Source organism: Agathobaculum sp. TL06, from assembly GCF_054658635.1.
On sequence record NZ_BAAGGY010000001.1, the window covers coordinates 1 to 56,010 of the forward strand.

Here is a 56,010-nt window from a genome sequence, read left to right on the forward strand (position 1 = left end):
GCCTATAAGAAAACGGTTTACCCAAGAAACGATTGATTTTCTGCTTAAAATAAAGTGGTGGAATTGGTCAGAAGAACGTATCAGACAGCATATAACCGATATACAGTCAGGAAATATTGAACATTTACGTTAAAGTGCCGCACGACGGCAAAAGAAAAAAAGCCGTCGTACAGCATAATTCCTCATGCACAAAAATCTTTCATGGACGGCTTTGAAATATGGAGCCGCCCATTTCTATTATATCAGCAAAAATGTCCATGGCGGTATTAAGGAGGTATCGCCATGATTCTATCGGTTAATAGGCAATTATTAAAAAAATCCCGTTTTATACAACAGAGTATTCCGCCCAAGAGTATGAACTGTCTGCTCATTTAGTATGTCATAATAACTCATGTTCTTCAAACGCTCATGCGGTCTTATTCTGCGTGGGCGTTTGTTGTAATAGCCCCCTACTGGGAAGAAAGGGGGTGATGAGAAAATGAGATATTCTGAACAATTCATGGAGCATATCGAATACGCTTTTGCCGCCTTTTGCAGAATCGTTCTCCGTAATGCCGCGCTCAACGCATACCGTGATTTTAGGCAAAAGAAGAAACGGGAAGTATCGCTCGACTATCTGATGTCCAAAACGTCTTTTGAACCATTTACAACGGATAATTATTTTGAGCAGTACAAGCCGACAACCTTTGTTGTGAAAGGTCAAAAAGTTACTGTTGTTAGCGAGCGATTAGCCGACGCATTATCCAAATTGTCGGAACAGCGTCGTACTGTCCTGTTGATGTATTTCTTTCTGGGCTATACTGATACAGAAGTCGGGAAAGAGTACGGACGGAGCAGAAGCACAGCTAACTACTGGAAATTATCGGCTTTAAAGAATTTAAGAAAGGAACTGGAGAAAACGAACTATGAGGAATAAGAAGCATATCCCCTTTGAAGTCATTGAAAAAGCGGTTGCTGGGGAGCCGAAAGCGATAGACGCAGTATTACGGCATTACACCGGATACATCAAATATCTGTCTACTTATCAAGGACATATCAACGACGATATTCAAGACCGTCTGAAAGCACAGCTTATCAAAGCTATCCTGCAATTTCGTTTTGACAGGTAGGGAGTAGCAGAGCCAGAAAAAGCCGTCAAGGATAAAATGCACGCTTGCACGTCCTTGACGGCTTTCCCTGTCTTTGCTGTTGGGCGGCTAAGAGAGCGCAATCGGATAAACCGCTTACGCGCTCTACGAATTATGGATTTTCTGAATGGATAATTATTTCTGCATTGTCGCTTCTTTTCGCTTCCGTTCCGGTAGCTTATGATGAAAGTAAGAATTGGGAGAACGGAATGGAATGGGTAATTGATTTAATCCGTAATTATTTAATCTTTACTTTATATATCTTTATTTAATTGCGTTGGATTTTCCGACGTCGGATAATCCGATGTCGGAAAATCCAATATCGGGTAATCCAATGCCGGAAGTCGTAAGTATGCATAGATTTTGCTTCGTGTAAATAGCTACATGAATTGCCATAGTAATGTTACGCAATAGAGGGCAAAATAGCCTTGATTTAAGAGGCTTACAGACATGAAAATGCCCAGAGTAATAGATTTATACCTTTTTCCTCAAAAATGAGGTTCTACTGCGTAACATTAATATATTATTTTCAAAAAATTTCTGATATAATGAAAATATGTAAAGGAGGGAGAAGATGCTTTTTTCTGAATACTATAAAATTAATTGTATTGGAGATGAAGAATGGTTCGATCCAATTCTACACCAAGATACACGGTTATTTATTGATCCATTTGCAGTATTTAAATCAAACGACGATTTGTTCAAAGATAGTTACTCTGAAATGATGTACTTCTTTCAACAGGCATTTGAACTGATAGCCAATTCTGGAGGTATGAAAAATCATTTAAGCTATAAAAAAGCGGAAAGCATGCTGATGTTTCCAGAAGTGAACGCTATTTGTTTGGGATATTCTAAACAACGACAAGGAGCAGGCACCGGACCAGAGTGGGCTAAAACTTTAACTGCAAATATTAGTGCTATTATTTCAAAAGGTATAACTCATATATCTCATTTTGAAGAGTTGGGAATATTTTGCGAAGGTATTGGACCAGACCGCTTAAGTGATATGACTGCAAATTTATTGAAACAGCGGTTAGTTACATATACACAGAGAATATGTAACTTGCATGGAATACCAATGAAAAAGAAAAGGTTGCAAAATGCAACATTTGACTATGAGTATAAAAGATGGTGTAGTGCTGAATGTTTATTACCAACTAACCCGTACAAAAATGACTCCCCCGTTTTATTAGTTCCGAAATCATTTTTAAATGTTCTTCCTGAAATTAATACTGATGACTTTGCAGACACGATTGATTTAGCAGAACGTTTAAGAAATGATTTGAATTATGAAGTAGATAAAAATCTTGATAAAGAAAAGATAGCACAAATTGCAATCGAAAATTATGATTTAGTAAAGGAATATATTGATATAGTTGAAAAACGAAATCCAAATTCGTTTGGAGAACTGATGAAAACCACACTGCGATATGTTTGGTATGAATTATCAAAAGATATTGCGACAAACAATAGATTTTCTTTTGGAGAAGTGACAAACGACGATAGCTTCTTTCAAAAAATCAAAGAATTTGTCGGTTATTTCAAGGATTTTGTTGAACTACGTTCTGGATATAAATTATTGTGGAATGACACAAGAACGACTCCTCGAAGCGAAGAAGATGTTCAGTTACTTTTTAAAGGGATTCTTGATGAGCATTGTCGTGCCAATAATATTGACTTTACGCGCGAAGTTAATCAAGGTATGGGGCCAGTAGATTTTCGTTTTAGTTGTGGATATAGCAATAGAGTCTTATTAGAAGCTAAATTAGCAAAAAATACTCGTTTTTGGAATGGGCTAAAAAAACAACTTCCACAATATATGAAAATTGATTCATGCCGCAAGGGCATATTTCTTGTAATTGTATATTCGGACAAAGATTTAAAAAGAATAAATGAAATACAAACTATAAAAAATGAAACAGCACTTTTCCACAAAGTTGATTTAGAAGTAGTTATTGTTGATGCGCGAGTCGAGGATAAAGAATCCGCATCCAAAAGCTAATAACAAAATGAAAACCTCATGTACAAAATATCATCGTACATGAGGTTTTCATTTCGCTCCCTGTTTGTCAGCCGTTAAGTTAGTTTGTTTTCAAAACTTCCTTATCGGCGTTCATCTAAAGCTGTACCCCGTTTTCCGTTTATTTTGCCTGCTTCATGGAAAGGGCGATGCGGTGGCTTTTGGGATCAGCCGACAGGACGACCACATCCACAATATCACCGACGGTGACCGCTTCGGAGGGGTGCTTGATATAGCGGCTGCAGATCTGCGAGATATGCACCAAACCGTCCTGATGGACGCCGATATCCACGAACGCGCCGAAATCCGCTACATTGCGCACCGTTCCTTTGAGCTTCATACCAGGCTTCAGGTCCTTGAAATCGAGGACGTCCGAGCGGAGCAGCGGCGGCGGCAGTTCATCGCGCGGATCGCGCCCGGGCTTCTGAAGCTCGGAAATAATATCCATCAGGGTCGGCACGCCGACCCCGCAGCGCTGCGCGGCATCGGTCCGGCCCAGTTTTTCCACGCGGGAGGTAAGCTCTCCCAGCCTGCCGGAAGCAGCGTCCTGAACGGAGTATCCGCACAGGGTAAGCAGCGTTTCAGCCGCGGCGTAGGATTCAGGATGGACCGCGGTCCGGTCGAGCAGGTTGTCGCTTTCGGGTACGCGCAGAAAGCCCGCACATTGCTCATAAGCCTTGGGGCCAAGCCCTTTTACCTTCAATAGCTGCTTACGGCTGTCAAAACGGCCGTGTTCCTCACGATAGGCGGTAATATTTTTCGCCACGGTACCGGAAACGCCGGCAACGCGCGACAGCAAAGCGGAAGAAGCGGTGTTGAGATCCACGCCGACAGCGTTGACGCAGTCCTCAACCACGCCATCCAGCGCCTCGGACAAGCGAGCCTGCGGCATATCGTGCTGGTATTGCCCGACACCGATCGCTTTGGGGTCGATTTTGACCAGCTCGGCCAGCGGGTCCTGCAGACGGCGGGCAATCGATACGGCGGAACGCAGGTTGACGTCATAATCCGGAAACTCCTCGGCCGCAAGCCTGCTCGCGGAATAAACCGAGGCGCCGGCTTCGGAGACGACCATGTACTCGATGCCGCCGCCGTATTCCCGAATAAAGTCAGCGATCAATAGCTCGCTTTCCTTGGAGGCTGTGCCGTTGCCGATCGCAATGCAGGTAACATGGTGCGCGCCGCACAAACGGCGCAGCGTGTTTTTCGCTTCGGCCACTTTTTGATAGGGCGGCGTGGGGTATATGACAGCGGTATCCAGCACCTTGCCGGTGCCATCCACCACGGCGAGCTTGCAGCCGTTCCGGTAGCCGGGGTCGAAACCGAGCGTCACACGATTTTTCACAGGCGGCTGCATAAGCAGGGGGCGCAGGTTGAGCGCGAAAGTATGGATCGCTTGTTCGTTTGCCGCATCGGTCAGTTCGCTGCGCAGCTCGCGCTCCAGAGAGGGGAACAGCAGCCGTTTCCAGCTATCCTCACAAGTGGCGCGCAGCATGGCGCAGAACGGGTTTTTGGGATGCAGGACGGCGCGGTTCAGTTCGACCAGCGCCTGGCTGTCGTCCACGGTCAGGGCCACCTTGAGCTTGCCCTCCTTTTCTCCGCGGTTGATTGCAAGGACACGGTGGCTTTGCAGCCGGTTGACCGGCTCGGAAAATTCGTGATACATCGTATAGACGGTGTCCTCCGCGTCGGTTCCGGCGGTTTGCATCACACCGGTCCGGCGGATCAGGCGGCGCAGGCGGCCGCGAATATCCGCGTCGTCCGAGATATCCTCCGCAATGATGTCCGAGGCGCCGGACAAGGCTTCCGCGGCGTTTTCGATGCCTTTGGCCGGATCGACGAAAGGCGCGGCAAGCGCGTCCGGCTCAGGGGACGGCGTGCGCGCGGCAAGAAGCTGTGCAGCCAAAGGCTCCAGACCCTTTTCGCGGGCGACAGAGGCGCGGGTGCGGCGCTTGGGGCGGTAGGGGCGGTAGAGGTCGTCGAGCGCGGCCAGGGTCTGCGCCTCTGCGATTGCGTGGTCGAGCGTCTCGGTCAGCTTGCCCTGCGATTCGATCGATGCGCGGATTTCCGCACGCTTTTCATCCAGGCTGCGCAGATAGCCGAGCCGATCGGCAAGCGTGCGGATCGTCTGGTCGTCCATCGCGCCGTGCAGCTCTTTCCGGTAGCGGGCGATAAAGGGGACGGTATTCCCCTCGTCAAGCAGTTTGACGACATTGGAAACGTATGATTCCGGCTGCCGCAGCTCATGCGCCAGCATATTGATAATAGTCTGCATAAAATAACTCCTTTTTCAGCTTGCTTTATTGTACCACAAAATTCTTGGTCGGGAAATAAAAAACCGCATTGGAAAACCAATGCGGTCAGGGATAGGCAGGACGTCAGACAAATACACCCTGTACCAAAAACATGTACAGAACAGTGCCGACGCCGATCGATAACAGGTTGTTCCGCTTCCAGACATGCAGCAACGCAACGACAGCGATACAAAGCAGCTCCGGCGCGCCGTGCGGCGCGGCAAGCCAGTCCACGCTTTTGACGCAATAGATGACCAGCAGAGCGATCACAGCGGGCGGGAGCGTCTCGCCGAGGTAGCGCACAATCCGGGGGATGGGCTTTTTTCCATTAAAAAGCAGGAACGGCGCGACGCGTGTTGCAAAGGTGCAGAGCGCGGCGACGGCAATCATGGCAAACGCTTTTTGCGGGGTCATTCCGACACCTCCCCAGCAAGCTTCCCGCGCAGCGCGACCAGCATGACGCAGATGGCCAGCATGGCGGGCAGGATAAAGTTATCCGGACCGAGCAAGGCAAGCGATACGGCAGCCGCGCCGAGTCCGAGAAAGGCGGGGATATGGCATTTGCTGCTTTTCCACTGCTCGACAAAAATCACAGTAAAGAGCGCGGTCATCGCGAAATCAATGCCTGTGGTATCGAACGGCAGCACGCCGCCGACAATTGCGCCGATGACTGAGCCGATGATCCAGTAGCTTTGGTCAAGCACGGAGATTAAAAAGCGCATCGCGGCAGGGTCGACACCGTCCGGCGTTTTCAGCGAACAGAGCAGGGAATAGGTTTCGTCGGTCAGAGAAAAGATCATGTACCACTTGGCGCGCCCCATCTGGTGGAAGGTTTCGAGAAAAGAAAGACCGTAAAAGATATGGCGGCAGTTGAGCAGAAGCGTCATCACCGCGACGGTGACAAGGGACGCGTTGGCCGCAAGGAGCGAAACCAGAAGATATTGTCCGGAACCGGCGTAGATCGTCAGGCTGGACAGAAACGCCCAGGGAGCGATAAAACCGGCATCGCGCAGCATCACGCCGAATGCGAAACCGATAAAAAGATAGCCGCACAGCACGGGGATTGTGACCGTAAACGCGGGGCGGAACGCCTTTTTCATGGGAATCACCTACTGTTAAGGGATACTGGGGAAAGGGATATGCAATAGAAAAGCGCCCTGCAAGCAGAGCGCCTCAACATGCTTTCAACGTATCGCGCGGAAATCAGATCGCGCGGGTTACCTTGCCGGAGCGGAGGCACCGAGTACATACGTTGATATGGCGGGGAGTACCATCGACCAGAGCCTTCACACGACGAACATTCGGCTTCCAAGTTCTGTTGGAACGACGATGAGAGTGAGAGACCTGAATACCAAAGGTCACGCCCTTGCCGCAAATATCGCACTTTGCCATTTTCCTGCACCTCCTTCTCTTGTGCATTGCGTAACGGATATTATAATACCATAATGCCTGTAAAAATGCAAGCGGTTTTTTCATAAAAAGTCCTATTTTTCAAGTTTTGCCGCGGAAGAGCGGGAAAGCGTTGAAAAAGGTGGAAAATCAGGGTATAATACAAGCATCAACATACCTGCCGCTGCGGAGGGGAGTATTTTTATGCAATTAAAAGAATTTGGCGTCAGCTTGGGCGATCTGATACAGGAATTTGATTTTGAGGTCGTCTACGGACCGGAGGGCTTCGAGAAAATTGAGATCACAAAGGATGATGTCAACCGCCCGGGACTGCAGCTGGCCGGTTTTTTTGATTATTTCGATCCCAATCGGATTCAGATTGTGGGCAAGGTGGAATCAAGCTATGTGGAGCAGATGACGCCGGAAGCGCGGCTGGCATGCTTTGAACGGCTGTTTTCCACCGGCATTCCGGTATTGATTGTCTCGCGGAATATCGATGTGTTCCCCGAGTGCCGGGCGGCGGCGGAAAAATATAAGGTGCCGATCCTGCGCACCAACGAATTTACCTCGACGATTATGAGCGCGGTGATCGCTTCCCTTAAGGTCAACCTCGCGCCGCGGGTGACGCTGCACGGCGTTCTGATCGAAATTTACGGCGAGGGCGTGCTGCTGCTGGGCGATTCCGGCGTCGGTAAATCCGAGACTGCAATCGAGCTGGTCAAGCGCGGCCACCGGCTGATCGCGGACGACGCGGTTGAAATCAAGCGCGTGTCAGACAAGACGCTGGTCGGTACGGCGCCCGAGGTCATCCGGCATTTTATCGAGCTGCGCGGCATCGGCATTGTCGATGTGCGCCGAATCTTTGGCATCGGCGCGATCAAGATGACCGAAAAGGTGGAGCTGGTCATCAACCTGGAGCCGTGGGAGGATGGAAAGCAGTACGACCGCCTGGGCCTGGATGGACAGACGACCAGCATTCTGGATATTGCGGTTCCGTCGCTGACGATTCCGGTCAAGCCTGGCCGCAACCTTGCGGTCATCATCGAGGTCGCCGCCATGAACGACCGCCAAAAGAAGATGGGCTTTAACGCGGCGCGCGAGCTGCAGGAGCGCATGCTCAAGCAGTACGGAAACTGATGCGCAGAGGTACGGCCGGCCGCCTCGCAGCGCCATGACTCGCCCGCGCGCCGGACGTTTTTGAAAACAGGCGTCAAACGCCTGTTTTCTGTTTGGATAGACCCTTTACGCGAAATGGATTTCACCACAAAAAAGGAGCATTTGTTTTCCATGCACATCGTAGCAGACCTGCATACCCACACGATCGCCAGTACGCACGCGTATTCCACGGTATATGAGATGGTTCGCGGCGCAAAAGCAAAGGGGCTGATCGCGATCGGCATTACCGACCACGGTCCGGATATGAAAGACGGGCCGCATGAGTGGCATTTTTCCAACCTGAATATTATTCCGCGAGAGATAGACGGCGTGGCCGTGATTCGGGGAATAGAATTCAATATCTGTCCCGGCGGGGCGCTGGACCGGATGAATGAAAAAAGCCTGAAGCCTGTGGAGTTTGCGCTGGCCTCTTTCCATGACTGCTGCTTTGCCCCCTCCACGCGGGCGGCGCACACAGAGGCGCTTGAAGCGGTGCTGCATGATAAACGGGTGCAGGCGTTTGGGCATCCGGGGAACCCCAAATTTGATTTTGATATGGAGCATATCATTTCACAGTGCAACCAGTACGGCAAGCTGGTGGAGATCAACAGCAATTCCTTTGCCATCCGGAAAGGAAGCAGGGAGAACTGTACGGAGATTGCGCGCCTGTGCAAAAAATATCAGGTGCCGATCGTTGTGGACAGTGATTCGCATATTGAATATACAGTCGGCTGTGTGGACAATGCGTTGGAGATGCTGGAAGAGATCGGGTTTCCGGAAGAACTGGTGGTCAACAGCAGCAGGGAGCGTCTGGACGAATATTTTCGTGGACGCGGCCTGACGTTGTTCGGATGAAAAGGAGGAAACAGGATGCGGATCGGTATTGATTTAGGTGGAACAACGGTAAAAGCGGCGCTTTGTCGGGAGGATGGCGCGCTGCTGCATAAAATGAGCGCGCCCACCCGTGTGGGGGATGCGGACGGTCTGCGCGCGGATATGAAAGCGCTCGCGCTCGCGCTGTGCGAAAAAGAGGCAATAACGCCGGAGCAGGTACAGAGCATAGGTATCGGCGTACCCGGCTCGTTCGACAAGGAAACCTGCACGCTGCGGTTCGGAACCAATTTGGATATGAACGACGTGTGCTTCGCGCAAGCGTTCCAGCCGGAATTCCAGTGCGCGGTTCAACTGGACAACGACGCAAACTGCGCGGCGCTGGGAGAAGCGATTGCGGGCGCGGCAAAAGATACCGGCAACATGCTGATGATTACCCTGGGAACCGGCGTCGGCGGCGGGATTGTGGTAGACGGAAAGCTTTATACCGGCTGCAACGGCATCGCGGGAGAATTGGGACACATCGTGATACGGCAGGGCGGCGAGCCGTGCAACTGTGGACGAAAGGGCTGCCTGGAGGCCTATACCTCCGCTTCGGCGTTTGTCCGTTTTGCGGAGCGTGCCTTGGAGGCGGGAAGAAAGAGCGTTCTGGAAGTAAATCGGGGAGCGCTGAACGCCAAGATGATATGTGACGCCGTAGACGCGGGCGACACCCTGGCGCGGGAGCTGTTTGAGGAATACTGCGTCAACCTCTCCTGCGGGCTGGCGAACCTGGTCAATATTTTTCAGCCGGAGTGCATTGTTATCGGGGGCGGACTTGCGGGCTATGGGGAGAAGCTGATCGAACCGCTGCGCCGCTTAACAGAAGCGGAAACCTTCCAGGGCGCGTCATGCAATACAAAGATCATTGCGGCCGCGTTGGGAAATGACGCGGGGCTGATTGGCGCGGCGATGCTTTAACGCAAAGCTGTAACATAAAACGGCGCATTTGTAATATTACAAATGCGCCGTTTTACCCTTCAAAGCATTGAAATTCGGGCTTTTTCGTGATAAAATACGTTCCGTATTATGAGAAAACCAGCTTGTTCAGCCCGGAGGTCTATCATGCGTTTGAAACGAATGATTGCCCTGCTGTGCGCATCGCTGTATCTTTTAACTGGCACAGCCGCAGCGGGTGAAATAACAAAAGAAGAAACCGAACAGCAAATCGTTCTGCAAGCCGGCGGACCGGCGGCAGAGGAGGACCGCGCTGTTTCGCAAAATGCGGCCCTGCAAATGCCATCCGCACGCGCGGCGCTCAAGACGGTACCATCGGCGCACAAGGTCACGGTCAATGGGCAGGCCGTCAGCCCGCAGGCCTATAACATTGACGGATATAACTATTTTAAGCTGCGGGATATTGCGTTCCTGCTCAGCGGCACCACGGCGTCGTTTGATGTGCAGTGGAATGGGGAGAAAAATGCGATCGATTTGATATCCGGCGCGGCCTACACCGCGGTGGGCGGGGAGATGAGCGTTGCATCCTCCTCTACGCTCCGTGTGCAGGAATCGACCGCCAAGCTGCTGCTGGATGGCAGCGGCGTATCCATCAAGGGCTATAATATCAACGGGAACAACTATTATAAGATAGCGGACGTATCGACTGCAATGGGGTTTACTGCGGCATTTGAAAGCGCGACGCAGACGGTGCAGATCAAAACGCCGGCCGCACCCGATCCGGAGCCGCAGCCGGAGCCTGATCCGGAAGGGCCGCAGGAGCCGGAGCCGGAGCCAGAACCTGCGGAACCGGAAGAGCCTTTTGTAACAGGGGTCTATCAGGTCAAGGTCAGCGACTACCTTTCGGTACGGACGGGTCCAGGGCTTACTTATGCCGCGGTCGGCAAGCTGATGAACGGTACAGAAATCGTCGTGGATTCGATAACGGATAATTGGGCGCATATCATGGTTGGAGACGACGGGAGCGACCGCTATTGCAGTGCGGACTATCTTGTACGGGTGAAGGACTACGATACGTCCGAGGGAGAGCCGGAGCCGGATATCAAGCCGGTGCGGCCGGAGCGCACCTCGAATATTGATGGAAAAATGACCGTGATCGTTGACCCCGGCCATGGCGGCAGCGATGTTGGCGCACATAACGAGGACGGATCTCTGGATGAAAAGCATATCAACCTGTATGTTTCACAATATCTGGAAGAATACCTGGAGGAAGCGGGCGTTCGGGTGATCATGGTGCGCGATACGCTGGAGGAGGGGAGCTCGCTCTCCCTGCGCGGTCAGATCATGGAGGAATATGTGGACACGGTGGACCTGTTTTTCAGTGTCCATCATAATGCGGCCAATACGACGGCGCGCGGTGCGGAAGCGCTGGCGCAGATCGTGGATAAGGATGGAGGGCCGACCAAGATTCTGGCGGAGGCGCTGCTGGAGGAATATGAGAAGCTGGGCATCCCGATCCGGCAGGTCGTATTCCGAGAAGGAAGCAACGGGGATTATTATTATACGAATCGCGTGGCGTCCGCGCTGGGTATTCCTGCCCTGACCAGTGAGTTTTGCTTTATCGATAACGAGGAGGACCAGAAGTTTATCGATAGCGAGGAGGATTGGCAGGCGGAAGCGCTGGCGCAGTTCCATGCGATCATGCGCTATTTCGAACAGGTTGAATATTAACGGACAGGAGAGATTGAACGTGACAGAAAGAGAAGAGCGGGCGCAGCGCCTGCATGACAGCGGCTATAACTGCGCGCAGGCGGTTGTGTGCGCTTATTGCGACCGGTTTGGGCTGGATGAAAACACGGCGTTCAAAATGGCCGAGGGCTTCGGCCTGGGCATGGGGCTTATGGAGGTCTGCGGCGCGCTGACCGGCGCGTTCATGCTGGCGGGCTGCAAGCAGAGCAAGGGCTGCAGTCACCCGGGTGAAACAAAGGCGCAGACCTATAAGCTGACAAAAGCGTTGGCGGCTGCGTTTGAGGAGAAGAACGGCACCTACCTTTGCAGAGAGCTAAAAGGCGTGACGGATGGAACGGTAAGGCGGTCCTGCCCAGGGTGCATTAGTGATGCTTGCCAACTTATCGAAGAATATTTGTTGAAATAGCCGATTGCCGCAGATGTCAACCCATCTGCGGCAACTTTTTTTGCTATCGTTCGCCCGCTTTCGACAGACGGCACCTGTACAGGGGCGTAAAATGAGGGGTATGAATTGCGAACAAAGGGGGCGATAGCTGTGGTTCGCTATATTGTTACTGAACAAGCCCGTGCTGAACGGACGCAGTATGGTATAGCCGCCATGACGGAGCGGAAGCGCGTGGATCAAATTGACGATGTTGCGCTGACGCTCGAAGAAACCATGCGGCTGGTTTCGTTGTTGCAGGATAATGGCGTGGCACCGGAACATTTTCGAGATGTTGTGGAAGATTATCTTTCGGGTTTGATGATGGTCGAATAAAAAACGGCGGAAACGATAGGGTTTCCGCCATTTTTTATTAAAACTGAAAGAGGATGCCCCCGATGGCCCCTGCAAAAATGAATAAAATGGGATGGAGCCTGGGGAGTTTCCATATACACAGCGATAGCGCCAGGAAAAAGGCGATTGCAGGAAAATTGAATACCGCAAGCAGGTTGCCGACGCCCTTCCAAAGCTCGGTATGAAAAAGCGAGGCCGCAAATACCTCCAGCATAGCGCCGAAAATCAATCCGGCGGAGGCGGGACGCAGGCCGTAAAAGCCATCCCTGACGAGCGCGGAATCGCGAAACCTGGTCAGGGCGCGCGAGATCAGGATGATAATGACCACGGAAGGGAAAACGAGCGAGCAGGTCGCAACGACAGAGCCAAGCACCCCCGCGGCATGGAAACCGGCGTAGGTCGCGGTATTGATGCCGATCGGCCCGGGCGTTGATTCGGAAACCGCGATCATGTCCAACAGGTCGTTTGGCGTAAACCAGGGATATTTGAGCGAAATGGCCTTGAGAAAGGGCAGCGTTGCCAGACCGCCGCCGACCGAGAAAAGGCCGGTTTTGAAAAATTCCCAGATCAGCTGTAAATAGATCATGCGCGCCGCCTCCGGATGAAACCGATCGCAACGCCTGCCGCACCGGCCAGAAGCACCATCACTACGGGGGAAACCCCGAAAAATGCAACGGCGGCAAATGTGATAAGCAGGATCAAGGTGGTAGGCAGGTCAACAACGCCTTTCCTCGCCATTTTTAAAACCGACTGCAGCACAAGCGCGCAGACCGCGATGCGGATGCCGGAAAAAGCGTGCTGCACCACGGCAAGATGCGCAAATTGCTGGATGCAGGCGGCAATGATAACAATGATTACCAGAGACGGCGCGACCATGCCGGCCGTAGCGCAGATCGCGCCAGGCACGCCGTGGGTCTTATAGCCGACAAAGGTGGAGGTATTGACCGCGATTACACCGGGCGTACATTGGCCGATGGCATAATAATCCATCAGCTCGTCCTCGGTCGCCCAGCCGCGGTTTTCAACGATCTCCCGCTGGAGCAGGGGCAGCATGGCATAGCCGCCGCCAAACGTGCATACACCGATGCGGGCAAAGGTGAGAAACAGGTCAAGATAAGGGTTCAAAAACAGCCAGCTCCTTTCCGTATGCGATATCAGTATATCATATTTTGATGGGCATGGATGGAAAATATCCGTAAAATTGCGAATGGGGACAAAAAAGGCTGCCAGAATCTGTGCTGGCAGCCTGCGGATCGGTAAATCAACGGGAGGGGATGACCTCGAGCCAGTATCCATCCGGATCGGAGATAAAATATATGCCCATCGCAGGGTTTTCAAAGCAGATGCAGCCCATCTGCTCATGCTTGTGATGAGCGGCTGCAAAGTCGTCCACATGGAACGCAAGATGAAATTCGTTATCGCCAAGGTTATAGGCATGGTCCCAATCCCGCAGCCAGGTCAGCTCCAGCTGGTGAGCGCTTTTGCCATCGCTCAGATAGACGATGATAAAGCTCCCGTCGTCAGGGCTGATGCGGCGGACCTCGGACAGGCCGAGCGCCTCCTGATAGAATGCGAGCGACCGGTCCAGATCACGCACATTGAAATTATTGTGTGCAAACGTGAATTGCATGAAGGTTTCCTCCTTTTCGGGTATGGGAATACTTTACCACGTTTTGCCGCAAAACACAATCGGCATAGACGATTTTTGTTTACATTACGGCCGTGCGATGATATAATTAGCATGCGTATTTGCGTCCGAAAGGGGGACGGGAATTGAAAAAGAAATTTCAAAAAGCGCTGCAGCCCGGGCAAACATGGTTTTACCTGCTGTTTTTGCTGTTTGCGGCGGGCGGATTATATTTTTCGTTGTGGTATGGCGCTGCGGGCATAGCGGTCTGCGTCGTACTCCGGCTTGCCTCGCTGCGCCAGGAATCCGAGCGAAAACGTCAGGTGCAGGACCTGATGGAGAATATTGAGGTCAGCGGCGGCGAAATAAAGCCCGCGGTAACCCACTCTCCGCTGCCGACGGTTGTTGCGCTCGCAACGACCGGCGAGATCATTTGGGCAAACGAAGCGTTTGCGGAAATCAGCGGCCAGTTCAGCGGCGCCCGCCATATGCGCATGACCGAGCTCGCGCCAACGTTTGAAACACGGTGGCTGATCGAGGGGAAGGAGGAATTCCCGGGCGAGCTTCGCATGGGGCGTCGGGCGTACCATGTATTCGGCAGTATGATCCCGAGCGGCGCCGGACAGATGATGATGCTCTATTTCATCGATTGTACGGAATACGTCCGGCTGCGGGACGCGGCGGAAACGCGCCATCCGGCGCTTGCCATCATCGCGATCGACAATTACGAAGAATTGATGAAGAACGCAACGGACTCGGAAAAATCCGCGATCCTTGCGGATATTGACCGCCGCCTGTCCGAATGGACGCGCAACAGCAGCGCGGTTCTGCGGAAATACGACCGCGATAAATACATTTTTATCATCGAAAACGCGGAGCTTGACAAGCTTGCGGCGCGGAAATTCGCCGTGCTGCAGGAGGTGCGCGATATCCGCAACCACGAGGGCGTCCTCGCCACACTGTCGATCGGTATCGGCAGAGACGGGGAAACGCTTGCGGAAAGCTATCAGTACGCTGGGCTGGCAATCGACATGGCGCTGTCACGCGGCGGTGACCAGGCGGTCATTAAAAACCGGTACACCTTTGAGTTTTACGGCGGCCTGAGCGAGGAAGTGGAAAAGCGCACCAAGGTCAAAAGCCGCGTTGTGGCAAACGCATTGAGTCAGCTCATCCGAGACTCCTCGCAAGTGCTGGTCATGGGCCATAAGAACAGCGATATGGATGCGATCGGAGCGGCGGCGGGCATGGTATGCGCGGCGCGCGTCAAGGGCAAGCCCGTGCATATCGTCGTGGACCAGCAGCACACCATGGCGTCGGATCTGATCGAACGACTCGAGTCCCTGCCCGAATACAAGGACGTTTTTATCAGCGCAGAGGACGCCATGATCATGTGCGATTTTAATACGCTTCTGATCGTGGTGGATGTGAACCGTCCCGGCTATGTGGAAAGCGAAGCGCTGCTCCAGTCGATCAATAAAGTGGCGGTCATTGACCATCACCGCCGCGCTGCGGATTATATAGAGAACGCGGTCGTTTCGCTGCATGAGCCGTACGCTTCCTCCGCATCCGAGCTGGTCAGCGAGCTGCTGCAATATCTGGTGCCGAACAACGATATCCTTACCAGCGAGGCGGAGGCGATGCTCGCGGGCATCTATCTGGATACCAAGGGTTATTCGACCCGCACCGGCGTGCGCACGTTCGAGGCCGCGGCCTATCTGCGCCGCGCGGGCGCGGAGGTGAGCGATGTCAAGCGCCTGTTTCAGTCAAGCTTTGACCAGTATATGGAGCGGCAGAAAATCATCTCTTCCGCACGCAATTGCGGGCAAGGCGTGATTTTCGCTCTCACAGATCAGGAGATCGACCGCATTGCGGCCGCACAGGCGGCAGACGAGCTTTTGTCGATCATTGGGACAAGAGCCAGCGTTGTCGCGTTCCGCAGCGGGGCGGATATGGCGGTTTCCGCCCGTGCCTCCGGACAGGTCAATGTACAATTGCTGATGGAGCGTCTTGGCGGCGGCGGCAACCATTCCGCCGCGGGGGCGCAGTTGAAGAATACGACGCCGGAGGAGGCGGACCGTATGATTACCGAGGCGATCCGTGGCTACTTTGCCGATCAGGAAAGCGAAGCGCAGTAAACAAAAAATGTAACCGTATCCCGTTGAAAAGGAGAAAGATATCATGAAAGTAATTCTTACAGCAGACGTAAAAGGAAAAGGAAAGAAAGGCGACCTGCTCGAGGTCAGCGAGGGCTATGGCCGCAATTTCCTGCTGCCGCGCGGCCTGGCTGAGCTGGCCACCGCGGATAATCTGAACGTAAAGAAAGCACAGGACGAGGCGCATGCCCGCAAGGTGGCGCTGGAACAGCAGGCCGCGCGGGAAGCGGCGGAAAAGCTGAAGGTCAGTCCGGTTAAGGTGCCGGCGAAAGGCGGGGCGGGCGGACGTCTGTTCGGCGCGGTGACCTCGAAAGAAATCGCGGAGGAGCTGAATAAGCAGTACGGCCTGAATGTGCCGAAGCAGAAAATTGTGCTGGAGGAGCCGATCAAGACCTTTGGCGTCCATCGGGTGAAGGCCAAGCTGTATCAGGATATCGCGGGAGAAATTCTGGTGCAGGTCGTAGAAGCATAAGCCAGCAAAGGACAGGCAGGGCGGAAAGCAGCCGCCCTGGCGAAGCGGTATTTTTATGGGAAAGGCGGTGTGCAGCTTTTGGATGAGCTTTTGATGCGGCAGGTGCCGCAGGATCTGACTGCGGAGCAGTCTTTGCTGGGCGCCATGCTTGTCGATCCAAACTGCATCCCCGAAGTGATCGAGCAGGTGCGCGCGGATGATTTCTATGCGGATGAGAACAAACGCATTTTTGAAACCATCTATTCCATGTTCAACGGCGCGCAGAAGATCGATCCGGTCACCGTGCTGGATATGCTGACCCGTCTCGGCTATTACGATGAGGCGGGGGGCAGGGCGTATCTCTTTCAGTTGATGGAGGTAACGCCCGGAACGCGCAACGTTTCGGAATATGTGCGCATTGTGCGCGACAAGAGCCTGCTGCGGCAGCTTGCCGACGCGGGCGCCGAAATTCAGCAGTATGCGCTGGAAGCGCATGGAGAAGCGTCCAGCATCGCGGAGCTGGCGGAGCAGCGCATCTATAGCATCCGTCAGGGACGGGAGATCAAAGGCCTGTCCAAGCTGAGCGAGGTCATCGCGGACCTGTATACGGAACTCGATGAGCGTGCCAGGTCGGACAGCGATATCCCAGGCATGTCAACCGGATTTCACGCGCTGGACACGGCGTTGACAGGTCTCAACAAATCCGACCTGATACTGATTGCGGCGCGTCCCGGCATGGGTAAGACCGCGTTTGCGCTCAACATTGCGCTCAACGCGGCAAAGGCGAGTGTAAAAGGCAAGCCGAAGGGATATAAAAAAGGGACGGGCGTATGCGTGTTCCAGTTGGAAATGGGCAAGGAGCAGCTTGCGAGCCGTTTTTTGTCCAGCGAAGCGTTGATCGAGTCGCAAAAGCTCAAGACCGGCAACCTGGATGGGGACGATTGGGTCAAGATCGCCCGCGCGTCCGGCGTGCTGGCTGGCCTTAACATCTATGTGGACGACAATCCGGCGATCACCGTGGCCGAAATCAAAGCGAAATGCCGGCGGCTGGGGGACGAACTGGGCCTTATCGTGATCGACTACCTGCAGCTGATGCACGCAGGCGGCCGGCATTCGGATAACCGCGTGCAGGAGGTCGCAGAGATCTCGCGTTCCCTCAAAATCATGGCGAAAGAACTCAATGTGCCGGTTGTCTGTCTGTCCCAGTTGTCACGCGCGTCCGAACAGCGCGCGGATAAGCGGCCGATGCTGTCCGACCTGCGCGAATCCGGTGCGATCGAGCAGGACGCGGATATCGTCATGTTCATTTATCGCGACGATTATTATGATGACGAATCGGAACAGAAGAATATAGCGGAAATTATCATTGCCAAAAACCGACACGGCGCCACCAACACGGTGGAGCTGCAATGGGTCGGTCAATATACAACGTTTTCCAATCCGGACAGAATCCACGGGGAGTAGGCCATGCTGGAAACCGTAAAACACACGATTGCGGCGTACCGGATGCTGACACCCGGCGAGCCTGTCCTGGTGGCGCTTTCCGGCGGCGCGGATTCCACAGCCCTTCTGCGGGCGCTGCTGCTTCTGGGATACCCTGTGCGGGCGTTCCATCTGAATCATTGCCTGCGCGGAGCGGAAGCGGAACGGGATGAAGCGTTCTGCCGGTCGCTGTGCGCGCGCCTGCAGGTGCCGCTGACCGTTTCGCGCGCGGATATCCGCGCGGAGTCCGTCCGGCGCGGGGAAAGCATTGAAACAGCGGCGCGGCATATCCGGTATGAGCGGCTTTTCGCTGCTGCGGGAGCGGATAGGATCGCGACCGCCCATACGGCGGACGACGCAGCGGAAACCGTGCTGTTTCATTTGGCACGGGGTACCGGACCGGAGGGGCTGACGGGGATACCGCCGGTACGCGGCCAGCTTGTGCGGCCGCTGATTGAAGCAACAAGAGCGGATGTGGAAGCCTTTTTGCGGCAGTTAGGGCAGGATTATGTGACCGACAGCACAAATGCGGATGACCGGTATACGCGCAACCGCATCCGGCATGCGGTAATGCCGGTGCTTCGGGAGATTAATCCGGCCTTTCTGGATGCGGTAACGCGTCTGAGCGGGCTTCTGCGGCAGGACAACGCGTATCTGGACGGGGAAGCGGAACGCCTTCTGTGCGCGGCGCGGCGCGCCTCTGGCAAATGGCAGGTTGACACGCTCCGGTCGGCGCATCCGGCGCTGCGGTCGCGGGCGGTAAAAATGCTTATGGAGCGCTCGGACATGCCGATGCGGGATATTGCCGCATCGCATATTCAGGCGCTGGAACGCCTGCTGGAAACAGACGCTCCATCCGCGGCGCTCAGCCTGCCGCATGGGTTTACGGCGCGGCGGGAATATGATACAGTATATATAACAGCTGCAGCCGCATCGGCGCTCCGGCGGGAACCGGTTTTGCTTACCGTTCCGTTTGACCGGCAGGTTTGGGACGGCACGCTGCATTTGTCGGTTCGCCGTTTAGAAAAAAAGCAATCTTTTTACAAATCATTCAATACTTTTCTCGTGGATTGTGGTACAATATGTTTTGATACGTTCTGTGTCCGCGCCCGCATGCCGGGGGACAGGCTGCGTCTATCGGAAAAGGGCGGCAGCCGTACGCTGAAAAAGCTGATGATCGACCGGAAAATCCCGCGCCTGCAAAGAGATGAATTAGCGGTTCTGGCGGATAAAAACGGCGTGATCGCGGTGCAGAATTTGGGGATGGATATTTCGCGTGCTCCCAAAGGGGGCGCGCTGATAGAAATAAAGATAGAGGGGTAACTGACAAATGGCATTTGACATGCGAGACGACATCAAGGAAGTTTACTTCACGGAACAGCAGCTCGCGGAAAAAGTGGCGGAGCTGGGCGCGCGTATTACAGAGGATTATCGGGATAGGAATCCCCTGATCGTCAGCGTGCTCAAGGGGTCCTATGTTTTTATGGCGGACCTGACCCGCAGGATCCAAACGCCGTGCAATATTGATTTCATGGTGGTATCCAGTTATGGAAAGGGGACCAAAACCTCTGGCGAGGTGCAGATCATCAAGGATATCGAGCAGCCGATCGACGGGCGCGACCTGTTGATTGTGGAGGATATCCTCGATTCAGGCGTCACGCTGAATTATTTGATGCAGGTGCTGATGGCGCGCGGGGCGAATTCGATTCGGCTGTGTACGCTGCTGTCCAAGCCTGCGCGGCATAAGGTGCATGTGCCGATCGATTATCTCGGCTTTGAAATACCGGATGAATTTGTGGTCGGCTATGGCCTGGATTATGCTGAAAAATACCGTAATCTGCCGTATATCGGCATTCTCAAACCGTCTGTTTACGGCGGCGAGTAAATACACGAACGAGGAAGAGGTGTCATACCGATTTGAAAGGAAAAATGAAAGGCTTTGGCCTTTATCTTCTGATACTGGTGTTTTTGCTGGCCGGTGTCAGCTATGTTGTGAGCCAGACGTCGCGCACCGAGCCGATCACCTATCTGGATGTATACAAATACTTCCAAGAGGAAAAAGTTGACCAGTTCAAGGTGGATGGCGGGACGCTGACCATGCATCTGAAGGACGACGGACGCGTTGTCAGCTATGACTTGGGGAATTACTTCAGCGTATTTTACGAAGAGCTGGGTGAAACGATCCAGGAGCAGGAGCAGAACGGCACGCTGACGGAGGTAAATTATATTACTACGGAAATACCGTGGTGGGCGAATTTTGTACCGTACCTTATCCTGATTGTTCTGCTGGGCGCGTTCTGGTATTTTATGATGAATAAGCAGTCCGGCGGTGGCGCGGGTCCGATGCAGTTCGGCAAAGCACGTGCAAAGTTAGCGCAGGACGATAAAAGGAAAGTCACTTTCAATGATGTGGCAGGTGCGGACGAGGAAAAGGCCGAGCTGCAGGAGATTGTGGAGTTTTTGAAAAACCCGCAGAAATTTGTGCAGATCGGCGCGCGTATTCCCAAGGGTGTACTCCTGGTCGGCCCTCCGGGTACTGGTAAAACATTGATCGCGCGTGCGGTTGCGGGTGAGGCCGGCGTACCGTTCCTGTCGATCTCCGGCTCGGACTTTGTCGAGCTGTATGTCGGCGTTGGCGCTTCGCGCGTACGCGATCTGTTCGAGCAGGCGAAAAAGAACGCGCCGGCGATCGTGTTCATCGACGAGATCGACGCAGTAGGCCGCCAGCGCGGCGCGGGGCTCGGCGGCGGACATGATGAGCGCGAGCAGACGCTGAACCAACTGCTTGTAGAGATGGACGGTTTCGGCGCCAATGAGGGCGTTATCGTGATCGCGGCGACCAACCGTAAGGATATCCTCGACAACGCATTGCTCCGCCCAGGCCGTTTTGACCGCCAGGTCTATGTTGGCGCGCCCGACGTCAAGGGACGTGAGGCAATCCTGAAGGTGCATGCCCGCAACAAGCAGTTCGATCCGGATGTCAAGTTCTCGGATATCGCCAAAACCACGGCCGGATTTACCGGCGCGGATCTGGAGAATCTGCTCAACGAGGCAGCGCTGCTGGCGGCGCGCCGCAATAAAAAGCTGATTTCTCAGGACGAGATCGAGGAGTCTCTGCTCAAGGTCGTGATGGGTGTGGAGAAAAAGAGCCATATCATCACCGAGCAGGATAAACGCCTGACAGCATACCATGAAGCAGGCCATGCAATTTGTTTCCATGTCCTGCCGACGCAGGATCCGGTGCATCATGTAACGATCATTCCACGTTCCTCCGGCGCAGGCGGCTTTACCATGCCGTTGCCGGAAGAGGATCAGGCGTACCGCACCCGAAAGTATATGGAGGAGTATATCATTGTTTGTCTGGGCGGCCGTGTCGCGGAACAGCTTACGATGCCGGATATCTCCACCGGCGCCTACGGCGATATCAAGCAGGCGACGCAGATGGCGCGGGCGATGGTGACCAGCTACGGTATGAGCGAGCGGATCGGGCCGATTGATTACGGCGCGGACAACGGCGAAATATTCCTGGGCCGTGATTTTGCGGCAGGGAAGGGCTATTCCGAGGTCAAGGCAGCGGAGATCGACGATGAGATTCACCGCATTATCGAGGAGGCGCACCACGCCTGTGAGAAGCTCCTGACCGAGCATATGGAGGAGATGTCCCGTGTCGCGGAGTATTTGATCCGCAATGAAACAATGGATGGGGAAACCTTCCTCAAGGTCTATAACAATGAGATCGTTCCGGACAAGGTGCTTGGCGAGGATTTGATGCCTGAGCTTCAAAGGGAGCTGGATGAACAGGCACAGAAAAAAGACGACGGCCAGGAAACAGAATAAAAAGAAATCCCACGGGAAGGCTTAATAGTGATAAGGTACTATTTAGCTTTGCGAGGGGCAGAGAACGGTGTGACCGTAATGGTCACGCCGTTTTTCTGCGTCCAAGGGTAGATTTCGCAACAACAGGCTCGGAAATCACAGGAATCTCTACGTCATCCACGAAGTTGAAATAGATTTTCACCTTCTGTACCCGCTTGCCGCTGGATTTGTCCGGCGCAAACACCTCAATCTTCTTGATATATTCATTGACTATCGTAGGTGTCAATTCCGGCACATCCACATACTTCTGGGTTAGAGCGACAAAGGCATCTACATCTGCACTCATGGTTTCCTGTGTTTCCAGCCATTCTTCCGTCACTTCAATTTCGAGTTTTAACCGCTCCTGTTCTGCCTCGTAATCGGCGGTCATTTTCTTATACCGCTCCTTACTCAGATCGCCCAGGACAAAATCCTCATAAAGTCGGGACAGAAGAACATCCAGGTCAGCCAGCCGTTTCTTCGCCTGCTCCACTCGCTTCCGATCTTCACGGATGTTGCGTTCCTGATCGGAGCGGCGGCATTGCAGCCATTCCTCTTGAAAACCCTCCACGTCCTGCCGAATATAGGCATTGACCGCACGGATGCGCTCTAACACCAGTTCCCGCAGTACATCTTCCCGGATATAGTGGGCAGAACAGGTGCCTCGACCGCTTTTGTAGCTGGAGCATACATAGTGGTCTTGCTTGCCGTCAAAGCTTTTGCAGGTAGCAAAGTGCAGCTTATTCCCACAATCGGGACAGAACAGAAGCCCAGAGAACAATCCCTGCCGTTCCGCTTTTGTGGGACGGCGTTTGTTTTTTCGCAACTCCTGCACCCTGTCCCACTGAGCCTGAGAAACGATTGCTTCCTGCGTACCAGGGAAGATACACATATCTTCGATTGCATTGGGAATCCGTTTTTTCAGCTTGTAGGACTTGGAATAGGTCTTAAAATTGCAGGTACAGCCGGTGTACTCCATCCGTTCCAGAATACCCGCAACCGATTGACCAATCCAATGGTAAGGGCGCTCCGGCATTTTCTTACGCTTTTTCGGGTCAGGATGGTTTTCCGACTGTTTGGCATACAGCGCCTTGGTAGTCAACACCTTATCCTTCTCCAGTATACGGGCAATCTGTTCCGGCCCCTTGCCGTCAATAGCCAAGTCAAAGATGCGCTTGACTACTGGGGCGGCATCCTCGTCAATGATCCAATGGTCTTTATCGGCAGGGTCAGTGCGATAACCATAGGGCGGTTTTCCCAGATGCTTTCCACTGGTGCCTTTCTGACGGAATACGACCCGGACTTTTTTGCTGGTGTCCCGTGGATACCATTCGTTGAACAAATTACGAATAGCGGCAAAGCCGTCGCCGTCGCCTCGTTCACTGTCCACGCCATCATTGACTGCGATAAAGCGCACGTCGTAGCTGGGGAAAATGATGTCCGTGTACTGCCCAACGGTCAGGTAATCTCGGCCAAACCTACTAAGATCCTTGACCAGCCAGCAACCGACAAGCCCCTGCTTAACCAGTGCAAAGCCTTCCTGCACGCCGGGGCGGTCAAAATTGGTTCCCGTATATCCGTCATCCACCAGAATTTTCAGGTTGGTGTAGCCATGCTCGGCTGCGTATCGGGTTAAAAACTCTTTTTGATTCTGTATCGAATTTGATTCTCCATCCAGCGCATCCTCATTGCTGAGGCGGCAATACAGGATGGTGATTTTTTGCTGATCCAACATAGCGTCCTCCTTTACGGTTGGGTCAGCTGACAGAATCGGTGTGCATGGTGTTATTGTAGCATGAATTTGAGTCTGTGTCATGAACAAACCGCCTCCTTATCCGAAAAAATGAGCCGTTTTACCTTGTGGGTAAGCGGCTCATTTCCGTCACATACAGTCTCCAGCAGATACCAGGTATTTCCGATTTTCCGTTCCACCGTACCGGTGAACGGATTCATCCGGTTTTCCCACCGTTTCCGGCATTCTTCCAGAAAATCAAGCGGCGGCTCAAAAATCGGGTCAAAGCAGGATTCTATGTCGATTCCCACACAAGCATGGATCAATTCTTCCGTAGGAGCACCACTGAGCATCAGCTTATTGAGTTTTGTTATCAGATTAGTCATAAGCAAAAATTCCTTTCTATTAAAGTTCCATATCCTGCGATTTGCGGCGGACAGACTGGTCATGTTGTTTGGTTTCCCGGGTCTGGGTCAAAATAGCGTTAAGAAAAGCCCGCACCTTTTCGGGTGCGAGCTTGACAGCTTCCAGATAAGGCCGTGCCTGTTCTTTCAGCGATTCATATCGCTGTTTCCAGACAGCGGCACTTTTTTGTGCGCTTTGCAGTTTTGCTTCCAGGCGGCTGTTTTCTGCCTTGGCAAGAATCCCATTGACCGCATAATCCTTGAGTGTGCTGCACTCGGATGGGGTCAGAGTAATATTGCCGGTGATCGTCTTTTTTCCCATAGAACGGATTTCCTGTACAGTCAAAGCGGCGGTGCGCTGTTCTTTGGTTTGCTTTTGCAGGAATTGCAGCTCCTTCTGTTTTTTCTCAACAGCAGCCTGTGCGCTGTCCAGCGTTTGTTCTTTCTGAGCGATTTGGGCGGTCACATCTTCCAGCCGCTGCTGCTCCTGTGCCACCTTAAACTGGGTCACCGTCAGATGTTCCTCGGTGCTGCCTCGCTCTCCACGCTCTACGTCGGTATATCCAGCAGCTCTCATGTGCTGGTAAAAATCATCCTGCAAAATGGAGTAGGATTTCTTTAGAACCGGCTTTCCATTTTTCTGCAAAACGGGATTCCCGGCTTCGTCCAGCGCCGGTTGGGACAGCCACTTTTTGCTGCGGCTGACCTGCATAATGGTCTCCTTGACCGTCCCCACCAAAGCCTTATCCTTGCACCGTTTTGACCAGAGAATCTGCTTTCCCACCACTGGGACGTACACCACATGAAGGTGGTAGTGGTACACATCCTGTCCCAGAGCTTCCGACATGGCCCGGTTGATCTCATCGGCGTGCATGACGGCAGAGAGGATATACTGTTCGCCGCCCACAATCTTCACAGCGGCTTGGTAGGCTTCGGCATAAAACTGCTTGGCAAACTCATAGCCGCCGTGATTGTGGAAATAGGCGGAGTTCACATCGAAAATCAGTTCTCCATAGTGAATGGCATCCGGTTTCAGTCCACGGGTGGAAATCGTGCCGGAGGATTCCATCTGTGCAAACAGTTCCGTATAGCTGGCGGATGCCTTTTTGAAGTGGACGTTATAGCTGAGACGTTCCGGGATAATATCCGGGTTGCGGTAGCTGTCTTTTTCCCGTTCATTGTGCTTTTGGGTGTTGCCGATGTCCTTGTCCGGGACATCCACATTTCTGGCACTGGTACGGTCGATTCCATCGTTTCTGGCCATAAAAATCAGCTCCTTTCTGTTATGCGGCAGACGGCTGGGGGATGGGGATACACTTCCTGCGGGAAGTGTAATAACCCACTATAACACTTTCAGCCCAGAGGTCTGCAAAGTGCCGTGGGCTCTCCCGAGGGGCTCTCCGAGGGGGAATTGCGGTCATTGCGATGACCGCTGCTGGATACGGAAAATCCGTCTGCGCTCCTTTTCCATATCCAGCCCGAATGCCTGCTCTCCGACACCGGATCGCAGTCCTTCGTTGTCAGCGAAAACATCCTTTCGCTGACTGTCCATCAAAAGCGGTTCGCTGTTTTTGATGGGAACAGGGGTTACGGTTTGGCCCGTTTCTGCCATACAAGGTCATAACCAAGGGCGTCAGCAAGCTGAACCGCCTCCACATACCGCAGAGACTCCCGCTGGAGCTTGTTGGACAGGTTGGAAACGCTGTCGCTCCAGCCGTAATCCTCGGAAAGCTGGTCAACGACCTCCTGCATCGTGCAGCCCGAACGCACGATGTACGACTTGATTTCATTTCTCAAATTGGATTTCATAGAAAACACCTCATTCTTTCGTAAAGCTGGTTTGCTGTGGAGCATATTCGCTGCATGGCTCGGTAAAAACAGATAACATTCAAAAAATCACTCAGGATTGCGTCCATGAAGAACTGTCTGTAACAGCACCCCATCGACTTTGCGATTAGGTGGGCTTGCAAGCGAAACCGTGAAAATAGTTACCTTTCCGCATACCACTATCACCATTCTGTAAATCACCAAATGATGATTTGCGTTCTGTTTACGGTAGTGTTTTTCACTGCTTGCACAACCATTGATTGGAAAGTTCGGATTTTAGAGCGGCCTCTGAGCCGAACAATAAAAAATGAACTTCGATTTTTTGCGTTCGTGCGTTCCTTCGTTCCACAGGTTGTACCCAATCAGGAACGCATGAACGCACGAACAGAAGGTTTTGAGTTTCTTTACAACTCCATTGGCGAGAGCAGAACATAAATGCCCATATATCCCCGGCACCGTTTTCCACCACCGATGTGCAGGTTATTGACCGGCTCCAAATGATAGCGTTCTGCGTTCTGGCTGAGCTGGTTTGCAAAGCTCTTTGGTGACAGTGGGTTTTCGGCGTTGTCCTCGCACCACCGCTTATAGGCTGCATACAGATTTTTGGTGCTGGCTTCATAATCGGCCTTGAATGCCACATAACCCTCAGAATCGAGAAAGTCCAGAATGTTGTTGGCATCCCGAACTGCGGAAGTGATATTGTCCTTGGCTCTCTGGCTGATGGTAAAGTGATAGTGATTGGCGATCAGCCGCCGCAATCCCTCCAGCATCCAGAGGAAGATTCCCTCTTTTTCGGCAATCAATTTCTCAGCAAGAAACGGGTCATCGAACCGATCCACAGGCTTATCTTTGGTGGTCAGAATGATCTGACGGCGAAAGAAACCATCGCTGCGGTCATGAAGTGCAGTCAATGCCCCGTTGCCAAAGCAGAGGAAACGCACATAAAGCAGCCCCTGATAGCTCTGTTCTCTCTTCCGTTCCAAATCCATCCGCAGTTCTGCTGTCACGATGGATTTTACATAGTTGGTCTTGGTCAAGGCATTCATATCCAGATCATCGTCCAGCATGAGCAGCTTGCCCTCCAGGTCGGCTCTGGCAAAACGACTGTTCTCTACTTTCTGGATGGAAGTGGTGTTCATGTTGAGCCCGAAAATGGCGTTCATCACCACACCGATGCGGCTTTTGCCCTCGCCTCCCTTGCCAATCAGCATGAGCATTTTCTGGCCCTTGGTGGAGGGGATTAGACAATAGCCCAGATACTCCTGCAAGGCGGGAATATCCTCCGGTTCCAACAGTTCTGAAAGGAAGTGCAGCCAGTGTTCCGGTGCAGGAGCATCTGCCCGATAGGACACCGGAAGGCGGTTGCCACAATACTCTTTTTCCTCCGTAAAGGTGCCATCCAGGAAACAAGTGCCGTTCGCCACATGGATGCGGTCACATTGCAGGGTCAACGGTTCTGTGTATGCCGCCAGCTTCAACGCTTTGATTATCTGCTCCACCGTCTGTGCGACCTTGGCGTGAAGCCAGGGCGAGATTTCCTCATAAATCGTGCGCTTCAATTTGCTCTCATCGGGCAATGGGCCATCCACAGTATAAAAGCGGTCGTTGATACAGCGCATGGGATGCTGGGACAGGAAATCCCGGCAGTATTCCGGTTCGACGATTTTCCCCTTATCATCAATCCAAACAGGGTTATTCATGGTATCGCTCCTCTCTCAGACGGGTCTGTAATTTGCAGATGTATCCGTTTGCCGTTAGTTCACTCACGACTTCGCCTCGTTCATAGGAATCGCCTTGCAGCAGAATGTCCAGCTGATACTCTGCCCAGGGCAGACGGTGGCAGGCTTCCACAAACCGCTCGTCCAACACATCTTCCGGCGCTTGCGGTGCATATTGCCTTTCCCAATCCAGGAGCAACCGCCGATACTGGTTCAAAACAGAAAAGCACAGCTGCTCGTTCTCACGAAGCTGCTGTGCTTTGGTTTTGTGCCTTAATTTTTGGCGAATTGATTCTGGCAAGGGCTTGTCCAGTACAAGGTGAAAGTCCGATGCCAGTTTTCGGGCCGCATCATACAGCCGAAGGTCAAACAGTTTGGCGGTCAGGTCGATCACATCCCCATGCTCCCCACAGGCAAAACAGTGGTAGTGGTCATCCGATATATACAGGCTCGGATGACGGTCATTATGGAACGGACACAGTGCCATACCATAGTGATTGACGTCAATTCCATACGTTTGCGCTGCTTCCTGTGTGTTAATATTGGCTTTCACCACTTCAAATAAATTCATACAGATTCCCTCCATTTCCTTTTTGATGGGGTAGTTTTCTCACCCCTCTGTATAGGTTATGGGGAAAATCGAAAAAAACAGGCTAATGGCATGACAAGTCGTTTTCAAAAAACATGACAAGAATTTAATTGTGTGCTATTATGAAAATAGAAAAACATGACAGGAGGGAGAAGATGGATCAGATTATCAACCATGCTGTTTTATCTCTGGATTTCTGGCAGGACACCGTAACCTATGAGGGGTGTACGATGCCCGCAGGAACCATTGGCTGCGAGGTGCTGAACATCCCGGACATCACCATTGAAAATCTGGATACTCCCTGCAATGTGCTGAACCAGCTGCTTCAGGGGATGAACACCGGTTCCGTGGATATGGAGCTGCTGCCGCAGGTGCAGCAAGCCGCTGACGAGATCATCTCCTTTTTGCAGGTTACACCACCCTTCTCCCGACTGAATCGAAGCTATTTTGAGCAAAAACTTGCAGCCATATTTTCCGAAGAATACATGGAGGATGCCAAAGCCTATTTGCAGCTCACTCAGCAGGAGCAGCTGATTTGTGCTTTGACTGGGCAGCATGGCAAGGCAACCATGCTCGTGCGAATCGTGCAGGTACTGGGGCATTTGAGTTATTCTCTGGGGCAGTACAAGGAAGCCTTGACGAAATTTGCAGAGCAGTTGAATGAACCAGGTTATGACCGTACCCCGGACGGTTATGCGGCAATGTTCGGACAGTTCTTCAAAGGTGAGCCAACTCTGTCGCTGGATAACCCGGCCTGGATGACTCTGACCAATGCTTCGGTGCAGTATGTAGCCGCCATTCGGCCCGGAAAGACGGAGCCGCAGTTGGTCAAGCGGATGCACTATGTCTCCTTTGTGGGGATGTTCCGTTCCGATCTGTTTGAGGGACTTTGTGTGGGCCATGCCCCCAAGAAATGCCCCATCTGCGGCAGATGGTTTCTCACCATTGATGCACGACATACCAAATACTGCGGCGGTCTGGCCCCCGGCGACCAGCGGGGACGGACTTGCCGACAAATCGGAAATCTGAGAGGCCGGGAGCAGCGGGAGCTTGCAGACGATCACCCTATCAAGGCCATTTATACCCGCCGGATGAATACCATCCTGCAAAGCACCCGCCGTGGAAAGCTGGATGAAGAAACGGCAGCAGCTATGAAAAAGCTGGCAAAAGATAAGATGCTCCGTGCGCTCTCTGATCAGCGCTATGCCAGCACTGTCTACGAGCAGGAAATGACCCAGGATGCACTTTTGAAGGTCGTACAAAAGAAATAAGCAGCGAAATACCAGAAAGGCGGTGAAGGAAAATGGATACAGCGTGGACATGGGAGTTGTCCGGCCACTGTGCCAAATACAGCTTTCTGACGGACCCCAAGGGCCTGACCATGCGGGAAGTGGAACACATCTTTCAGCTTGCCCCGGAACCGCCTGTCCATGAAAATCCGAGTGATTATATCATTCAGGCCGTGCAGAGCCGAGAACTGTGCTGGTTTTCCTTTTTCCTGCACCACTATGAAAACCGGCTCAATAACCGTGTTCGCCGTTTCCTGCTGCGGGAGGGGTTGGATCGCTATAGCCCAGAACGCTTTTGGGACTACAAAATGGGCTGTGTGCTTGCCATGCTGGATTGTCTGCGGGAATACGATCCCGCACAAGGGACAGATTTTCTGACCTATGCCCATCACTTTATCGGGAACGCTCTTTTGACCTGCCGGATGCAGGAGGAGGCCGGTTCCTTTGAAAATGTGGATGAGTACAAGGCTGTGCGAGGGATTGCATGGCTCTACAATCAATCCGGTCAGTCTGAACAGGCGGCAATCCAGAAATATGCCCAGAAAAACGGTTGTACCGAGGAAACCGCAGCAAAGTTTTTGGCATTGGCCAGACAAAATCGAAGCCGTGTTCCGTTTTATCAGACCATTCAGGATGAGGACAGCGAAGAAACCGGAGAGGATGTCAGCCGGGATGACCATTGGGACTATGCGGAGATTCTATGGAACGGTATCCGGGCTGAAGCTGTCCGAGAAGCGTTTGAAAAGCTGAATTACCGGGAACAAACCCTTTTGGAAAAGAGAAACGCCATCTGTATGACCTGTGGACGGGTCAGTCCCATCAGCACCCGGTTGACCTTTGAAGAACTGGCAGTCCTCTTTGAGGGCAGCACGGCCAGTGGTGCAGAACGGGCCTACCGTAAAGCCGTGGATCATTTGGCCTGTCTGCTGACAGAAGCCGGAGTGCTTCACATAATTCGCCTAAAACGCAAATCCCAGACCAAACGCAAAAAGAAAATCGCCGCCGCTGTCTACCTGTATCAGGTGGACAACGACGGCGAATGGGGTGAGGTTTCGTTTGATTTTGAGGCTGGAACAGCGGAGATTGTCCGGTTGGCAGAGTGGGATACGACAGTCAGCAAGAATTTTGCACAAAAAGCGATTCAATACATTCTGACCTGTAATTCCAAATTATGTAAAGAAACCACTCTAATATATGAATAAATGTCAACAGCTATGGATGGATTCCACTTCCTGTTGTGCTCCGCAATCGTTCATAGACAACACCTACCAACAAATCACGAACGGTATCTCCGAACTTGGCGTCATCCAGAACCCTTTCGCAGAACTGCTGATTCTGCGCCATGCGCCCGATAACCACGTCCATAAACGCATCATTAAAGGGAAACCGGAAATGTTCTTGTGAATTGTTGCGGGCTTGGACACGCAATTCCTCATTGGCATCCATATCAGAAACAATCTGCTCCAAGACCTTGTCGATATTGGTAAACTCTGTACCGAACTTTTCGTTGATTTTATCAATCAGCTCAGACAGGGGAGCCTTTTCTTCCTCTGGCTTTGGCTTTCCGGGATGAAGTTTATTGGGCAACGGCTCACTCTGCTCCAGCGCAATAGACCCTTCAAAAATCTTCTGAACCCGGTAATATTGCAGCGATACTTCATCATCCAGAAATATAGGACCGCCGCCATCTCGCTTTGGAAGTTTCTTCTGAAGAAATTTTGCGTAAGCATGGAACTTATGCAGGTCGGCATCATCTAATCGGATGATGTTGGTGAGGAATGTGTAGGTACGAACAAACTTTGCGAGGGTAGACTTGAATTCTTCCTGCTCGTTCTCATCCAAACCGTTATACCGATCCACTGCCGGATCAAGGAAACTGTTGAGTACGCCAAAATCCATATTCCCCTGTTTCTTGGTAGGCTTGAAAAATGCTTTGGAGAAAGCCTCAATCTCACTCTGCCAATACACACGAAACTCATCCAATTTGGATTTCAGTTCATATACGATGTTGGCGTCTGTTGTCTCCTCAATACTGGTTTCTTCATAATACGGGGCAAAAGCGGCTCGTATATCCTCGGCAGAATTTACAAAGTCCAGAACAAATGTATCATCTTTTCCGAAGCAGGTTCTGTTCAATCTGGAGAGTGTTTGAACAGCTTTTACACCGCTGAGCTTTTTGTCTACAAACATGGTGTGCAGCAACGGCTCATCAAAACCAGTTTGGTATTTTTCCGCAACCAAAAGTACCTGGTACTCGCCGCTGTGGAATTTTTCCGGCAGTTCGCTTTCTTTTATCCCGTTTAGACTGACTTCGGTATATTCCTCGCCGCCATCATGAACAGTCCCAGAAAAAGCGATCAGGATGCCCAGCTCATTTTCGTATCCCATCTTTTTGATGTAACGCTGAAACTCCTGATAATACCGGACTGCGTGCAGGCGTGAGCCGGTCACTACCATTGCTTTGGCCTTGCCGCCAATCTTGTCTTTGGTGACAGTGCGGAAGTGTTCTACGATGATCTGGGTTTTCTGGGCCAGATTGTGCGGATGCAGACTTAAGAATTTGCCAAGCGCCTTATTTGCCTTGCTTTTTTCATAGCGGGGATCATCGGCAATTTTCTTGCCGATTTTGAAATAGGTATCGTAGGTCACATAGTTTTTCAGAACATCCAGAATAAAACCTTCCTGAATGGCCTGCTTCATCGAGTAAATGTGAAAAGCATGAGGAATACCGTTTGCATCCGGGGTTCCAAACATCTCCAGCGTTTTCGCTTTGGGTGTTGCGGTAAAGGCAAAGAAGGACAGGTTAGGCAACCGGCCATGTGTAGCCATTTCTTTTGCGATTTCATCCTCGCTGTCGGATTGCTTGCGCTCTTCCTTGGCCTCCTCATCCGCAACCTTTTGGAGCTGTTCTTCTTCCGTTAGCCCCTCAGCGTTTCCCAGGATCGCCTTCATTTTTTTGCTGGCTTCTCCGGTCTGAGAAGAATGGGCCTCATCCACAATGACCGCAAACCGCTTGCCGCTTAAATCATCTACCTTTTCAAGGATAAACGGGAACTTCTGAAGTGTGGTAATAATGATTTTCTTACCTGTGTTCAAAGCATCTGCCAGCTGTGCGGCGTTGTTGTCGATTTTAGTCACAACGCCTTCTACGTGCTCAAACTGGTAGATGGTATCCTGAAGCTGTTTATCCAATACGAGGCGATCTGTAATTACAATGATGCTGTTGAATACAACCTTGTCATTTTTATCGTGCAGGTTAGACAGATGGTGTGCCAGCCAAGAAATAGAGTTGGATTTTCCGCTCCCCGCACTGTGCTGAATCAGATAATTGTGTCCGGTTCCGTTTGCGTAGACATCGGCAACGAGCTTGCGGACCACATCCAGCTGGTGGTAACGTGGGAAGATCATAACAGACTTTTTAGGATTCTTTTTATCTTCCTGCAAATGGATAAATCTCTGTACAATGTCCAGCAGACTGCCTTTTTGCAGGACTTCTTCCCACAGATACGAAGTCCGGTAGGTGCTGTTCCCAACAGGGTTTCCCTTGCCGCCGTTGTTTCCCTTGTTGAACGGCAAAAAATAGGTGTTGATGCCATTGAGCTTTGTGGTCATCCACACTTCTTCGGTATCCACGGCAAAGTGAACCAGGCATCGAGCTTTGAACGAAAGCAGAAGTTCTCTGGGATCACGGTCTTTCATGTACTGACGCTTTGCATTTTCGACAGTCTGACCGGTGATTGGATTTTTCAGTTCCACCGTCGCAACAGGCAATCCATTGATGAACAGCACAACATCTATGGAGTTCTCATTTTTCAGGCTATAATGCACCTGCCGGGTGATGGAGAGAATGTTCTTCTCATAAAGTGCCTGACTGGTTTGGTTCATGCCGCTGGCAGGCTTGAAATAGCACAGGGATAGTTTAGCGGGAGCATCTACAACGCCATGCCGCAGCACATATAATGTTCCGTATGTATCAAGATCACGATACAGCTTCTTCAGAAAACCCGTTTCCACATTCTCTCCGTGTTTTCTGCACAGCTTTTCCCATTCTACGGGCTGGCTGTCTTGAAGAAACCGAAAGAGCTGCTTGGTGTCTATGGCAAATTCACGATTATAGTCACGGGGATTCCCTTTGATATATCCGCCGTGGTCAATCAGGCTGTATTCAATCTCTTGTTCAAATGTAATTTCTTTGGTTTCGATTGCCATTATTGACCACCTCCTATCAAAGTGCAAATCCAGGGGATCAGTCCAACCATACCGCCAATGATGGCCGATATGACAGCAATCCGCCATTCCCGCCGAGAGAGTTTTTTCTCGGCTTTTTTTGCGGCCTTTTTGTTAGTGAAATAATTTTGACCATCCACTGTGAGAGACAGATAATATGGAATGTTGTCAGCCCACTGTGTTTTTACATAACCACATTCTCTTAATTCCCGAAACGTTTCTCGGAGCAGGGTATCCTGCTGCATGGATAATCCGTCAAACCGCTTACTCCAATAAGCCGCATTGTCCTGACCGCTGGCTTGGAGGTCGATAATTTCTTTCAGCAAAGTTTCGCCTTGCGGTGACAATTCTTGATAGTTCATTCTACTGCCACCTTTCCGGTTACCACCTCAGAAATGACGCTTTGGCGGTATTCCTTTAGTTTTTCGATCTGTTCTGTAATATCCGCAATGATGCTGTCAATTCGTGCGGTTTCCTTATTCAAATATTCGGCAATGTCTTTTTGCTCATCCATTGGAATCAAGGGGAGAGGAACCTGCACAAAGTTTGAAAATCTCAAATCTTGACCATCACGGATAAAGTTTGCCGTGCGCTGCAATGCCTGAATATATCGGGGAGACTTGAACAGCCACTTGAAATACTCCGGTTCCACACCCGCCTTAGGCTTCAGAACAATGTAATGCCACGTGATGCACCCTGGAATATAGCTGATTTCCAACCCGCCTTGAAAGCTACGCAGACTGATTATGAAATCGTTGGGCTCGACATGCTTCCAGTTTTCCAGTCCTTTATCGGCCAAAACAATTTTATAGCTTTGCTTTTCCATATAATCTTCTTGAGAGATAATGCCATACTTTTGGCTGGCAGTTAGCTGAACATCTGTTTCGTGGCGGGTTTCTTTGCTTTGAGCAAACAATGCCTTTGCCGGAACAATTCTCCAATTTTCGGGGACTTCGCCCAGCCATTCAACACTACTTTCGTACATTTTAGCCGTAGTTTTTATACCTCTTGTGACCGCATTGTTTATAGTGGTTGTCCGCTTTTCTTGCAGTAGAGTAACAAGAGATTCCTTTTGTGTGAGTAGTGCGTTGATGGCAGCTACTTTTTTATCGAGATGCTTTGAAATTTTCTTTTGAACACTTAACGGTGGAAGCGGTATCTTTATTCGGTTCATCGCCGATTGCGTCAATTTGTTAAGGATAGCCCCATTTATATATTCTTTATAATCAACGGCATTAAGCACATAAACAATATACTTTGGGTCAGCATTCTCCTTTATTCGCAGTACATGGATGTGATTGTTTGCCCATATGGGTTCAGTAATATGAAAAGCCACGGGACGTGTATGATCAAAAAAAGGGGCACCATCCTCACCTAAGAGAACAAGCTCTTCGTCAAACAATGCCTTGTCAACGTAATCAACAATGTTGCCTGCTCCCCAATACGGGATATTTCCTTGCATATCGGCACGCAAATTAAGCTCAACAGGAACTCTTTTTCCGTCAAGACATTCAATAACGTAGCGCAGCTGTGAAAGATTCCAGGTAGTAGGAATCTCTCCGATCCATGGAACGCTGCTATTTTTATAATCTGAATATTTCTTCATTCGGCAAACACCTCCGCCAAGCTCGCTTGGATGCGTTCCTCCAGAGCTCTAATATCTTCCATAATCACAGAACTGTCACGCAGCGGAGTGAATTTGTAGAAATAGCGGGTAAACGGAATCTCATAGCCGATTTTGGTCTTGCTCTCGTCAATCCAGGCATCCGGCACAAACGGCAGAACCTCACGACGGAAATATTCGTTGATGTCTTCCTTCAACGGCACCATTTCGTAGTCACGAAGGGAGGCATCTGCTTTTCTATTTCCTTTGCGGTCGATTACCGGTGTACCATCTTCGTCGAGCAGAGGTCGCTCTATAACAATTTTCCGGTATCCGAAATCTTCATTATCCAGATCCATATAGTTCTCATCCGGCTCGTAGGTGCTGTACAGGCGCACCAGTTCCGCACGATTTTCCGGGCTAATTATGTTGCGCTTATTGCCGAGACCCTTGCGCATCTTTTCAAAGAAACCGGCTCCGTTGATCAGACGCACTTTGCCTTTTCTGCGGTTCTCTTTGCGGTTGGTCAAAATCCAGATATAAGTGGTAATGCCGGTGTTGTAGAACAGCTGATCCGGAAGGCCAATAATAGCCTCCAGCAGATCGTTTTCAATAATCCAGCGGCGGATTTCACTTTCTCCGCTTCCGGCATCACCGGAGAACATTGGCGAACCGTTAAATACAATACCGATGCGACTTCCACCTTTTTCCGGCGGGTTCATTTTGGAAATCAGATGTTGGAGAAACAGGAAAGAGCCGTCCGAGATGCGGGGCAGACCAGCGCCAAATCTGCCACGATACCCTTGAGAAGCCGCTTCGTCCTTAATGAACTTCTCTACCTTTTTCCATTCCACACCAAAAGGAGGGTTGCTCAACATATAGTCAAATGTCTGGGACTTGAATCCGTCCTCATTGAAGCTGTTTCCCAAAACGATACGGCTGTTGGTATTACCTTTCAAAATCATATCGGAACGGCACGTTGCGTATGTTTCGGGGTTTAATTCCTGCCCAAAGGGGATTACCTGGGTCGTGCTGTTCAGAGACTCCATTTTGTTCTGGGCAACGGACAGCATTCCACCCGTGCCGCAGGCCGGGTCCAGAATGGTGATGACCTTTCCGTCGGTATTCGCAATTTCGTCCATATCGGGATCGAGCAGCACTTCTACCATTAGTTCGATTACCTCACGGGGCGTGAAGTGCTCACCAGCGGTTTCGTTGGACTGCTCAGAAAATCGCCGGATCAATTCCTCGAACATATATCCCATTTCCAGATTATCAATCTGGGTATCGCTCATATCAATCTCCGCAAAACGCTGCACAACCAGATAAAGTAGATTCGCCCTTGATAGACGATCAATTACCCCGAAAATTTCAAAGTTGTCCATGATTTCACGGACATCTTCGGAAAAGCCATTGATGTAATCCCGCAGATTGGCTTCGATAGCGTTGCTGTCATCCATCAGTTTTTCGAAATCAAACTGGCTGACATTATAGTAATCATGGCCAGTCATGCGCTTAAAAATAGGGCGCTTGTTGCTGACCGTCAAAGTCTTATTGGCTTCCAAAATTTTTGCCTTGGAAGGTGCAAGTACACAGTCAAAGCGACGCAGCACAGTAAAGGGCAGAATCACCTTGCCGTATTCGCTCTGTTTGAAATCGCCACGCAGCAAATCGGCTATGCTCCATATAAAATTGGCCTGTTCATTGATGTTCATATATCTGCTCCCTCTTCCCTGAGTCTCTTATACCGTTCGTATGAGATAACGACGTTCTGCGGCTTGTTTTGCTTGCTGACAATCAAAACTTTGTCCTGCTCGTTCACTTCCTTGAAAATGCGTGAAGCCTGGCCCTTTTGAAATGATGTAATCGCTTCATAATCCGGCGTCACGGTAGAAGCGGACCTCTTTTTCGCCACAAAACCACCTCTTTTCGGCAAAATATGTCGATTCAATTTTAGCACAAAGTCATTACTTTTCGCAAGATAAAAAACTATATTAAAGTAATGACTTTTTCTTATAAATCGTTATGGGGCAAGGCTGTCACATGGATTAATCCCTTTCCCTCTCTTTTTCTTGCATATTCGAGAAGATCTCTTGCATTGCTGGCAGGGTGCCACGCATAGGCAATGAGGAAATCAGTATGATCGACCATATACCGATTTGCCCTGACAATAGCAACCTTACGAGGGACATTTTCCATCCCTGGAGGATAGTAGGTACTGTCAAATCCATCCGGTACAGGAATCGGGCGCTCTGCTGGATGGTACGGCAGCAATAATGTCAGTTCGACTTCTGGATGGGTTTGTTTTGCGGTTTTTACGGCTTTTGCCGCAAGACCGTCAAAACATCCATAACGGCCAACAATAAATTCAGTAACGCCGTAGCGGACTATATGCTCCTCAACAGCGGCGCATAGCACTGGGTAAATTTCTTCCGGTGTTTCTCTGTGCCCAATAAAGAAACAGCTTTTCTGGCTCACTGAAATCATTCTCCTTTTGCTTGTGTATATCGTTAAAATTATACGATTAAAATTATTAAAGAGCAACGACAAACAAAAGTATAATTTACGAAGAACACAAGCAAAGGGGTGATGCAGGTGAAAGATATTCTCTCTGCCATAACCACATATCGAGAGGAGCGGGGCTGGACGGAGTATCAGCTTGCAGAACGCTCTGGTTTGCCTCAATCTACGATCTCCTCGTGGTATCGCAAGAATATGGTTCCCACTATTCCGTCGTTGGAAAAAATCTGCATGGCTTTTGGCATCACGCTTTCTCAGCTATTCGCAGAAGAAGATTCACCGGTTTCTCTGACTGATTCACAAAGGAAGCTCCTGGAACGATGGTCAAGATTGAGTGAAGAGCAACAAGCCGTAGTGTTTGCTTTAATTGACAAAATGTAAAAAAGCCGCCAGAAGCAGCATCGCATGGATGTGCCTCTGGCGGCTTTGCTTATGAATCGAAATCTAACTGTGGAGCCTCCGTTACGGTTCGCAGGTATTCTTCCGGATCGCCATTCAAAATCAATTCTGCATAGGACAGCGGATCGTTGTAGATGAGCCAGTCCAGTTCAGACCGCTGGAAACGATTATTCGCCACCTCATCCTCAACAGCGGTGCAGTTAATGGAAATTATGCTTCCGTTAGAATAGTTCAGTTCCACACAGGCGGTGTCGATATTAAACTCACAGGAAAGTAATGTTTTCATAATGCTATCCTCCAATATAGGCTCTGTTAACAAGAAAAACTCCCGCCTAATTCCTGTTAGGAATCAGACGGGAGTTTCGTATGCACCCGAAAACCGTCAGCTAACAGTTGATAAGTGATTTACTTCCTTATCACTGTCAAGCCAACCCGTGGGATTTCTTTTGTGGAGAAAAGTCAAAAACTCTTGACATTTTTGTGGGTGTGCGGTATGCTGAAAATGTAAAATAAGTTTGATATTACACGAAAGAGCGGGAGGGTTTGATATGGGAGCAAAGAGCTATATTTTGATGGCGCTGCCAATTGTGTTTCTGGTTGGTTTTCTTGCTCTGTTTATATGGATCGGGAGAAGGCGGCCGCTGCGTTTCACCGCATTGGCCGATAAGCTTGGTTTGCAGCCCGGGATGCAGCGGGCGGACGAGATGGAGCGTATGATCCAATACAAAGCAATCTCTATTGCATACACGGTTATGCTGTTTGGCTTGCTGGGGTGTACCCTTTACAGCGTATTTGTTAAAAATGAAAGCATGCCGCTTTCCAACGGCGTTCTGTTGCTGGGCGTGCTGACACAATCGATCGCCACACTTGCGCTGCGGCATCGGTATACGGAGGGCGACGAGGAATATAAGCCCTATCCGCTGTGGAAGACTCTGCTGATCGTGCTGGTATTCGGCCTTGCAGTCGGTGCGCTGGGAGCAATGCTTGCTATCGGGATTATGATGATATGAGTGAAGATATATGAAGAACGGTATCAAAGCGCTGCGGAAAGCCCGCGGCCTGCGACAGGAGGATATGGCAAAGCTGCTCGGTGTTTCGCGCCAGACCGTGGTGGCAATGGAAAATAACAAATATGATCCGACCTTGGAATTGGCGATGAAGGTTGCCCGCTTATTGGAGCAGCCGGTAGAAAGCATTTTCTTTCTGGAAGAATAAAAGGGCTTCCCCTTAAGGGGAAGCCCTTTTATTGTCTGCTATGATATCCAAAATAAACGTCAGCCAATGCCGCCGGGGATCAGGAAGCTGAATACGACGACGAGCGCTGCCAGGAAAACATACACATATTTTGCGAGAGGATCAAATACACGGCTGAGCGGTTTTTCCCGACCAAGCATAAGCTCTTTTTTGATCTCCTTGACGCCCAGCACCCAATAAATCATGACCGCGCCGAGAATCGCGCCGATCGGAACCACATAGATCGTAATAATATCCATCCATCTGCCCATCAGCGCCTCCTGCTCGATCAGAAGGCCGACAGCAAGCGTTGCAATGCCGGAAAGCACAACAGCGGTTTTCCGCTTGAGCTTGAGACGGGTCTGCGCCGCTTCGGAAACCGCCTCGAGCATGTTGGCAAGCGATGTGATGCCGGCAAAAAGGACGGAAAGGAAGAACAGGAAAGCAAACAGCCGCCCCATCGGCATTTGTTGAAAGACGCGGGGCAGAGTGATAAACAGCAGCTTGGGGCCGGATGCGGGATCAAGCCCAAATGCAAAGACCGATGGGATAACGGCAAAGCCGGCGAGCATAGCCGCGCAGGTATCGAGCAGCGCGGTCATCGTGGAGGAGTGGACGATATCCTCTTTTTTGCTCAGATAGCTGCCGTAAATGATCATACCGGAGCCTGTGACGGAAAGGGAAAAGAACGCCTGCCCCATCGCCATGACCCAGGTTTTGGGATTCAAAAGAAACTCCCATTGGGGGACAAACAGATACCGGTAACCATCCAGTGCGCCGGGCAGGAAAGCGACGCGCACCGCGATAATCAAAAACAGGATGAAAAATGCAGGCATCATAACTTTATTGATCTTTTCGATGCCGCCCGACACACCGTAGATCAGTATGGCAACCGTCATCAGCACAACGATCGTGTGCCAGGGAACGCTGGACAAATGTGTGCTGCTCATCTGGGAAAAGAATGCTTCCGGCTCCGTGTGCATCAAGGCGCCGGTCAGCGCGCCAAATGCGCTGCGGACCACCCAACCGACAATAATGGCGTAGCCGATCGCAATGCCGAGCGACCCAAACAGCGGAATTGCGCCGAGAAAAGCGCCGCCTTTTTTGCCGCGGCTTTTCATCGCGTGCTCATAGGAGCCGATCGGTCCGGTGCCGGTCAGGCGGCCGAACGCAAATTCGCCCGACAGGCCGACGTATCCAAACAGAGCGACAAACAGCAGGTAAGGAATCAGGAACGCCGCGCCGCCGTACTGCCCTGTGCGGTATGGAAACATCCAGATGTTTCCCATGCCGACCGCGGAGCCGACTGCGGCAAGAACAAATCCTACTTTCGAGGTAAAGGTGCCATTTCCGTTTTTTTGTTGCATAGTGCGATTCTCCGTCTCTAATTTCACATGTTTTTTAGTATATCATAGTTTAGGGAATTAAGCCATATTGGATTTGCCAAGAAATCGGATACAGCTTTGTCGAATCATACAAAAGGATTTTGTGAAAAACAAGAATTTTATCACATATTCCCTTGCTTTGCAGGGGTTCATATGGTATGATAGGAAAGCGTGAAAAAGACATCTGTCTTTTTAGGGAGGACAACGCATGATTAAGCCAAAATATTATCTGGTCGAGCGGACATTGCTGCCCGAGGTGTTTCAGCGCGTGATCGAAGCAAACGAAGCGATTGCCTCTGGAAAGGCGGCCACCGCAAGCGAGGCGGCGAAAATAGCAGGGCTGTCCCGCAGCGCCTATTACAAATATAAGGATGGCGTCCGGCCATTTTTTGAGGCGACGACCGACCGGATTGTAACATTTCATTTCATGCTGCACGATCAGCCTGGGATGCTGTCGAGTATTCTGGGGCTTATGGCGCGGTCCGGCGCCAACCTGCTGACGGTGAACCAATCCATCCCCATGCGGGGGCAGGCCTCGGTCACGATAGCCGCGCGCACCGGTGAAATGAAATATTCCGTCGAAGAGCTGGTGCATCGGGCGGAAGCGCTGGAGGGCGTAAACAAGGTGGAAATTTTAGCATCCGAATAAGAGAACAGCCGAAAGGAAGAGAATGACGTATGGTGAAAGCAGCTATCATGGGCCATGGCACGGTTGGCTCCGGCGTATATGAGGTATTTGAAATGAACGCGGAAAAAATCGCCCGTGTGCTGGGGGAGCCGGTTGAGGTGAAATATGTACTCGACCTGCGCGATTTTTCCGCATTGCCGTATGGGAATAAATTTGTAACGGATTTTTCCGTTATAGAAAACGATCCGGAGATTTCGGTCGTGGCTGAGGTCATGGGCGGCGTCGGCGCGGCGTATGAGTTCACCAAGCGCTGCCTGCAGGCCGGCAAGAGCGTCTGCACCTCCAACAAGGAGCTGGTCGCGACCCGAGGGGAGGAATTGCTCCAGATTGCGCAGGCGCACGGTGTAAATTATATGTTCGAGGCATCGGTCGGCGGCGGTATTCCGATTATCCGCCCCATGCTGCAGTGCCTCGCGGCAAATGAGTTCGACGAAATCTGCGGTATTCTCAACGGAACGACAAATTATATCCTGACCCAGATGATCCATAACGGCGTCACCTTCGAGGACGCGCTGAAACAGGCGCAGCTCAACGGCTACGCGGAAAAGGACCCCACAGCGGATATTGAAGGGCATGACGCCTGCCGTAAGATCTGCATTCTTTCCGACCTGGCTTTTGGGGATAAGTTCGATCCGGATGCGGTTTCCTGCGAGGGCATCACGAAAATAACGCTTGAGGATGTGGCCAACGCGGATAAGCTGGGCTGCGTGATCAAGCTGCTGGGCCGTTCCGTGCGCTGCGAGGATGGAACCGCGTATGCATATGTTGCGCCGCACCTGATCCACAAGGAAAGCCCGCTGGCTGCGGTGGAGGATGTGTTCAACGCGATCATGATTAACGGCAACGCCACGGGGGAGGTCATGTTCTACGGAAAAGGAGCCGGCAAGCTGGCGACAGCCTCCGCAGTCGTGGCGGATATGATGGACTGCGTGGAACACCGTGACCACCGCCGCCGTATTATGTGGGGGGATGGTTCGCGCTGTTTGCTTCGGCCGTTGGATACGCTGCAAAGCGCATGGTATGTCCGGTTCAAGGGCAGCCAGAAAGATCTGGAAGCGGTTTTGCCGGTCGAAAGTGTGACAGAACCGGTCGACGGCGTGGTGGTTGTGAAAACCAGCAAACTGGCGACCGCCGATATGCAGAAAAAAATCCAGCAGCTCAACGCCTGCGGCAAGGTCTGCGCGGCGATGCGCATGCTCTAAGGGGGAAAACACATGGTAAGGGTAACGGTACCCGCGACAAGCGCAAATATGGGGTCGGGCTATGACAGCATCGGCATTGCGCTTGAGCTTTATAATATTATCGAGATGGAAGAATGCGACCACATTGATATTTCGGATAAAAACGGTCAGTTAATTCCCAAGGATTCGCGGAATTTGATTTACCAATGCGCGAAAAAGGTGTATGATGAATGTGGCTACAGCCTGAACGGGCTGCGCATCGTCGAAGACTGTGCGATCCCGCAGACAAGAGGGCTCGGTTCCTCCTCCGCCTGCACAGTGGCGGGGATTATGGGAGCGAATGAGATGCTGGGCGAGCCGCTTGACCGGCAGGCTGTGATCGATTTGGCCGCAACGATCGAGGGGCATCCGGATAATTCCACACCGGCGATTCTCGGTGGCTTCTGCGTTGCGCTGCTGGAAAACGGGCATGTACACCATGTGCGCGTGCCGGTACACAGCGCCATTGACTTTATTGTGTTTATCCCTGACTTTAAGCTGTCAACGGAAAAAGCGCGCGCCGCGCTGCCCAAGACGATTGCGCATCATGACGCGGTCTATAATTTAGCGCGCGCCGCCCTGCTTGCAGGCTCGCTGACGACCGGAAAGCTGGATAATCTGGATGTTGCGACAAGGGACTGTCTGCACCAGCCGTACCGGTTCGGCCTGATCGAAAACGGGGAGGACATCATACGGGAGGCAAAGGAGCTGGGGGCGTTAGGCGCATTTATCTCGGGCGCCGGCCCGTCTATTATCGCAATGGTCTATAAGGGGGACCGTGACTACGCCGCGCGCGCGCAGGCCTTGTGTGCGGAAAAATATCCGCACTGGCATGCGGTGCAGCTTCGCTGTGATGAGGTCGGCGCGACAGTCAAGCGTATTTGAAGCAGGACCGTTTTTGACGGTAGGCGATATAAGGAGGAAACGTAACAAGTATGAGTCTTATTGTGCAGAAATTTGGCGGAACCTCGGTGGCAAATACCGAACGCCTGAAAAACGTGGCGGACATTGTGACGAAAACGGCACAGGCGGGCAACCAGGTTGTTGTCGTCGTATCCGCGCAGGGCGACACAACGGATGACCTGATCGCAAAGGCGGCAGAGCTGAACGACCATCCCTCCAAACGGGAGATGGATGTGCTGCTCAACACAGGGGAAATGATCTCCATGTCCCTGCTCGCGATGGCGATTCAGAAGCTCGGCTTTTCCGTGGTCTCGCTGACCGGCTGGCAGATTGGGCTGGAAACCAACAGCAATTATTCGGACGCGCGCATCAAGCGCATTTCGGGCGACCGGCTGAAGGCGGAATTGGATAACGGGAAAATCTGCATCGTCGCAGGCTTCCAGGGCTTGAACAAAATGGGCGACCTGACAACGCTCGGCCGCGGCGGGTCGGATACGACTGCGGTTGCGATCGCGGCAACGCTGGGCGCGGACCTGTGCCAGATTTATACGGATGTGGACGGCGTGTACACGACCGATCCGCGTATCGTACCCGGCGCGCGCAAGCTGGAAGCGATCACCTATGATGAGATGCTGGAGCTGGCCTCGCTCGGCGCGCAGGTCCTGCACAACCGAAGCGTTGAGATGGCAAAGAAGTATAACGTCGACCTGGAGGTCATTTCGAGTTTTACCCGCAATCCGGGTACAAAAGTCAAGGAGGGTTCTCACATGGAAAAAATGAACGTTTCGGGGGTCGCCCGTGATAATAACTGCGCCCGTGTTGCGATTATCAATGTTTCCGATACGCCCGGCACCGCGTTCAAGGTGTTTTCGCTGATGGCCAAGCATAACGTAAATATCGATATTATCCTGCAGTCCGTCGGCCGCGATAACAAAAAATCCATTTCGTTTACCATACGGCAGGATGATGCGGACCGTGTGGGAAAAATCCTGCGGGACAATGCCGAAATGCTGGGATATGAGGACGTGTCGATCAGCACCAAAGTAGCGAAGGTTTCCATTGTTGGCGCAGGCATGGCGTCTTCCGCAGGCGTGGCCTCCAAAATGTTTGAAGCGCTGGCCATGGCCGGAATCAATATCCGCATGATTTCCACTTCGGAGATCAAGATATCTGTCCTGATTAACGAAGAAGACAGCGAAAAGGCAGTCAAAGCCATTCATGAGGAATTTTTTGGCGAATAACCGCTATTGATATTTATTTATCAATCTCGTTGACAATCGGTTGGGCGCACGCTATAATTAAACCAGAGTTTGACGACAAGAAAGGGAGAATTACAAATGAAGAAGCTTTGGTGCCTGTTCCGCCGCCGCTTCGCAACGGGGACGGAAAAGCTTTGTGTAGCGTTTTCCGAAACAGAGGGCCGCGTCCGTGCCTGTCCTTACGCAACAGAGGAAGAAGCGAAAGAAAAGTGCGCGGAATATGCTTTCAATAATCGCTCCGAAGGGGAAAATGAGGGCATAGAATAAACCGGTTTACATAAGGCTGAAAAAAGCTCCGGAAGAGACGTCTTTCGGGGCTTTATTTGTCCCTTTCGCGCATGTCAACCGTTGGTTGACAAAAAGAAACGACCGGTTGGTGGCATTTTCAGAGGAAAAGCGGTAGCCTGAAATAAAGAAAAGGCGGTGATCAAATGACTACGGGCGAAAAAATAGCAGCCCTGCGCCGGAGGGCAGGCATGAGCCAGGAGGCGCTGGCGGACCAACTGGGGATATCGCGCCAGGCGGTATCCAAATGGGAAGCGGATCAGGCGGTGCCGGGCATGGATAATCTGGTGGAACTGGGGCGGATATTTGGCGTGCCGGTCGATGCGATTCTGCGTCCGGACAGCAGGCTGCCGGAAAGTGAATCCACGGAACCGGAAAACGCAGCAGCCCCAGTCGCCCCTCTGAAGCAGCCGGTGCTGACAGGGAAAATCAGGTGGTTTGCGATCGCGGCTGTGCTGCTTGTTCTGGTAGTGGCTTTGTGTAATCTTGTGTCCCTCATATGGATCGGACGCCTGCAGGAGCGTGTAGAGGGACTGCAGGCGCAGGTCAATGCCATGCCGGAGCGAACGGATACCGTTTATATCCCGCAGTCCGGCGCGCAGGAGGAAAGCGCGCTGGCAGATTTCGATGTGTCCTATGATTTGCAGTATGATCCGAACGCACAGCTTGCGGAGATGCTGCATGTGTCAATTTATGCCCGACCGAAAGAACTGCATCCGGAAAACGAAACCGCGAAGTTCTCCCTCCAAAGCGGTTCGTCCAGCTGGACCTGCGGTGCGCTGTTGGGTCAGGACAACGCCTATTCCGGCGATACGGAAATCCCCATGCGGGATGCGTTTTCGGTTTATCTGGTATTGACAGATAAAGAGAGTGGCATGGTTCGTAATATTTTGGTGGACCATTTGACAGGCGTGGAGGATGCCTACACGCTGCAGTTCAGTTCGAGATGGCAGACCGGAGGTATTACATCCAATTGGAGCGGGACACATGTATCGGGGTATTTGGAGATTCAAGTGTATTCCCTTGCTCCGTCCATGCGTGTCGCACCCCAGAGCGCGGCGCTCATTCTGCGCAAGGGAGACGAAGAACTCGAACGCATGAACGTAATGATTAACGCAACCGAGGAGGAGTTAGCGCTCCATATGCTGCATGAAATCTACCTGTATGCAGAGCCGGACTGGACGGTCAGGGAACCGTTGGAGGCGCTGACGGTAGAACTGGAAATTGTGGACGACTACGGCCGTACCACGGTATGGGAGATCGATTAAACGGAAAAGAGGGACCGCTTATGCGGTCCCTCTTTTCAGCGGTTGATAACGGTCATTTGCAGCCCCTGCATCACATCGAGCGCCTTTTCATGCAGGACAGGGTCAAAGCTGCGGCACAGGGAAGCATCCACGATAATCTGGGCTTCCGGCCATTGCGCCTGCAGGAGCGCGGCATTGGAAATGACGCACATATTCGTCACAACGCCTACGACCATGATCTCCTTCAAATCGGGAAGCTCACTTCCCAGCTTGGCAAGCTCTGCCGGCGGCATGCCAAAGGTGTGCTTGCAGATGTTGTGGATTTGATGATTGGCACAGGTCTCACAGCATAGCTCCTGCGTTTTCCCATAAAGGCGCCAGCCCTGTTCCTTTGGATTGCAGTGGGGAATGGGCAGCGCGCGCCCTTCCCGCGTCTCCAAATACAGGTCGTCATGGGTGTCATAGGTGAATAAGACGTGATCCCCCTGCGCCAGATACGCCTGGGCCAGGTGGGCGATCCCATCGTCGATCGCGGCGGCACCGTCAAAGCCGAGCGAGCCGGTCACAAAGTCATTTTGATAATCGATCACTGCAAGTAGCTTGTTCATAACCCATACCCCTCCATTTTTATAATTGTATCATAGCATGATTTTGTGCCGGTAACAACGATTTTATTGCACCACGCTATGAAGTGGATTATAATAAAAACAAGTCGCGCATATGTTTGGAGCACGGAGGTGCGCGCGATGCAGATCAAGATGGGAAAAAGAATGGTGCTTGGCGTAATGGTCGGATTGCTGGCCGGCCTGACTGCGGTTCACAGCAGCGGTATTGTGCAGACAATAGCGGAAAGCCGCGCCTCCCGCACACTGGTGATCGACGCGGGACATGGCGGTTTTGACGGCGGCGCGGTTGGGTCGAACGGCACAGCCGAACAGGATATCAATTTAAGCATTGCACAGCGGCTGTATGGCCTGGCCGGTTTTTTCGGTGTGCAGGCAGTGATGACACGGCCGGATACGAACGCCTTGGATTACGACCCCTCCCGACCGGTGAGGGAAAATAAAATTTCGGATATCAAGGCGCGGGAGCAGATCGTGCAGCAGGCGGCAAATCCGATATTTCTCAGCATCCATCTGAACAAGTTCAGCGATCCGCAATACCATGGAGCGCAGGTGTTTTATTCCGCCAACCATGCGGGCGGCCGCGTTCTGGCGGAATACCTGCAGAACAGCCTGATTTACGGCTGCGATCCGGAAAACCGGCGTCAGGCCAAGCAGGCGGAAAGCTCGATCTATTTGATGAAAAAGCTCACCTGTCCGGCGGTGATCGTCGAATGCGGTTTTTTATCCAATGCGGAAGAGGAAATGAAGCTGAACGATCCAGACTACCATAAAAAGCTTGCCGCCTGCATATTGCGCGGATACCTGCAATATGTAAATGGCGGCTGACGGAGGAATTATGAAACAAAAATCGGTTTATTTGTGCAGCGACTGCGGCTATGAAAGCCCAAAATGGTTCGGGAAATGCCCTTCGTGCGGCGCTTGGAACACAATGAGCGAGTTCAAGATACAGCCGGAATCAGCGGCCCGCGGGACCAACAGCTTCCCGCGCGGCGCATCGCGGCCGGTGCCGCTCAGCGAGATTGAAAGCGGGGATGAGGCGCGGTTCCATTCCGGTATCGGGGAGCTCGACCGCGTTTTGGGCGGCGGCGCGGTACATGGCTCCTTTGTTTTGGTCGGCGGCGAGCCGGGAATCGGCAAATCCACGCTTTTGCTGCAGATGTGCCAGGAGATGTGCCGGAACGCCAAGGTGCTGTATGTATCGGGGGAGGAATCCCTCCGGCAGATCAAGCTGCGCGCGGCGCGGCTGCAGATTTCCTCGCCGGAGCTATACATTCTGTCCGAAACGGATATGGAGCAGATCATCCAGGAAACTGAGCAGATGGAGCCGGATATCCTGATCGTGGACTCGATCCAGACCGTGTATAAACGGGATCTGACCGCCGCGCCGGGCGGTACAACGCAGATCAAGGAATGTGCGATGAGCCTGATGCAGTACGCCAAAAATAAAAATGTGACTATTTTTATCGTCGGCCATGTCAACAAAGAGGGGACGCTGGCGGGACCCAAAATTTTAGAGCATATGGTGGACTGCGTGCTGTATTTTGAGGGAGAGACGACAGGGCCGTTCCGCTGTCTGCGCGCGGCAAAGAACCGTTACGGCTCCACCAACGAAATCGGCGTATTTGAGATGAGCGATCATGGTCTGCTGGAGGTTAACAATCCTTCGGCGGCCATGCTGGCCGGACACCCGCAGGGCACCTCCGGCAACTGTATCGCCTGTGTGATGGAGGGCAGCCGCCCTCTGCTTGCCGAGGTGCAGGCGCTCGCGGCAAAAACACAGTTCGGTGTGCCGCGGCGCACGGCGGCCGGGGTGGACTATAACCGGATGGTGCTTCTGCTGGCGATTCTGGAAAAACGCTGCGGCTTTTTCCTTTCGTCCTCGGATGTATATGTCAATGTGGTCGGCGGCATGCGCCTGGACGAGCCTGCGGTTGACCTGCCCATGGTTCTGGCGATCGCGTCCAGCTTTCGGGACAAGCCCCTGCCGGAAGGGGTAATGGGCTTTGGGGAGATCGGGCTTACCGGCGAGCTGCGCGCGGTGTCGGGCGCAGCGCAGCGGATCAACGAAGCGTACCGGCTTGGCTTCCATACCTGCATCATGCCGATGCAGGACATCGATGAGGCGCTGACGAAAAAAATGAATATCGTGCGGGTGCGCACGGCCGCCGATGCGATTCGTGCGGTATTGTAAAACTGCAAATTACTACAAAAAATACGGGAGTAAATCCGGCCTTTTTGCCGCAGACTATCAGTAGTCTGCGGCGGGAGGTCGGTTATTTTATGGAAAAACAAGCGCGTATTGTTTTGGCTGTGACTGCGGTGGTGCTGGCGGTAATGCTGGGGGCGGCCTGCTTTTTCCGCGCACCGGAGCCGGCAGCCGTACAGACGGCGGTCGCTTCCGCACAGGATATTTACAACAGCATCACCGTGCAGGGTACCGTGGAAGCGGCCGACAGTGTTGCGGTATGTCCCTATGAAAACGCGGTGGTAACAGCGGTATACGCTGCGGTAGGGGATTCCGTAGAGGCTGGAGACATCCTTTGTTCGCTTGTGCCGCGGGGAGGCAGGGAGCTGGAGGCATCAAGCTTCCAGAGCGTTTGGAAATCTTTTTCCGAATCATCCGATCAGACGGTGGCCGCGGAGGAGCGGGATGCGATACGGGCGCCCGTTTCGGGTACGGTTCTTGCGCTTCCGATGGAGAATGAGCAGGTGTGGTCGGAGGTACCCTGCGTACAGATCGCGGACCTGAAAAATATGCAGGTTCGGGTGCGCACTCCCGAGGTCTATGCAGGCGATTTGCAGCGCGGCCAGATGGCGAACATTACAGCGGCCGCTGCCGGGGAACGGGTGTACAGCGCATCGGTCGCTTCGATATCGCCCGTTGCGGTCCGCGCAGTCAGCTTGACAGGGGAGAGCGGGGAGGCGACGGTGGAAGCGGTGCTGCCGCTGCGGGGAAGCACCGAAGGGCTGCGGCCCGGCTACTCGGTTACGGCTAAAATATTTACCGACTATCATCCCCAGGCGGTCGCCGTACCCTATGAAGCGGTATGCCAGCGCGGCGAGCAGGAATATGTATTCTGTGTGCAGGATGGCAGGGCAGTGCAAAAAGCGGTCACGACAGGTTATCTATTGGAGGAAGTCACGGAGATCACCGAGGGGCTAACGGCCGGAGAGGTTGTGATCCTTTCGCCGTCGGACGACCTGACGGACGGTACGCCGGTCGAGGTGGCGGCATGAGGCTTGTCGATTTATTTTGGCTGGCCCTTGGCAATCTGCGGGAAAACCCCTTGCGCACCGGACTATGCGCCTTATCGGTTGCGGTTGGCACCGGCGCCTTGCTGCTGATCGCCTCGATCGGGCTGTTTGGCAAAGCGCAGGTGGATGTGACGCTGCAGACGCTTGGCGTGAGCGGGCTGACCGTTTATCTGGACAACCACGGTTCCGGCAATCCGCTGTCTGCCGAGCTGGCCGATCAGATGGGGCAGGCGGTGGAGGAGATCGAGCAGGTAATGCCGATCAAGGCCAAAACAGGAACGATCCGCGCGGGATATGTGAGCGAGAACGCCGTTTTTCTCGGCGCGGATGAACGCCTCGGGGATGTGATGAGGCTGGAGGTGCTTTTCGGCAGTCTGCTCACGGAGCGGCAGGCCGCGTCCGGCCAGCCGGTGGCGGTCGTTGGGGACGATCTGGCGCAGGCGCTTTATGGGCGCACCAACATTGTAGGGCGCACCGTGCGGGTTCGTTTGGACGGAGCGGATCAGTATTTTACGGTCTGCGGCGTTGTTCGGGCGCAGACAAGCGCGCTGGGCGGCGCGCTTTCCTCCTTTGCGCCGCACCTGATCTACATTCCTTATGCGCGCCTGGCATCGCGGCAGGAGAATGCGGATCAGGTGTTTGTCCAATGCGCTGCGGAAGCGGATCTGTCCCATGTCAGCAGCCGGATATCCGGCTACCTGACCGATCGGGGAAAGGTGGACGGGACCGTGCGGGTGCAGAATATGTCGGGCATGGTGGACGCGGTGGAGCAAATGGCCAACCTGTGCATCCTGCTGTTCCTCGTTGTGGGTGGGATCACATTATGTGTGGCATTGATCGGCGTATTATGCAGCATGCTGGCCGCGACGCACGAAAAAACAGGGGAGATCGGTGTGTTTTTGGCGCTGGGGGCGCAGCCGCGTGATATCCGGCGTCTGTTTTTGCTGCAATCCGCTCTGCTGTGCGCTTTTGGCGGCGTCTGCGGCTGGGGAACGGTTTGCCTGCTGCTGTTGTTCGGCGTTACTGTTTTGCTGCCGGGCTGGACGCTGTCGGCCGCGATCCTGCTCCTTTCCCTCGTCTGCGGGGCGGTGGCAGGCCTGCTGCCAGCCATTCGGGCAGCACGGCTCGACCCGATCGACGCAATTCTGAAATAGGCCTTTCCTTTCAAATCCCCCTGTGCTAAAATGGATAGGGAAAACAGACATGAGGAAAGGTTGAAAACCATGCGCCATATCATTGATCTCAGCGATTTAACAGAAAAAGAGTTCGCTGACCTGTACAAACTGACAACAAATATAATCGACCGTCCGGAAGGCTATACGGATGCCTGCCGCGGCAAGGTGCTGGGCAGCCTGTTTTACGAACCGTCGACACGGACAAACCTGTCGTTTTCAACAGCGATGATGCGGCTGGGCGGCAGTGTGGTTGGCTTTTCCGATCCTGGCTCCTCCTCCACGGCAAAGGGGGAGACGCTGAAAGACACGATCAGCATGGTATCCAGCTATGCGGACCTGATTGTCATGCGCAACCCGCGCGAAGGCGCGGCGAAAGCGGCTTCGATGTATTCCTCGGTTCCCGTAATCAATGCCGGCGACGGGGGACATCTGCATCCCACGCAGACTTTGACCGACATGGTGACGATCCTGCGTCTGCGCGGCTCGGCGGATGATATGAAAATCGGCCTGTGCGGGGATCTGAAGTATGGGCGCACGGTCCATTCGCTGCTGCATTTTCTGGAGCGATACCATAATGTGCAGGTTTATCTGATTGCACCGGAAGCGCTGAAGCTGCCCGACTACATGATTCGCTTCCTGAATGACCACAGCATGCCGTATTGCGAAGTGAACAGTATTGACGAAGTCCTGCCGGAACTCGACGTGCTTTATATGACCCGTATCCAGCGCGAGCGCTTTGTGACTGCGCAGGAATATAAAAACCTGGAAGGCAGCTACCAATTGACTGCGGAAAAAATGAAGCGCGCCAAAAAGGACATGCTGGTGCTCCACCCGCTGCCACGTGTGGACGAGATCGCGCAGGACGTGGACGACGATCCGCGCGCGGTTTATTTTCGCCAGGCGCGGTTCGGGATGTTCGGCCGCATGGCGCTGCTGCTGACGCTTTCCAAATTGCCGTTCATCCGTGCGGGACATCAGGAGATCGGCGCGCACGGCGTCCGCTGCTCCAACCACAAATGTATCACCAAGACCGAGCCATACCTGCCGCTGGAGGGGATGCCCGGCAGCCGTTGTCCCTATTGCGACGCGCCGTTGGAGATGCTGCTGTAAAATCAAAAGCCCTGACCCGTTCGGGTCAGGGCTTATTCTATTCGTCCCAATCCACCTTGTGCTGCAGCGGACCGGAGCCATGCCCCAGCGCCAGTCCATAGCGGATACAGGCGGTCAGATAACGCTTGGCGCGTTTAACACTGTCAGTCAGGGGGATTCCCTGCGCCAGACCGCAGGCAATCGCAGAGGAGAGCGTGCAGCCGGTGCCGTGGGTATTGGGATTATCGATACGGGGCGCAGGCAGCCAGTGGAGCTGGCCGTCCGCAAACAGCAGGTCGTCGGCACAGTCCTGCAGATGCCCGCCCTTGACCAGCACAGAGCCTTGGGCCAAGGGGGCGATCGCCTGTGCGGCCCGTTCCATGTCCGCACGGCTGCGGATGGTATGGCCGCATATCGCGGCCGCTTCCTGCAGATTGGGCGTAACGAGCGCGCACAGGGGGAACAGCTCGTCCAAAAGCGCTTTGGCGGCGTCAGGGCGCAGCAGCGCGCTTCCGCTGGAAGAGAGCATCACAGGGTCGAGCACGATGTTTTCAGCATGGTAGGCGCGCAGCCGCTCCGCCACCGCGCGGATGATATCGGTATCATACAGCATGCCCAGTTTTACAGCGTCAGGACGGATATCCTCAAAGACGCAGTCGATCTGCTTGGCGACAAGCGCTGCGGAAACAGGCTGCATATCAAAAACGCCTGTTGTATTCTGTGCGATCACGACTGTGATCACGGCCATACCATACAGGCCGTGCGCTTCGATTGTTTTCAAATCGGTCTGGATACCGGCGCCGCCGGTGGGATCGGTGCCGGCGATGGCGAGCACGGTTTTCATTTTTCTTCCTCCAATCCACTTCCGTCAAACGCGGGGATAAAGCTCTCCCCAACCGCTTGTTCCTGCTGAAAAAAGCCGCCCAGCCCGAGCGAGCGGAACAGCGTACAGGCATCTTCATATTCCTTATCCGTGACCGTGCGGTTCAGCTCGGGCCAGCGCTCCATGTCAAACGGCGTATACTGCCGCATCAGGCTCACCAGCACGGTATCGCTGAACCGGACCGCGATATCACGAAGCACCTGCGCGGTATCGCCGGCAAGCCCCGGCAGCATCAAATGCCGGATAACCGTTCCGCGAAGGAGCAGACCGTTGGCATCATACTGGGGCGGCCCGCTTTGCCGTACCATTTCCGCAATCGCGGCGACAGCGGTTTCACGGTAGTCCTCTGCATGGGAATAGCGCGCGGCATAATAGCTGCTGTAATATTTATAATCCGGCAGATAAATATCGATCCATCCGTCGAGCTGGGCGAGCGTATCCTCGCTTTCATAGCCGCTGGAATTGTAAACAATAGGGATGTTCAGCCCCAGCAGCCTGGCCTGTGCCAGCGCCTCGATGATCTGCGGCGCATAGTGCGCGCCGGTGACCAGGTTGATGTTGTGCGCGCCTTTGTTCTGAAGTGAAAGAAAGGTTTTTGCCAGCTCGGCTATGGAAACGGTTGTGCCGCTCGCCGCGCGGCGGCTGATCTGGCGGTTTTGGCAGAACACACAGCCCAGGGAGCAATGGGTAAAGAATACCGTGCCGGAGCCGCGCGTGCCGGAGATCGGCGGCTCCTCCCACAGGTGCAGCGAAGCGCGGGAGGCCTCCACCTGCGCGCCGGCGCCGCACAGGCCGCGTGTGCGCGTCCGGTCGGCGCCGCAGGCGCGCGGGCATAATGTGCAGTGTTTGAGCAGACCTGTCAAATTTACCCCTCCAATGAAGTATATTATAGCGTATTTTGGTCTGGAAATAAAGACGGGATTTATGCTATACTAAATGAAAAGCAAAACCGTAGGAGATAACCGGCATGAAAATATCTGACATCTTAAAGCAGGACAAGGTGACGCTGTCCTTTGAAGTGTTTCCGCCAAAGACAAGCAGCAGCTATGAATCGGTTGCGCAGGCCACGCAGGAGATCGCGGCGCTGCGGCCGGACTTTATGAGCGTGACCTATGGCGCGGGCGGCGGTACGAGCGAGCATACGGTACATATCGCGTCCGATTTGCATAAAAAATACGGCGTTACCGTTTTGACGCATCTGACCTGCGTATCCTCGACGAAAGCGCATGTATCATCCATGCTGGAAGCGTTCAAGGCGCATGGCCTTGAAAATGTGCTTGCGCTGCGCGGCGATATTCCGGCAGGCGGCGCCCCTGCAAACGATTACCGTTTCGCGGCCGAACTGGTGCGCGATATTAAGGCGCAGGGGGATTTCTGCGTGGGCGGCGCGTGCTATCCGGAGGGGCATGTCGAGGCGACCAACAAAACCGAGGATATTCTCCGACTCAAGGAAAAAGTGGAGGCGGGCTGCGAATTTTTGACGACTCAGATGTTTTTTGATAACAATATCCTGTACAATTTCCTGTACCGGATCCGCGAAAAGGGGATCACCGTGCCGGTGGTCGCAGGCATCATGCCGGTAACGAACGTAAAACAGATCAAGCGTATCACCGCAATGTCTGGTACTTATCTGCCCGAACGCTTTAAGGCGATCGTCGACCGCTTTGGCGACAATCCGGCGGCGATGAAGCAGGCGGGTGTGATTTATGCCACCGAACAAATCATTGACCTGATCGCCAACGGGGTAAACCATATCCATGTTTACTCGATGAACAAGCCGGAGATCGCTGCGGGGATTCAGGCAAGCCTGTCGGAGATCCTCAAGTGATTGCGTTCGACCGCAGCGAAGCGCTTCGATATTTGGGCTACCGCGGAACCGAACCGGATGCGGCGGTGGAGGAAAGCCTGGCCCGCTGCGCGGCGGGATTGCAGGACGTCATCCAGCCCAAATCCGTCTTCCGGCGGTTCCCGCTGCGTCATCCGGCTGAGAATGTGCTGGATGTGGCGGGTGTTGCAATTGACAGCAAAAAACTGGCGCGCAACCTGAAAGGCTGCACGGACGTTTACCTGATGGCGGCAACGCTGGGGATAGGGGCGGACCGGCTGATTGCCCGTGCATCTGCCGTGCGCATGAGCGACGCGGTGATTTATCAAGCGGTCGCCGCCGCGATGATTGAGGCTTATTGCGAAGAAGTGAACGATATGCTGCGTCGGGAAGCCGGCAGCCACGGCCTGTACTGCCGGCCGCGCTTCAGCCCCGGGTACGGCGATTTTGACATCGGTCACCAGCGGGATTTGAGCCGTCTGCTGGATACGCCGCGTAAGATCGGGCTGACGGTGACCGAAAGCTGCCTGCTGGCGCCGATCAAATCGGTGACTGCGGTGATCGGGCTGTCCGCCACGCCGCAGCCCTGCCACCGAAAGGGCTGCGAGGAATGCGGAAAAACAGACTGCGCTTTTAGGAGATAAGGAAGAATGGAACTGAAAGAACGCTTAGGGAAAGAATGGTTGTTTTTTGACGGCGGCACAGGCACGATCCTCCAGGAACGCGGCCTTGCGGCAGGGGAGCTGCCGGAAACCTGGAACCTGACGCATCCGGAAGAAATCATA

Annotated in this window: 58 protein-coding genes (1 of these 58 only partly in view); 34 read left to right on the forward strand and 24 right to left on the reverse strand. The window is 52.7% G+C overall.

The window, feature by feature from the left end:
• Nucleotides 1–478 precede the first annotated feature (478 nt).
• The 3 genes from ACYQ3S_RS00005 to ACYQ3S_RS00015 all read left to right on the forward strand — a co-directional run bounded on the left by ACYQ3S_RS00005 (nt 479) and on the right by ACYQ3S_RS00015 (nt 3,129).
• Nucleotides 479–916 carry an RNA polymerase sigma factor gene (locus ACYQ3S_RS00005; RefSeq protein ID WP_459686746.1) on the forward strand — a complete coding sequence of 146 codons (438 nt, stop codon included), beginning with the start codon at nt 479–481 and terminating at the stop codon, nt 914–916.
• Nucleotides 906–1,109 carry a helix-turn-helix domain-containing protein gene (locus ACYQ3S_RS00010; protein WP_459686747.1) on the forward strand — a complete coding sequence of 68 codons (204 nt, stop codon included), beginning with the start codon at nt 906–908 and terminating at the stop codon, nt 1,107–1,109. Before ACYQ3S_RS00005 ends, ACYQ3S_RS00010 begins: the two co-directional genes overlap by 11 nt.
• Before the next feature lie 592 nt (nt 1,110–1,701).
• Nucleotides 1,702–3,129, forward strand: coding sequence for a hypothetical protein (locus tag ACYQ3S_RS00015; protein WP_459686748.1), 1,428 nt, complete (start codon nt 1,702–1,704; stop codon nt 3,127–3,129).
• A 139-nt stretch (nt 3,130–3,268) separates the two neighbouring features.
• On the opposite strand, the gene ACYQ3S_RS00020 is transcribed toward ACYQ3S_RS00015, so the two are convergent.
• From ACYQ3S_RS00020 to rpmB, 4 genes are all read right to left on the reverse strand, one after another.
• Nucleotides 3,269–5,422 (reverse strand): Tex family protein, encoded by a 2,154-nt coding sequence (locus tag ACYQ3S_RS00020; RefSeq protein WP_459686749.1) that lies wholly within the window; start codon nt 5,420–5,422, stop codon nt 3,269–3,271.
• A gap of 103 nt (nt 5,423–5,525) precedes the next feature.
• Entirely contained in the window at nt 5,526–5,855 is a 330-nt protein-coding gene (locus ACYQ3S_RS00025; protein WP_459686750.1) for a branched-chain amino acid transporter permease, read from the reverse strand.
• On the reverse strand, nt 5,852–6,541 hold the full coding sequence (locus ACYQ3S_RS00030; RefSeq protein WP_459686751.1) for an AzlC family ABC transporter permease: 690 nt from the start codon (nt 6,539–6,541) through the stop codon (nt 5,852–5,854). The genes ACYQ3S_RS00025 and ACYQ3S_RS00030 overlap by 4 nt, the downstream gene beginning before the upstream one ends.
• 103 nt (nt 6,542–6,644) lie before the next feature.
• Nucleotides 6,645–6,833, reverse strand: a complete 189-nt coding sequence (gene rpmB, locus ACYQ3S_RS00035) for a 50S ribosomal protein L28 (protein ID WP_078096872.1) — start codon at nt 6,831–6,833, stop codon at nt 6,645–6,647.
• A gap of 201 nt (nt 6,834–7,034) precedes the next feature.
• Between rpmB and hprK the strand changes: the two genes are divergently transcribed.
• From hprK to ACYQ3S_RS00065, 6 genes are all read left to right on the forward strand, one after another.
• Nucleotides 7,035–7,967, forward strand: a complete 933-nt coding sequence (gene hprK / locus ACYQ3S_RS00040) for an HPr(Ser) kinase/phosphatase (RefSeq protein ID WP_459686752.1) — start codon at nt 7,035–7,037, stop codon at nt 7,965–7,967.
• Nucleotides 7,968–8,117: 150 nt separating this feature from the next.
• Nucleotides 8,118–8,840, forward strand: a complete 723-nt coding sequence (locus tag ACYQ3S_RS00045; protein WP_459686753.1) for a phosphatase — start codon at nt 8,118–8,120, stop codon at nt 8,838–8,840.
• A gap of 15 nt (nt 8,841–8,855) precedes the next feature.
• A complete protein-coding gene (locus tag ACYQ3S_RS00050; RefSeq protein WP_459686754.1) occupies nt 8,856–9,776 on the forward strand; it encodes an ROK family protein in 921 nt (306 codons plus the stop codon).
• 144 nt (nt 9,777–9,920) lie between these two features.
• A complete protein-coding gene (locus ACYQ3S_RS00055; protein ID WP_459686755.1) occupies nt 9,921–11,483 on the forward strand; it encodes an N-acetylmuramoyl-L-alanine amidase in 1,563 nt (520 codons plus the stop codon).
• Between the two features lie 19 nt (nt 11,484–11,502).
• A complete protein-coding gene (locus tag ACYQ3S_RS00060; RefSeq protein WP_459686756.1) occupies nt 11,503–11,907 on the forward strand; it encodes a C-GCAxxG-C-C family protein in 405 nt (134 codons plus the stop codon).
• A 129-nt stretch (nt 11,908–12,036) separates the two neighbouring features.
• The gene (locus ACYQ3S_RS00065) at nt 12,037–12,258 is read left to right on the forward strand and encodes a DUF6514 family protein (protein ID WP_459686757.1); all 222 of its coding nucleotides are present in this window, start codon (nt 12,037–12,039) and stop codon (nt 12,256–12,258) included.
• 37 nt (nt 12,259–12,295) lie between these two features.
• Here the strand turns inward: ACYQ3S_RS00065 and ACYQ3S_RS00070 are convergent, their stop codons facing one another.
• From ACYQ3S_RS00070 to ACYQ3S_RS00080, 3 genes are all read right to left on the reverse strand, one after another.
• Nucleotides 12,296–12,862: a chromate transporter gene (locus ACYQ3S_RS00070; protein ID WP_459686758.1), complete on the reverse strand. Its 567-nt coding sequence runs from the start codon at nt 12,860–12,862 to the stop codon at nt 12,296–12,298.
• Nucleotides 12,859–13,401, reverse strand: a complete 543-nt coding sequence (locus ACYQ3S_RS00075; protein ID WP_459686759.1) for a chromate transporter — start codon at nt 13,399–13,401, stop codon at nt 12,859–12,861. The genes ACYQ3S_RS00070 and ACYQ3S_RS00075 overlap by 4 nt, the downstream gene beginning before the upstream one ends.
• Before the next feature lie 136 nt (nt 13,402–13,537).
• Complete coding sequence (locus ACYQ3S_RS00080; RefSeq protein ID WP_459686760.1) at nt 13,538–13,906, reverse strand: VOC family protein; 369 nt, start codon at nt 13,904–13,906, stop codon at nt 13,538–13,540.
• Nucleotides 13,907–14,049: 143 nt separating this feature from the next.
• Here ACYQ3S_RS00080 and ACYQ3S_RS00085 point away from each other — a divergent pair, with 143 nt between their 5' ends.
• The 6 genes from ACYQ3S_RS00085 (at nt 14,050) to ftsH (ending at nt 21,826) form a co-directional block, all read left to right on the forward strand.
• Entirely contained in the window at nt 14,050–16,038 is a 1,989-nt protein-coding gene (locus tag ACYQ3S_RS00085; protein WP_459686761.1) for a DHH family phosphoesterase, read from the forward strand.
• Nucleotides 16,039–16,081: 43 nt separating this feature from the next.
• Nucleotides 16,082–16,528, forward strand: a complete 447-nt coding sequence (gene rplI / locus ACYQ3S_RS00090; RefSeq protein ID WP_459686762.1) for a 50S ribosomal protein L9 — start codon at nt 16,082–16,084, stop codon at nt 16,526–16,528.
• Nucleotides 16,529–16,597: 69 nt separating this feature from the next.
• Nucleotides 16,598–17,971: a replicative DNA helicase gene (dnaB, locus tag ACYQ3S_RS00095; RefSeq protein WP_459686763.1), complete on the forward strand. Its 1,374-nt coding sequence runs from the start codon at nt 16,598–16,600 to the stop codon at nt 17,969–17,971.
• Between the two features lie 3 nt (nt 17,972–17,974).
• A complete protein-coding gene (tilS, locus tag ACYQ3S_RS00100) occupies nt 17,975–19,312 on the forward strand; it encodes a tRNA lysidine(34) synthetase TilS (RefSeq protein WP_459686764.1) in 1,338 nt (445 codons plus the stop codon).
• A gap of 7 nt (nt 19,313–19,319) precedes the next feature.
• Entirely contained in the window at nt 19,320–19,874 is a 555-nt protein-coding gene (gene hpt, locus ACYQ3S_RS00105) for a hypoxanthine phosphoribosyltransferase (RefSeq protein WP_242977792.1), read from the forward strand.
• Nucleotides 19,875–19,918: 44 nt separating this feature from the next.
• Nucleotides 19,919–21,826, forward strand: coding sequence for an ATP-dependent zinc metalloprotease FtsH (ftsH, locus tag ACYQ3S_RS00110; RefSeq protein ID WP_459686940.1), 1,908 nt, complete (start codon nt 19,919–19,921; stop codon nt 21,824–21,826).
• 82 nt (nt 21,827–21,908) lie between these two features.
• Here the strand turns inward: ftsH and ACYQ3S_RS00115 are convergent, their stop codons facing one another.
• From ACYQ3S_RS00115 to ACYQ3S_RS00140, 6 genes are all read right to left on the reverse strand, one after another.
• Nucleotides 21,909–23,660 (reverse strand): DUF4368 domain-containing protein, encoded by a 1,752-nt coding sequence (locus ACYQ3S_RS00115; RefSeq protein ID WP_459686765.1) that lies wholly within the window; start codon nt 23,658–23,660, stop codon nt 21,909–21,911.
• Complete coding sequence (locus tag ACYQ3S_RS00120) at nt 23,657–23,962, reverse strand: hypothetical protein (protein WP_459686766.1); 306 nt, start codon at nt 23,960–23,962, stop codon at nt 23,657–23,659. Before ACYQ3S_RS00120 ends, ACYQ3S_RS00115 begins: the two co-directional genes overlap by 4 nt.
• A 19-nt stretch (nt 23,963–23,981) precedes the next feature.
• Nucleotides 23,982–25,244, reverse strand: a complete 1,263-nt coding sequence (locus ACYQ3S_RS00125; RefSeq protein ID WP_459686767.1) for a plasmid recombination protein — start codon at nt 25,242–25,244, stop codon at nt 23,982–23,984.
• Between the two features lie 323 nt (nt 25,245–25,567).
• Entirely contained in the window at nt 25,568–25,789 is a 222-nt protein-coding gene (locus tag ACYQ3S_RS00130) for an LLM class flavin-dependent oxidoreductase (protein ID WP_459686768.1), read from the reverse strand.
• Between the two features lie 422 nt (nt 25,790–26,211).
• Nucleotides 26,212–27,507 carry a DNA primase family protein gene (locus tag ACYQ3S_RS00135; RefSeq protein WP_459686769.1) on the reverse strand — a complete coding sequence of 432 codons (1,296 nt, stop codon included), beginning with the start codon at nt 27,505–27,507 and terminating at the stop codon, nt 26,212–26,214.
• Nucleotides 27,500–28,096 (reverse strand): CHC2 zinc finger domain-containing protein, encoded by a 597-nt coding sequence (locus ACYQ3S_RS00140; RefSeq protein ID WP_459686770.1) that lies wholly within the window; start codon nt 28,094–28,096, stop codon nt 27,500–27,502. The genes ACYQ3S_RS00135 and ACYQ3S_RS00140 overlap by 8 nt, the downstream gene beginning before the upstream one ends.
• A 173-nt stretch (nt 28,097–28,269) precedes the next feature.
• On the opposite strand from ACYQ3S_RS00140, the gene ACYQ3S_RS00145 reads away from it, so the two are divergent.
• Nucleotides 28,270–29,385: a DUF6076 domain-containing protein gene (locus ACYQ3S_RS00145; RefSeq protein WP_459686771.1), complete on the forward strand. Its 1,116-nt coding sequence runs from the start codon at nt 28,270–28,272 to the stop codon at nt 29,383–29,385.
• Nucleotides 29,386–29,495: 110 nt separating this feature from the next.
• The gene (locus tag ACYQ3S_RS00150; RefSeq protein WP_459686772.1) at nt 29,496–30,605 is read left to right on the forward strand and encodes a sigma-70 family RNA polymerase sigma factor; all 1,110 of its coding nucleotides are present in this window, start codon (nt 29,496–29,498) and stop codon (nt 30,603–30,605) included.
• Nucleotides 30,606–30,615: 10 nt separating this feature from the next.
• On the opposite strand, the gene ACYQ3S_RS00155 is transcribed toward ACYQ3S_RS00150, so the two are convergent.
• The 6 genes from ACYQ3S_RS00155 to ACYQ3S_RS00180 all read right to left on the reverse strand — a co-directional run bounded on the left by ACYQ3S_RS00155 (nt 30,616) and on the right by ACYQ3S_RS00180 (nt 37,711).
• Nucleotides 30,616–33,612, reverse strand: coding sequence for a type I restriction endonuclease subunit R (locus tag ACYQ3S_RS00155; protein ID WP_459686773.1), 2,997 nt, complete (start codon nt 33,610–33,612; stop codon nt 30,616–30,618).
• Nucleotides 33,612–33,992, reverse strand: coding sequence for a hypothetical protein (locus ACYQ3S_RS00160; RefSeq protein ID WP_459686774.1), 381 nt, complete (start codon nt 33,990–33,992; stop codon nt 33,612–33,614). Before ACYQ3S_RS00160 ends, ACYQ3S_RS00155 begins: the two co-directional genes overlap by 1 nt.
• On the reverse strand, nt 33,989–35,236 hold the full coding sequence (locus tag ACYQ3S_RS00165) for a restriction endonuclease subunit S (RefSeq protein ID WP_459686775.1): 1,248 nt from the start codon (nt 35,234–35,236) through the stop codon (nt 33,989–33,991). The genes ACYQ3S_RS00160 and ACYQ3S_RS00165 overlap by 4 nt, the downstream gene beginning before the upstream one ends.
• Nucleotides 35,233–36,948: a type I restriction-modification system subunit M gene (locus tag ACYQ3S_RS00170; protein WP_459686776.1), complete on the reverse strand. Its 1,716-nt coding sequence runs from the start codon at nt 36,946–36,948 to the stop codon at nt 35,233–35,235. The genes ACYQ3S_RS00165 and ACYQ3S_RS00170 overlap by 4 nt, the downstream gene beginning before the upstream one ends.
• Nucleotides 36,945–37,148, reverse strand: coding sequence for a type II toxin-antitoxin system prevent-host-death family antitoxin (locus ACYQ3S_RS00175; RefSeq protein ID WP_054339137.1), 204 nt, complete (start codon nt 37,146–37,148; stop codon nt 36,945–36,947). Before ACYQ3S_RS00175 ends, ACYQ3S_RS00170 begins: the two co-directional genes overlap by 4 nt.
• Nucleotides 37,149–37,246: 98 nt before the next feature.
• Nucleotides 37,247–37,711 (reverse strand): hypothetical protein, encoded by a 465-nt coding sequence (locus ACYQ3S_RS00180; protein WP_242864969.1) that lies wholly within the window; start codon nt 37,709–37,711, stop codon nt 37,247–37,249.
• Nucleotides 37,712–37,822: 111 nt separating this feature from the next.
• Here ACYQ3S_RS00180 and ACYQ3S_RS00185 point away from each other — a divergent pair, with 111 nt between their 5' ends.
• Nucleotides 37,823–38,134 (forward strand): helix-turn-helix domain-containing protein, encoded by a 312-nt coding sequence (locus ACYQ3S_RS00185; RefSeq protein WP_081032467.1) that lies wholly within the window; start codon nt 37,823–37,825, stop codon nt 38,132–38,134.
• A 49-nt stretch (nt 38,135–38,183) separates the two neighbouring features.
• Here ACYQ3S_RS00185 and ACYQ3S_RS00190 read toward each other — a convergent pair whose 3' ends face one another.
• Nucleotides 38,184–38,438 (reverse strand): DUF6061 family protein, encoded by a 255-nt coding sequence (locus ACYQ3S_RS00190; protein ID WP_459686777.1) that lies wholly within the window; start codon nt 38,436–38,438, stop codon nt 38,184–38,186.
• Nucleotides 38,439–38,700: 262 nt separating this feature from the next.
• Between ACYQ3S_RS00190 and ACYQ3S_RS00195 the strand changes: the two genes are divergently transcribed.
• The gene (locus ACYQ3S_RS00195; protein ID WP_459686778.1) at nt 38,701–39,162 is read left to right on the forward strand and encodes a hypothetical protein; all 462 of its coding nucleotides are present in this window, start codon (nt 38,701–38,703) and stop codon (nt 39,160–39,162) included.
• 10 nt (nt 39,163–39,172) lie between these two features.
• A complete protein-coding gene (locus ACYQ3S_RS00200; protein WP_459686779.1) occupies nt 39,173–39,367 on the forward strand; it encodes a helix-turn-helix transcriptional regulator in 195 nt (64 codons plus the stop codon).
• A 59-nt stretch (nt 39,368–39,426) separates the two neighbouring features.
• On the opposite strand, the gene ACYQ3S_RS00205 is transcribed toward ACYQ3S_RS00200, so the two are convergent.
• Nucleotides 39,427–40,752, reverse strand: coding sequence for a sodium-dependent transporter (locus tag ACYQ3S_RS00205; RefSeq protein WP_459686780.1), 1,326 nt, complete (start codon nt 40,750–40,752; stop codon nt 39,427–39,429).
• Between the two features lie 226 nt (nt 40,753–40,978).
• Between ACYQ3S_RS00205 and ACYQ3S_RS00210 the strand changes: the two genes are divergently transcribed.
• The 6 genes from ACYQ3S_RS00210 (at nt 40,979) to ACYQ3S_RS00235 (ending at nt 46,393) form a co-directional block, all read left to right on the forward strand.
• Nucleotides 40,979–41,419, forward strand: coding sequence for an ACT domain-containing protein (locus ACYQ3S_RS00210; RefSeq protein WP_107630467.1), 441 nt, complete (start codon nt 40,979–40,981; stop codon nt 41,417–41,419).
• Nucleotides 41,420–41,448: 29 nt separating this feature from the next.
• Nucleotides 41,449–42,660, forward strand: coding sequence for a homoserine dehydrogenase (locus ACYQ3S_RS00215; protein WP_459686781.1), 1,212 nt, complete (start codon nt 41,449–41,451; stop codon nt 42,658–42,660).
• A 12-nt stretch (nt 42,661–42,672) separates the two neighbouring features.
• Nucleotides 42,673–43,563 (forward strand): homoserine kinase, encoded by an 891-nt coding sequence (gene thrB, locus ACYQ3S_RS00220; protein ID WP_459686782.1) that lies wholly within the window; start codon nt 42,673–42,675, stop codon nt 43,561–43,563.
• Between the two features lie 50 nt (nt 43,564–43,613).
• Nucleotides 43,614–44,822 carry an aspartate kinase gene (locus ACYQ3S_RS00225; protein ID WP_054325916.1) on the forward strand — a complete coding sequence of 403 codons (1,209 nt, stop codon included), beginning with the start codon at nt 43,614–43,616 and terminating at the stop codon, nt 44,820–44,822.
• Nucleotides 44,823–44,918: 96 nt separating this feature from the next.
• A complete protein-coding gene (locus tag ACYQ3S_RS00230) occupies nt 44,919–45,107 on the forward strand; it encodes a hypothetical protein (protein ID WP_107630470.1) in 189 nt (62 codons plus the stop codon).
• Nucleotides 45,108–45,271: 164 nt separating this feature from the next.
• On the forward strand, nt 45,272–46,393 hold the full coding sequence (locus ACYQ3S_RS00235) for a helix-turn-helix domain-containing protein (protein ID WP_459686783.1): 1,122 nt from the start codon (nt 45,272–45,274) through the stop codon (nt 46,391–46,393).
• Between the two features lie 35 nt (nt 46,394–46,428).
• Here the strand turns inward: ACYQ3S_RS00235 and ACYQ3S_RS00240 are convergent, their stop codons facing one another.
• The gene (locus ACYQ3S_RS00240; RefSeq protein ID WP_459686784.1) at nt 46,429–46,980 is read right to left on the reverse strand and encodes a cysteine hydrolase family protein; all 552 of its coding nucleotides are present in this window, start codon (nt 46,978–46,980) and stop codon (nt 46,429–46,431) included.
• A 138-nt stretch (nt 46,981–47,118) separates the two neighbouring features.
• On the opposite strand from ACYQ3S_RS00240, the gene ACYQ3S_RS00245 reads away from it, so the two are divergent.
• The 5 genes from ACYQ3S_RS00245 to pyrB all read left to right on the forward strand — a co-directional run bounded on the left by ACYQ3S_RS00245 (nt 47,119) and on the right by pyrB (nt 52,538).
• Nucleotides 47,119–47,823 (forward strand): N-acetylmuramoyl-L-alanine amidase, encoded by a 705-nt coding sequence (locus tag ACYQ3S_RS00245; RefSeq protein WP_459686785.1) that lies wholly within the window; start codon nt 47,119–47,121, stop codon nt 47,821–47,823.
• A gap of 10 nt (nt 47,824–47,833) precedes the next feature.
• Nucleotides 47,834–49,189 (forward strand): DNA repair protein RadA, encoded by a 1,356-nt coding sequence (gene radA / locus ACYQ3S_RS00250; protein ID WP_459686786.1) that lies wholly within the window; start codon nt 47,834–47,836, stop codon nt 49,187–49,189.
• An 89-nt stretch (nt 49,190–49,278) separates the two neighbouring features.
• The gene (locus ACYQ3S_RS00255) at nt 49,279–50,235 is read left to right on the forward strand and encodes an efflux RND transporter periplasmic adaptor subunit (RefSeq protein ID WP_459686787.1); all 957 of its coding nucleotides are present in this window, start codon (nt 49,279–49,281) and stop codon (nt 50,233–50,235) included.
• Nucleotides 50,232–51,407 carry an ABC transporter permease gene (locus tag ACYQ3S_RS00260; protein ID WP_459686788.1) on the forward strand — a complete coding sequence of 392 codons (1,176 nt, stop codon included), beginning with the start codon at nt 50,232–50,234 and terminating at the stop codon, nt 51,405–51,407. The genes ACYQ3S_RS00255 and ACYQ3S_RS00260 overlap by 4 nt, the downstream gene beginning before the upstream one ends.
• A 69-nt stretch (nt 51,408–51,476) precedes the next feature.
• A complete protein-coding gene (gene pyrB / locus ACYQ3S_RS00265) occupies nt 51,477–52,538 on the forward strand; it encodes an aspartate carbamoyltransferase (protein ID WP_459686789.1) in 1,062 nt (353 codons plus the stop codon).
• Nucleotides 52,539–52,575: 37 nt separating this feature from the next.
• Here the strand turns inward: pyrB and thiD are convergent, their stop codons facing one another.
• Together thiD and ACYQ3S_RS00275 are read right to left on the reverse strand one after the other, a co-directional pair.
• The gene (gene thiD / locus ACYQ3S_RS00270) at nt 52,576–53,361 is read right to left on the reverse strand and encodes a bifunctional hydroxymethylpyrimidine kinase/phosphomethylpyrimidine kinase (protein WP_459686790.1); all 786 of its coding nucleotides are present in this window, start codon (nt 53,359–53,361) and stop codon (nt 52,576–52,578) included.
• Nucleotides 53,358–54,263 carry a radical SAM protein gene (locus ACYQ3S_RS00275; protein ID WP_459686791.1) on the reverse strand — a complete coding sequence of 302 codons (906 nt, stop codon included), beginning with the start codon at nt 54,261–54,263 and terminating at the stop codon, nt 53,358–53,360. The genes thiD and ACYQ3S_RS00275 overlap by 4 nt, the downstream gene beginning before the upstream one ends.
• 104 nt (nt 54,264–54,367) lie before the next feature.
• On the opposite strand from ACYQ3S_RS00275, the gene metF reads away from it, so the two are divergent.
• The 3 genes in view from metF to ACYQ3S_RS00290 are tightly spaced (at most 6 nt apart) and all read left to right on the forward strand, a layout consistent with a single transcriptional unit that may run on beyond the window.
• Nucleotides 54,368–55,228, forward strand: coding sequence for a methylenetetrahydrofolate reductase [NAD(P)H] (gene metF / locus ACYQ3S_RS00280; protein WP_459686792.1), 861 nt, complete (start codon nt 54,368–54,370; stop codon nt 55,226–55,228).
• Nucleotides 55,225–55,869, forward strand: coding sequence for a vitamin B12 dependent-methionine synthase activation domain-containing protein (locus ACYQ3S_RS00285; RefSeq protein ID WP_459686793.1), 645 nt, complete (start codon nt 55,225–55,227; stop codon nt 55,867–55,869). Before metF ends, ACYQ3S_RS00285 begins: the two co-directional genes overlap by 4 nt.
• A gap of 6 nt (nt 55,870–55,875) precedes the next feature.
• On the forward strand, nt 55,876–56,010 hold the beginning of the coding sequence (locus ACYQ3S_RS00290; RefSeq protein ID WP_459686794.1) for a homocysteine S-methyltransferase family protein. Its footprint extends 2,232 nt past the window's final position; the window shows 135 of its 2,367 coding nt (coding positions 1–135); the start codon lies at nt 55,876–55,878; its stop codon lies beyond the right edge, outside the window.

Excerpts from the sequence above, each read along its gene's own strand:
- ACYQ3S_RS00005 (WP_459686746.1), top strand. The coding sequence starts at position 479 with ATGAGATATTCTGAACAATTCATGGAGCATATCGAATACGCTTTTGCC.
- ACYQ3S_RS00010 (WP_459686747.1), top strand. The coding sequence starts at position 906 with ATGAGGAATAAGAAGCATATCCCCTTTGAAGTCATTGAAAAAGCGGTT.
- ACYQ3S_RS00015 (WP_459686748.1), top strand. The coding sequence starts at position 1,702 with ATGCTTTTTTCTGAATACTATAAAATTAATTGTATTGGAGATGAAGAA.
- ACYQ3S_RS00020 (WP_459686749.1), bottom strand. The coding sequence starts at position 5,422 with ATGCAGACTATTATCAATATGCTGGCGCATGAGCTGCGGCAGCCGGAA.
- ACYQ3S_RS00025 (WP_459686750.1), bottom strand. The coding sequence starts at position 5,855 with ATGACCCCGCAAAAAGCGTTTGCCATGATTGCCGTCGCCGCGCTCTGC.
- ACYQ3S_RS00030 (WP_459686751.1), bottom strand. The coding sequence starts at position 6,541 with ATGAAAAAGGCGTTCCGCCCCGCGTTTACGGTCACAATCCCCGTGCTG.
- rpmB (WP_078096872.1), bottom strand. The coding sequence starts at position 6,833 with ATGGCAAAGTGCGATATTTGCGGCAAGGGCGTGACCTTTGGTATTCAG.
- hprK (WP_459686752.1), top strand. The coding sequence starts at position 7,035 with ATGCAATTAAAAGAATTTGGCGTCAGCTTGGGCGATCTGATACAGGAA.
- ACYQ3S_RS00045 (WP_459686753.1), top strand. The coding sequence starts at position 8,118 with ATGCACATCGTAGCAGACCTGCATACCCACACGATCGCCAGTACGCAC.
- ACYQ3S_RS00050 (WP_459686754.1), top strand. The coding sequence starts at position 8,856 with ATGCGGATCGGTATTGATTTAGGTGGAACAACGGTAAAAGCGGCGCTT.
- ACYQ3S_RS00055 (WP_459686755.1), top strand. The coding sequence starts at position 9,921 with ATGCGTTTGAAACGAATGATTGCCCTGCTGTGCGCATCGCTGTATCTT.
- ACYQ3S_RS00070 (WP_459686758.1), bottom strand. The coding sequence starts at position 12,862 with ATGATCTATTTACAGCTGATCTGGGAATTTTTCAAAACCGGCCTTTTC.
- ACYQ3S_RS00080 (WP_459686760.1), bottom strand. The coding sequence starts at position 13,906 with ATGCAATTCACGTTTGCACACAATAATTTCAATGTGCGTGATCTGGAC.
- rplI (WP_459686762.1), top strand. The coding sequence starts at position 16,082 with ATGAAAGTAATTCTTACAGCAGACGTAAAAGGAAAAGGAAAGAAAGGC.
- tilS (WP_459686764.1), top strand. The coding sequence starts at position 17,975 with ATGCTGGAAACCGTAAAACACACGATTGCGGCGTACCGGATGCTGACA.
- hpt (WP_242977792.1), top strand. The coding sequence starts at position 19,320 with ATGGCATTTGACATGCGAGACGACATCAAGGAAGTTTACTTCACGGAA.
- ftsH (WP_459686940.1), top strand. The coding sequence starts at position 19,919 with ATGAAAGGCTTTGGCCTTTATCTTCTGATACTGGTGTTTTTGCTGGCC.
- ACYQ3S_RS00115 (WP_459686765.1), bottom strand. The coding sequence starts at position 23,660 with ATGACACAGACTCAAATTCATGCTACAATAACACCATGCACACCGATT.
- ACYQ3S_RS00120 (WP_459686766.1), bottom strand. The coding sequence starts at position 23,962 with ATGACTAATCTGATAACAAAACTCAATAAGCTGATGCTCAGTGGTGCT.
- ACYQ3S_RS00125 (WP_459686767.1), bottom strand. The coding sequence starts at position 25,244 with ATGGCCAGAAACGATGGAATCGACCGTACCAGTGCCAGAAATGTGGAT.
- ACYQ3S_RS00130 (WP_459686768.1), bottom strand. The coding sequence starts at position 25,789 with ATGAAATCCAATTTGAGAAATGAAATCAAGTCGTACATCGTGCGTTCG.
- ACYQ3S_RS00135 (WP_459686769.1), bottom strand. The coding sequence starts at position 27,507 with ATGAATAACCCTGTTTGGATTGATGATAAGGGGAAAATCGTCGAACCG.
- ACYQ3S_RS00140 (WP_459686770.1), bottom strand. The coding sequence starts at position 28,096 with ATGAATTTATTTGAAGTGGTGAAAGCCAATATTAACACACAGGAAGCA.
- ACYQ3S_RS00145 (WP_459686771.1), top strand. The coding sequence starts at position 28,270 with ATGGATCAGATTATCAACCATGCTGTTTTATCTCTGGATTTCTGGCAG.
- ACYQ3S_RS00150 (WP_459686772.1), top strand. The coding sequence starts at position 29,496 with ATGCGGGAAGTGGAACACATCTTTCAGCTTGCCCCGGAACCGCCTGTC.
- ACYQ3S_RS00155 (WP_459686773.1), bottom strand. The coding sequence starts at position 33,612 with ATGGCAATCGAAACCAAAGAAATTACATTTGAACAAGAGATTGAATAC.
- ACYQ3S_RS00160 (WP_459686774.1), bottom strand. The coding sequence starts at position 33,992 with ATGAACTATCAAGAATTGTCACCGCAAGGCGAAACTTTGCTGAAAGAA.
- ACYQ3S_RS00165 (WP_459686775.1), bottom strand. The coding sequence starts at position 35,236 with ATGAAGAAATATTCAGATTATAAAAATAGCAGCGTTCCATGGATCGGA.
- ACYQ3S_RS00170 (WP_459686776.1), bottom strand. The coding sequence starts at position 36,948 with ATGAACATCAATGAACAGGCCAATTTTATATGGAGCATAGCCGATTTG.
- ACYQ3S_RS00185 (WP_081032467.1), top strand. The coding sequence starts at position 37,823 with ATGCAGGTGAAAGATATTCTCTCTGCCATAACCACATATCGAGAGGAG.
- ACYQ3S_RS00190 (WP_459686777.1), bottom strand. The coding sequence starts at position 38,438 with ATGAAAACATTACTTTCCTGTGAGTTTAATATCGACACCGCCTGTGTG.
- ACYQ3S_RS00195 (WP_459686778.1), top strand. The coding sequence starts at position 38,701 with ATGGGAGCAAAGAGCTATATTTTGATGGCGCTGCCAATTGTGTTTCTG.
- ACYQ3S_RS00200 (WP_459686779.1), top strand. The coding sequence starts at position 39,173 with ATGAAGAACGGTATCAAAGCGCTGCGGAAAGCCCGCGGCCTGCGACAG.
- ACYQ3S_RS00205 (WP_459686780.1), bottom strand. The coding sequence starts at position 40,752 with ATGCAACAAAAAAACGGAAATGGCACCTTTACCTCGAAAGTAGGATTT.
- ACYQ3S_RS00210 (WP_107630467.1), top strand. The coding sequence starts at position 40,979 with ATGATTAAGCCAAAATATTATCTGGTCGAGCGGACATTGCTGCCCGAG.
- ACYQ3S_RS00215 (WP_459686781.1), top strand. The coding sequence starts at position 41,449 with ATGGTGAAAGCAGCTATCATGGGCCATGGCACGGTTGGCTCCGGCGTA.
- thrB (WP_459686782.1), top strand. The coding sequence starts at position 42,673 with ATGGTAAGGGTAACGGTACCCGCGACAAGCGCAAATATGGGGTCGGGC.
- ACYQ3S_RS00225 (WP_054325916.1), top strand. The coding sequence starts at position 43,614 with ATGAGTCTTATTGTGCAGAAATTTGGCGGAACCTCGGTGGCAAATACC.
- ACYQ3S_RS00230 (WP_107630470.1), top strand. The coding sequence starts at position 44,919 with ATGAAGAAGCTTTGGTGCCTGTTCCGCCGCCGCTTCGCAACGGGGACG.
- ACYQ3S_RS00235 (WP_459686783.1), top strand. The coding sequence starts at position 45,272 with ATGACTACGGGCGAAAAAATAGCAGCCCTGCGCCGGAGGGCAGGCATG.
- ACYQ3S_RS00240 (WP_459686784.1), bottom strand. The coding sequence starts at position 46,980 with ATGAACAAGCTACTTGCAGTGATCGATTATCAAAATGACTTTGTGACC.
- ACYQ3S_RS00245 (WP_459686785.1), top strand. The coding sequence starts at position 47,119 with ATGCAGATCAAGATGGGAAAAAGAATGGTGCTTGGCGTAATGGTCGGA.
- radA (WP_459686786.1), top strand. The coding sequence starts at position 47,834 with ATGAAACAAAAATCGGTTTATTTGTGCAGCGACTGCGGCTATGAAAGC.
- ACYQ3S_RS00255 (WP_459686787.1), top strand. The coding sequence starts at position 49,279 with ATGGAAAAACAAGCGCGTATTGTTTTGGCTGTGACTGCGGTGGTGCTG.
- ACYQ3S_RS00260 (WP_459686788.1), top strand. The coding sequence starts at position 50,232 with ATGAGGCTTGTCGATTTATTTTGGCTGGCCCTTGGCAATCTGCGGGAA.
- pyrB (WP_459686789.1), top strand. The coding sequence starts at position 51,477 with ATGCGCCATATCATTGATCTCAGCGATTTAACAGAAAAAGAGTTCGCT.
- thiD (WP_459686790.1), bottom strand. The coding sequence starts at position 53,361 with ATGAAAACCGTGCTCGCCATCGCCGGCACCGATCCCACCGGCGGCGCC.
- metF (WP_459686792.1), top strand. The coding sequence starts at position 54,368 with ATGAAAATATCTGACATCTTAAAGCAGGACAAGGTGACGCTGTCCTTT.